The organism is Marinomonas posidonica IVIA-Po-181, from assembly GCF_000214215.1.
In the GTDB taxonomy this organism is placed as follows: Bacteria; Pseudomonadota; Gammaproteobacteria; order Pseudomonadales; family Marinomonadaceae; genus Marinomonas; species Marinomonas posidonica.
Genome location: NC_015559.1, coordinates 2,129,868 through 2,187,538 on the forward strand (window position 1 = coordinate 2,129,868; position 57,671 = coordinate 2,187,538).

Sequence of the window (57,671 nt, forward strand, 5' to 3'; positions counted from 1 at the left end):
ATGCTGTTTTAAAAGCAACTCACTCTTGATGGCCTGCAAGTTTTGATTTTCACGAATCGCAATGTATTCCATCTCAGGGGTTATTATTCCCTTTTTGGCATAGTGCATTTGAGTGACACATTGAGCAGACTTAGCACGGCGTATTTTGGGTAAATACTGGAACCGCAATTCATCTAACTTACCATCGTCTAATCGAGATTGAGTAAAGCTTGAACTGACTACTGAGAGCGTTTCTGTATCATTACGCTCTTCAATCCAATTGGCTCGCTGTGGATTGATCCCTTGATGAACATCAATTTTTTCCTGTGGATCACCGTAAGGTCCGGAACAATCGTATACAAAGATGGCTTCGTTTGGTTCAAAGGTTAACTTGGCAGAATCCGAACCAATCGGCGTGTCCGTGAGATTGATTTTACGCATTGGCACACGTACACCATCCTGCTTACCCTTTAGATAAATACGTTCCGAAGCTGGAAAAGGCGTGGCTTGAAGTGACTCGATAAAAGCTTTTGCTGCCAAACGAGACGCTTCGCGTGACAGCTTGTTTGGTTTTTTGTTGTTGTGACTAGACATGAGCATTTCCCTTTTTAATAACGTGAGAATTGCTTGTCTGGGGTGCTGTTTATCCTAATAAACTGATTTAGACATCAGACTAGGCAAACATGGAATCCTGAAATGATAGAATTGAAATAGACGAGTGACTGGCTGCATCGAAAACAATTCAACAAAACAGGAGTTCATTCGATGCAGATAAGAAAAAGTATGACTTTCTTGTTTCCTACGCGGGTATCAACCCGATCAGGTTCTGCGGATCCCGCATTCAATTATGCGATCTCAGCCAAATGGCACTCCGACAAGTAATCATGAGTATACTTATTCAAACGTCCCTGTAAACCCAGTATTTTTAGTCTAGTGAGTTAGATTCACTTGCGCAAAGCAACAAAACTCAGTCTTGCTGCATTTCTAACGCCAATTTATACAGTTGATTCTTTTTCCCACCAGTGAACTTAGCCGCAATCGCTGCTGCTTGCTTCAAAGGCAAGGATTCTTCTAGCAGCAAAGTCAAAACACGGCGCGCCTCCTGCAGTGATTCATCTTCTTCTGGCAGAGATAAATTCAACATTACCACAAACTCCCCTTTCATCTGGTTAGCATCTTCATCAAACTGCTGGAGAACCTGACTAGGAGAACCAGATAAGAAGGTTTCAAATGTTTTGGTAATTTCTCGAGCCAACACTAAATTGGCTTGATCACCATACACAACCTGAAGATCGCCAATGGAATCATAAATACGGTGAGTTGATTCGTAGAATACGACTGTACCTGCTTGCTTGGCCCAAGAAGTAAATACATCACGACGTGCTTTACTTTTAGCTGGCACAAAACCTGCGAAGAAAAACTGGTCCGTTGCTAAGCCAGAAGCACACAAAGCCGCAACCACAGCACATGAGCCAGGAACCGGTACAACCTTGTGACCCAATGCCCTTAAGCTTGAAACCAAATGATAACCTGGATCAGAAATTAAGGGAGTACCCGCATCGGATACCAGCGCGAGGTTTTTACCTTCCGACAACAAACTGGCGACGTACTCAGCTTTGTCTTTTTCATTGTGGTCGTGTACGGAAAAGAGCTTGGCCTCAATGCCAAAATGATTCAACAATCGACGAGTGTGTCGAGTATCTTCAGCCGCGATATAGTCTACATTGCGTAAAGTCTGTTCCGCTCTTTTGGTGAAGTCGTCTAGATTGCCTATTGGTGTCGCAACTATATACAGCGACCCTCTCACTTCATCCGAAGTATGTGATACCATGTTGCCTCTTTCATTTGTCATTTTTAAGATTATGAGCCTAAATAATTACCGCATCATATCATTAACCCTTTGCTCTTTTCTGCTGGCTGCCTGTAATTCCGCGAATTTAAATTTGCCTCAGCAGAACACGACATTAGTACAGCAAAATACAGCTACCCAAGAGCGCACATTACCACCTAGCATTTACCAGCCGAAAAAGACCTCAAGCTCAGATCAAGCTATTCGCGATGCCCTACAACAGGCACAGAAAAACTATGACGATGGCAATTTCATCCAAGCCATTTCAATCCTAGAAAAGAATGTTTTAGGAAAAGACTCATCTGTCCAGTTTGATGCTTTCTTACTAGCAGCAAACATCAATGCTCAGTTAGATAATGCCTTAGACGCATTTGATCTACTCAATAATGCCGAACAGCTTGCTATAGCTCGTCATCCAGACAAGCAAAATGCACTTCAAGAAACACGCGCTAGCATTTTCGAGCATTTTAGCAACTGGCCGGAAGCGGTTAAACTTAGAATGGCATTAAGCTATAGCCTGCCACTGAATGAAGGTGCATCCAATCAAGCAAAACTTTGGCTCGCGGTTCAAAACCTGACACAAAACGAAATTGACAGCCTATATCAAGAACAGCAACCTATTTTGAATGGCTGGTTAACCATCAGTAATATTTTGCGGGATCAGTCTCTATCGATTGAACAACAATTAGCCAACTATCAAACATGGCAACAAGAAAACACCAATCACCCTGCCGCAATCTCCCCACCACAAGACTTTCAAATCATGGCGTCTGTTGAAGAAATGGCACCTGAAAAAGTCGTGTTAATGCTACCAATGACTGGGAAATTAAAGCGCGCATCTCAAGCCATTGTCGACGGCTTTTTTGCCACCTATTACAATCAAAGAGAAAAACGTCCGCAGGTTAATATCGTTGATGTGGACCAGTTTAATGACATCAACAGTGCTTTACAGGCCGCCAATGAAATGATGCCTGATATTATCATTGGGCCACTTCAAAAGAATAATGTTGCTAAGATCAGCCGTCTTGTCTTACCGCACCCTGTGATTGCTCTAAATCAATTAGACTTTAATGAAGCCGCTCAGAATTTGTTCCATTTTTCTCTTAACGCCGAAGATGAAATTCATGAACTGATTAGTTTTGCCAAACAAGAAGGCGCCACTAAAGCCGCTGTATTAAGTACTCAAGATACTTGGGCCCTGAAACAAAATGATGAATTTACCCAAGCGGCCCAACAAGAGCACGTGACCATTACGTCTACTCAGTCCTATGCGAATACGCCACAGGGACGTCAAAATGCGGTTCAAAAGTTACTGCTCATTAATGAAAGTACATCACGACGAAAATCCATCGAAAAATGGACCGGCAGTAAGGTTGAAAGCATCGCCCGACCAAGACAAGATTTAGATTACGTATTTTATGTAGGCAAACTAAACGACGCCAAACAGATTCGCCCCTTGCTGGATTTCTATTTTGCTGACTCTGTTCCTATGCTAGCTACAAGCAGCTTAAATGACAGTGCTCCTGACAAAAATGGTAAAGCAGAAGATATTGAGCGCATCTTATTTACTGAGCTACCTGCTTTATCTTCCGACAACAAAACCGCTAGCGCCTTACCCGCTAACCCAGGGTCAAATATTTTACGTCGACTACAAGCAATGGGAGCAGACTCTTATTTATTGGCAAACAAATACCAGCTGTTTGCCTTGTTAAAAAGTACTAAAATTTCTGCCAATACAGGCATTATCACCATGGATGATAAAGGCGTTTTTCATAAGCGACCTGAGATAATGACCTACCGAAGAGGGAATTTGGTTTATGCGCGCAGTAAGCAGTTTTTTCAAAGTAAAGAAAATAACAGCGAAGAATAATGGACAAAAAGCAGAGCAAGAAGCCGAAGCTTTTTTGTGCCGTAAAGGATTAACCTTTGTAGAGCGTAATTTCTATTGCCGAACAGGCGAAATAGACCTGATTTTTCTCGATCAACAAACCTATGTATTTGTCGAGGTTAGGTTTCGAGCAGACCCTAAGCATGGGACGGCCGCAGAAAGTTTAAGCTCATCGAAATTAAAAAAAATTCGCAATAGCGCGGCATTATGGCTACAAAAAAACAACAAATCTGACGTCTCCAGTCGTTTCGATGCCGTACTATTTGATATAAAAATTGACCATAAACATTTAACTTGGCTTAAAGCAGTATTTTAATCACTATGGATTTTCAAGAAGCAATATACACTCAATTTGCACAAAGTTTTGAAGCGCAACAGCAAGCACTAGAAAGCCTTCCTCCTTACATTGAACATGCTGGGAAAGTCATTTTCAGCAGCATTGCTTCAGGCGGTAAAATTATTTGCATCGGCAACAGCACTGGTTCACATTTGGCTCAGTACTTTAGCACCTTGATGCTGGATAAAATGGACAGGGAGCGCCCGGGATTGCCCGCAATTAATTTAAGCGGCGAAGGCTCATCAATCCTGGCAATTACGCATAACGACAGCTATCACGACGTTTTCTCAAAACAAATTACCGCCCTTGGCAATCCAAACGATATTTTATTTGTCATTGCCAACCGAGGTAACACCTCACCTATTATCCAAGCCATTCAAGCAGCACACGAACGAAAAATGAGTGTAGTGGCCTTGACCAGCCCAGAAGCGAAAAACATTTCTTCTTTGACGTCACAAGATGACACTGAAATAAAGGTCAATTTATTAGGTACGGCAAGAGTCCATGAATGCCAAATTACAGTTATTCATACTCTGGTGGACTTATTGGAAAGGCAGCTATTCGGCTACGAAGACTAGCCAAGCAAAGTTTAAGTGGCGGGGAAATCTACTGTTAAAGAATGAGTTCTTAGCCGACAGCCTAGCTAAAGGAGTGGCCCTGATTCGTTTTCATAAACATCAGGGCACGCCAAATTATTTAACCACTTTCAGCTGAAACCCCTTTGGAGGCGTAGGTGGTGTTGGTGTTGGCTCTTCCCCAAACTCTTCATCTGGAAACACAAAGCCATCGCCATTTTCTTTTGCATACAATGCCATCGCCGCTTTCATTGGCACGTAAACCTGCATAGGCTTGCCACTAAACCGCGCCTCAAATGACACCGCCTCTTTATCCATAATAAGATGGCGAACGGCACTCATACTGATATTCAGTACAATTTGACCATCTTTTACGAATTCGGTTGGAATAACGACATTTTCTTGCTCAGCGTCCACCAATAAATAAGGCGTCATTTCGTTGTCGGCTACCCAAGAATAAGCGGCATTTAGTAAATAAGATCGTTTTGGTATCATCTCAGTGCTCCTTATTTAAAACAAAAAAAGGAGCACTGAAGCTCCCTTTTTTATTACATCTAGATCATCAAATGGCTTAGTCTAAGCGCATTTCTTGTTCTGCTTCAGACAGACTTTCTTGGAAAGACTCTCGAGCAAATACAAGATCCATGTATTTATGAAGTGACTTAGCTTGCTCTTTAGGAATATCAACACCCAAAGCAGGCAAACGCCACAAAATTGGCGCTAAGCAGCAATCTACAATCGTGAACTCTTCGCTCATGAAGTAAGGTTTTTCATCAAAAATTGGCGATACACTAATTAAACCTTCACGTAACTCTTTTTGTGCTTGAGCGACAGCCTCTTTGTCTTTGCTAGACAAGATCAGGTCAACCAATTTGGCCCAATCGCGCTGAATACGGTACATGTACAAACGACTTTCAGCACGAGCAACTGGGTATACTGGTAATAGTGGCGGATGAGGAAAACGCTCATCCAGATATTCCATCATGACATTTGGCTCATACAACACCAAATCACGATCGACTAAAGCAGGAAGCTCATTATACGGATTCACATCAGCCAATTCGTCTGGCTTGTTAAACGGGTCTACATCAATGATATCCACTGTTACGGCTTTTTCTGCCAATACGATACGCACGCGATGGCTATAATGATCTTCTCCATCAGAAAAGAACGTCATTGAGGAGCGCTTTGCAATAACACCCATGTCTAACCCCTATATTGAAAACTTCAAAACCCTCTTAAAAAAGAGGACAATTAAACTATATTAACAAAGCCTATAATAAGATATCAGCGCTTTACTAATAAAAATGTATTGGATTGAGCAATAAACGCACTCAATGAACAATGAATGAATTTATTAGATTACTAATGACCGCCAAGCGGTCGCTTGCTCATTCCCTTGAAGCCAAACACTGACTTCAATTCAAAGCGTTATTCTATCATCATTTCAAATATTTTTCTTTGAAAAATCATTTTGTTACAAGATAAGAAAAGGCTTTTTTCAAACAAAAAAAACGCTTGGCATAAACCAAGCGTTTTAATACAGATTCTAAAGCGAATATTAACGCTTAGAGAACTGAGGACGACGACGTGCTTTACGAAGGCCGACTTTCTTACGCTCAACTTCACGAGAGTCACGAGTAACGTAACCAGCAGAACGTAGAGAACGACGAAGAGCTTCATCGTATTGCATTAGCGCACGTGTGATACCGTGACGGATCGCACCAGCCTGACCAGAAATACCACCACCTTTAACAGTGATGTATACGTCAAACTTTTCAGTTGCTTCAACAAGCTCAAGTGGCTGACGAACAACCATGCGAGCAGTTTCACGACCGAAGTACTGATCGATAGAACGGTTGTTGATAACAAGGTTACCAGAACCGGCTTTAAGGAACACACGAGCGGTAGACGTTTTACGACGACCTGTACCGTAGTATTGAGTAGCTGACATAATGATCTTCCGTATTAAATGTTAAGTTCTTGAGGCTGTTGAGCAGCATGTGGATGCTCAGTACCAGCGTATACTTTCATTTTCTTGTGCATTGCACGGCCCAATGGACCTTTTGGCAACATACCTTTTACGGCGATTTCAAGAACGCGCTCTGGAGCGTGATCAATCAACTTCTCGAAATTCATAGAACGCAAGCCGCCTGGGTAACCAGTATGGCGGTAGTATTGTTTAGCTGCAGCTTTGTTACCTGTAACGTGAACTTTCTCAGCATTGATAACAACGATGTAATCACCAGTGTCAACATGAGGAGTGTATTCAGCTTTATGCTTACCGCGAAGACGGCGAGCAATTTCGGTCGCCAAACGACCAAGAGTTTTGCCTTCAGCATCAACCACGAACCAGTCGCGACGTACTTCAGCAGGTTTAGCAGTAAAAGTTTTCATCAAAAAAACCCTATCAATACGCGTGTTAACAACACGCTATACCTATTATTATTGGTTGGCCGATCTTATTCAGATCGATCAACGTACACTTACCTTTTAAAAGGCGAGCGCAGTATACAGCACTTCCATCACATAAGAAAGCTGTAATCACGATTATGGTCGATGTTCAAGAGACAAATACTCTTCTGACTGCATCTCTAGCAAACGACTGATGGTTCGATCGTATTCAAATTTCAACCGAGTCCCTTGATAAATATCAGTAATGGCTACTTCCGCAGAAAAAATCACTTTCACATGACGGTCATAGAATTCATCAACCAAATTAATAAAACGTCTCGCCAAATCGTCACGAGCAGCATCCATTTGCGGTAAATCAGAAATGATCACCGTGGTATAAAGTCGTGCAATTTCAATGTAATCAACCTGACTTCTTGGACCATCGCACAGTGCCTTAATGTCAAACCAAGCCAGATCTTCACAGCTCCTTAATAAAGGAATTTCACGTCCCTCAATTTCAACACTGCCACCCTCTACAATATGAGAAGCATCCGTAATTAAGCTCATGAACCTTTCATTTAACTGATCCGCCGACTCTGTATTAAGCGGATAATGATATAATTTCGCTTGCTTTAAGGTTCTTAAGCGATAATCAATCCCACCATCTACATTCATCACCTTGGTATATTGTTTCACCAAATCAATGGCAGGTAAGAATCGCGCTCGCTGCAAGCCATTTTTATACAATCCGTCTGGCTCAATATTTGATGTGGCGACCAGTGTCGTGCCATTTTTAAACAGCTCTTCTAACAAGCCAGCTAAAATCATTGCATCGGTAATGTCTGTCACGAAAAATTCATCGAAACATAACACCTGCGCTTTATCAGAAATTTGTTTACCCACTATTTCTAACGGGTTTTTCACTTCGTTTAACTTCCTAAGTTCCTGATGAACCATCTGCATGAAACGGTGAAAGTGCAATCGCAACTTTTTTTCAGTAGGCAGACAATCAAAAAAGGTGTCCATTAAATATGTCTTACCACGACCCACACCGCCCCAAAAATACAATCCCTGCTCAACTTGTGGCGACTTCTTTTTCTTAAACATGCTAAACAAGCCTGTCGATTCAGGCTCTTGCTTAGCAAGCAACCGATCAAATAAATCTTGTAATGCTGCTACCGCTTCTTCTTGCGCAGGATCATAATGAAAATCTTCGCGCTTTAGGTCTTCTTTATAACGTGTGATTGGGGTCATGTCAGTCTTTCGTATGAATAAATGAATTGCATGTATTCTAACAAAATGTAACCTAAACAACACCTCTCATCCTGTTAACCTTTTGCTCATATGCGTTATAATGGAAATATGTTTTAAGGAGAGAGTTATGAATTTAGAAGAATTCAATGTCATTGTTTTTATTACAGGTATTATTGTCGGCAGCATCGCCACTTACTCGATAAAGAACCTGCTTGCCAAGAATAATACCAAGCAATCAGACACAACAAACAACCTGGTTACCATGAAGTCTTTGCAACAAGAACTTGATAACAAGCAAGTCATCATTGATAATTTTTTTGCAGACAGCAATGAACAAATTCTCATGATCGAAAAACGCCTTACTGAGCTAAAAAACAATCTAGCCAGCAACGCCTCACAATTGAGCAACGTCAAAGTTAATGTCGCCCCAACAAGCCAATCTTTTGAAGAGAATATATCCGCTGAGCCACCTAGAGATTACGCCCTTAAGAAAGAGCAGGATCAAGGCATGCTAAGTGAAGCTTTTGGACTAAATAACCCAGAGACTGAACTCGAGCCTAAACGCGGCATCTAAACATCATAATTGGTTTAACTGACATCATTAGATCTGATCTCACAATAAAAAACGGGCTACTTTAATGGCCCGTTTTTTATTGAATAAGCATACAAATACAGCAACATGCCTTAAGCAGGATTATCAATATCAATGAAAATCGCCTCTAGCCCAGATTGCTCCGACAGAAATTTGGCCATAGACTGAGCACCAAAACGTTCCGTAGCGTGATGACCTGCAGCAATAAAGTGAATCCCCATCTCTCTTGCGATATGAATCGTTTGTTCTGACACTTCTCCAGTAATAAACACGTGAGCATCAACCTTAATAGCCTGATCGATATACCCCTGAGCACCGCCAGTACACAAAGCCACTCGCCGGATAGGACCATCTGAAACACGTTCGAACAATACCGACCTCTGCACTGCTCGCTCAATCAATGCCTGAAAGGCGTCGAGTGACATTTCCTCTGCCAACTCACCCACCAACCCAATAGACTCTTCAAGCGGCACACCTGACTGCAAACTTTCTCTCGATGTCAGGCCCAATGCTGTCGCCAGCCCTGCATTGTTACCAAATTCTATATGCGCATCCAACGGCAGATGATAGCCATACAAATTAATGTCATTCTTAATCAGGGTCGAAATACGGCGATATTTCATCCCAACAATTTCTGGCGCTTCATTCTTCCAAAAATAACCGTGATGTACAAAAATCGCATCTGCCTGCCAAGCCACAGCCGCATCGATTAAAGCCTGATTGGCCGTCACTCCCGTTACAATGCGCTTAATTTGGTTTTTTCCTTCAACCTGTAGGCCGTTTGGCGCATAATCTTTAAAACAACTTGGCCTTAGCGTCCGATTCAGCAATAATTCAAATTCACTGCGTAACAAAGCAACCCCTTATCAATGATGAAGCTAAAAATTTACTGGATGCCTGCCATTATCGCCATTCTATTAGGTGCTTGTATAGGTCTAACCACACTACTCATCCAAGACAAGCATAAAAGCCAGCACCCTTTTAGCTTTGCAGATATCGTCACAGCCACCACCCCTTCCGTTGTCAGCATATATAGCCAAAAATTTGCAAAGCGACATTGGACAGACAAAACCGCGACCACACAAACCACCAGTTTAGGTTCAGGCGTAATCATTACCACGGATGGCTTCCTACTCACCAACCACCATGTCATTCAAAATGCCCAAAGCATCACGGTTGCCTTAAACGATGAAAGACGGCTTGCAGCTAAGCTAATTGGCTCAGATCCCTCAACCGATTTGGCCGTTTTAAAAATACAACTCAATGGGTTACCTAACATACAAATTGGTGAAAGTAAGGAAATTCAAATTGGCGACCAAATATTGGCTATCGGCAACCCTTTTGGTATAGGGCAAACTGTTACCTCTGGCATCATTAGCGCCAAAGGCCGAAACAGTATAGGCCTCAACACGTATGAGAACTTTCTTCAGACAGATGCCGCCATCAACCCTGGAAATTCAGGTGGCGCCTTGGTCAATATGCAAGGAGAATTGATTGGCATTAGTTCTGCCATTTACTCAAGCTCTGGTGGCTCGCAAGGCATTGGTTTTGCCACACCGATTAATGACGCCATGAGTGTTATGCAGGACATCATTTCTCACGGGGAAGTCATTCGCGGCTATTTAGGAATGGAAGCACAAAAAATCACGCACAATCTCGCCAATAATTTAGCCCTGCCATCAGAATACGGCTTGCTGGTGAGTGACATTACCAATGAAAGCCCTGCCGACAAGGCAGGCATTGAAGTTGGGGATATCATTCTAGAAATCAATCAAACGCCAAGCAGAGACCCAATCCAAATTAAAAGACTCATTGCTTCCTTAAAGCCTGGCACCAGCATTTCGTTACTTGGATTAAGAGGTCAGCAATCTTATCAGACAAAAATCACACTAGATAAACAGCCTACCATGCAAAGAGTGTCACATTAATAAGCCGTTTCCACCAATTCCTTCAGTTGATTTAAGCTAGTCTCGAAGTTTTGACCCGCAATATCATTTGCAAACATAGCCAAATAAGGCCCAACTAAACCGGCACTTAAATTGCCTTCAATCACCCAATTTAATTGGGTGCCAGATTCCGTGCTTTTTAGTCGGATGAGATTATGCACAACATTGACTTTTGGCTTTGGGCGCACATCAAAACTGATCAGATTTTGCTGAATGGATAAAAGCGTGAAACGCCCTAACTCAGTCTTCCCCTGATAAAGGATATCAACAGAATCACCCGCCTCAAGCTGATCAGAAGAGACGGCCAGAGCCCCATCTTTAACGTACATCCAACGGGACAAATTATCACCTTGCAAAGCTTGCGAAAGAATGAATTCTGGTGAGGCATCAATCGTCACACTGCGCTCAACCCGATAGTCTGTTGGCAATAAAAAACTTGCACCAGCCAGTAACAAAATAACCAGAGCCAAAACTCTGGTTATCCGCCTAATGACATAGATGGCATTCGAATGACCCTGGCCTCTTGCACTCATCAGTCTTCCTTTAGGATACGATATTCAGCCGACATAGCGTGCGCCTCTAATGACTCACCACGAGCCAAAGGGGATGCAATTTTTGCCAACTCACTTGCACCTTTAGGAGAGCAATTAATTAAAGAGCTACGTTTTTGGAAATCATACACACCTAAAGGTGATGAGAAGCGAGCAGTTCCCGACGTGGGTAGCACGTGATTAGGACCCGCACAATAATCTCCTAATGCTTCCGGTGTATGACGCCCCATGAAAATAGCACCTGCGTGACGAATTTTCTCAGCCCATTTTTCTGGCTCATCGACAGACAACTCTAAGTGCTCTGCGGCCACAAGATTGGCAATGTCCATAGCTTCATCCATATCCGCCACGTGAATTAATGCGCCACGCCCTTCCAAAGACACTTTAATGATGTCTTTTCGGCTTTGAGACTCAATCAAAGCCTCCATGGATTGTTTGACCTTCTGGATATAGCTTGCATCAGGAGAGATCAAAATCGATTGTGCATCTTCATCATGCTCTGCCTGCGAGAATAGATCCATTGCAATCCAATCAGGATCGGTTTTGCCATCACATACCACCAGGATCTCAGAGGGACCAGCAATCATATCAATGCCAACAGCACCAAACACCATGCGCTTAGCCGTGGCCACATAAATGTTACCAGGACCAACAATTTTATCGACTTTCGGAATGGTTTCTGTACCGTATGCCAAGGCTGCTACAGCTTGCGCACCGCCAACAGTGAAGACACGATCTACGCCAGCAATGTAGGCAGCCGCCAAAACAATATCATTCACAAATCCATCAGGAGTCGGCACCACCATAATGATCTCGCCAACACCTGCCACTTTTGCTGGCATGACATTCATTAATACAGAAGATGGGTATGCCGCTTTACCGCCAGGGACATAAACCCCCACTCGATCTAATGGCGTCACTTTCTGACCTAAAACGGTACCATTAACCTCTTGATACTGCCAAGAGGGTTGTTTTTGCCGCTCATGATATTCATGTACACGCTGCGCTGCGGCTTCTAAACTGCCGACTAGCTCTTCACTGACGCGCAATTTCGCTTCTACTAACTGCTCTCGTGAAATTTCCAATTCACTTGAAGAAGTCACATCACGGCGATCAAAGCGATTAGTAAACTCAACAACCGCCTCATCGCCACGTTGTCGTACTTGCGTAACAATGTCAGTAACGGCCTGCTGAACACCAGCATCGGAAACAGAGTCCCAGGCCAACAAAGCGTCAAGCTCACTACGAAAGTCCACAGAGCTTGAAGAAAACTCTCGTATATTCAGTTTCAACTATTTACCCTCGTTTTCTTCTACAGCCTTTCTCAACATTTCAAGAATTGGCTCAATTTCAGCATATTTGGTTTTATAGGCCGCTTTGTTAACGACCAGACGCGTACTAATTGGCGCAATCAAATCTCTGGCTTCCAAACCATTTGCTTTCAAGGTATTACCCGTGTCAACAATGTCCACTATCAAATCAGCCAACCCCATGATAGGTGCCAATTCCATTGCTCCATAAAGCTTGATCACATCCGCTTGAATACCTTGTTCTGCAAAATAGGCTTTTGCAGTTTTGGAGAACTTGGACGCCACTTTTAAACGACGCGTTGGCAAGGTTTGACCTACAACGCCAGCTGTCATTAAACGGCACTTAGAGATCTTCAGATCAAGTAGCTCATATAAATTCTTTGTGCCGGCTTCCATCAAGACGTCTTTACCCGCCACACCGAAATCAGCAACACCATGCTCTACGTAGGTTGGTACATCTGTAGCACGAAGAATTACCAATTTAATGTGCTCATGGTTCGTATCAAAAATCAGCTTACGGCTTTTACTAATATCTTCAGCTGGGATGATGTTAGCTTTTTCCAACAGCGGTAAGGTTTCACCCAAAATACGCCCTTTTGAAAGGGCGATGGTCAATGCTTTACTCATATTAATTTAAAACTCGTGAAATTTTTGCACCCAAAGCACCGAATTTTTCTTCGATACATTCATAGCCACGGTCAATGTGATAAATACGATCTATTTTCGTATCACCTTCCGCCACCAAAGCAGACAATACCAAACTAGCTGAAGCACGAAGATCGGTCGCCATGACTGGTGCGCCTTTTAGTTTATCGCAACCACGAATAATAGCGGTATTACCCATTACCTCAATATCAGCACCCATACGCAACATTTCATCTACGTGCATGAAACGATTTTCAAAGATGTTCTCAATGACTCGGCCAACACCGGTTGCAACAGAGTTAAGCGCAACAAACTGTGCTTGCATATCCGTTGGGAAAGCAGGATAAGGTGCCGTACTAATATTGACTGCATTTGGTCGGCGCCCTTCCATATCGACTTCAATCCAGTTTTCACCACAAGCGACTTTTGCACCTGCTTCTTCCAGCTTGGCCAAAACCGCCTCTAATGATTTAACATCGGTATCAATCACTTTCACTTTGCCGCCAGTAATCGCAGCCGCCACTAGGAAGGTGCCAGTCTCAATGCGATCTGGCATAACAGGGTAAGTCGTGCCATTTAGCGCTTCAACACCCTCAATCACAATAGTATCCGTACCATGACCGGTGATTTTTGCTCCCATGGCGATTAAACATTCCGCCAAATCAACCACTTCTGGCTCACGGGCAGCATTTTCCAAGACAGTTTGACCTTCCGCTAAGGTAGCGGCCATTAACAAGTTCTCGGTACCTGTTACCGTGACTTTATCAAAGAAAATTCGAGCACCCTGCAAACGCCCATCGACCGTAGCGACGATGTTACCGCCTGTCACATCAATTTTTGCCCCCATTGCCTCTAAACCACGTAAGTGCAGATCAACAGGACGACTACCAATAGCACAACCACCAGGCAAGGACACAACAGCGCGGCCAAAATGACTAACTAATGGCCCCAAAACCAAGATAGAAGCACGCATGGTCTTAACCAATTCATAAGGTGCTTCACAATTATTGAGTGTCGAAATATCAAGTTGCACACTCATTTTCTCATCCACAACCACACCACACCCCATAGAACCTAAAAGTTCCAACATGGTGGTAATGTCATGTAAATGAGGTAAATTTTTAATAGTAATTAAATCCTTGGTTAACAAGGTTGCCGCCAAGATAGGTAAGGCCGCATTTTTAGCACCTGAAGCTCGTACAACACCATTTAGGGGCGATCCACCCGTAATTAGAAGCTTATCCATACAATCAATCTCTTATAATATTTTTTACAACTTACTGGCTTGTTCAGGCGTGTAAGTTTTCATGGTAACGGCGTGAATAGCACCACTGGCAATAGCCTCTTGTAAATGCGAATAAACTAGCTGCTGCCTTTTCACCGTTGACATGCCTTCAAATTCGCTCGACACGACAACTACTCTAAAATTACAACCCTCTCCTTCAGCAAGAACTTCACTCTCACGGATAGAAGATTCCAAAAGTGCTTTTACTTCACCTGCGTTCACAGTCGCTCCAATCATAAATTGTTCTTTAATGACGATATTCTACCCTAGTCAAGCCAACTTCTTAACACCCTCTCACGATTCAATTAATAAAAAAGCAATTGTTTTCTAACATTTTATCGATTGATGACGCTTATCACTCATTTCTTAAGAGTAGTAACAGACCAATCTAACTCGGTTTTGATCTTTAAAACAAAAAAATCCGCTTTCATCAACTGAAAGCGGATTCACAAATGCATTCATTTATTTGCGATTTAAGACTTTTTCGCCAATGATGCTTTCCAAGCGCCTATGGCCTTTTCAATATCATTTCGGTTCTGCTCCATCATCACACCAAACTGTTTGCGAAAAGTTAGACCAAAGTTGATATTGTTAATCACCACATTGCTTAATAGCCATTGCTGCTGTTTGGATTCTTCCATGTAGAAAATAATATTTAACAAGCCACCGTCTGCCATTTGAAAGTCCACATTGACTTTGGTTTCACGCCCTCGACCCTGCGGCCCTAAAGGCTTCACATTGATTCTATCAGGGTCTAACTCGAGCAATGACGCACCGTAAGTACGCAACAATGTGTCTTTTGTAACGGTCGCAAAACGCGTCCTTTGCTCAGGCGTTGCTCGACGATAATACTTACCCATGACTTTACGAGAAAAATCGTCAAAATTGACTACTTTTGCCAAAATTCGATCGACTCGCTCTTCTAGAATAGAGGGGTTTTGCGACAAAAACGCTTTATCCTGAACAATATCATCACGGAAAGCAGCCACAACCTTCACAACAGCGTCCCTTGCGCCCTCTTCGCCTTTCGCCCAAATAGAATTAACAGACAAAAGAGACACCAACAGCAAAACCCTAGAAAGCACCTTAAACATAAGCATTTACTCCGAGTCGCCCGATTTAAACAGGAACTGACTAATCAAATTTTCAAGTACCAGAGCGGATTGCGTATCAAATATCTCCCCACCCTCCTGCAATACCTCTTCATCAGCCCCGATGGTAATGCCTAAGTATTTTTCACCAAGCAAGCCACTGGTTAAAATCGCGATTGAGCTGTCTGTGGGGATATTATCAACATCTGTATTAATGTTCATTTTGACTAAACCCATATACAAGTCTTTATCGAACGAAATGGATTCGACAGTACCAACCGTCACCCCAGCGATAGTGACCTTAGAACGACTGGTTAAACCGCCGATATCATCAAACCTTGCAACAATTTGGTAAGTATCTTTTTTTGCTGAAAAAGCCAAACCACTTACTTGCACCGCCAAATAAACAAACGCTGCAACACCTAATAATATAAAACAACCTACTAACAATTCAGTACGCTTACTTCTCATTCTAAAAATCCCCAAACATGGCTGCCGTTAAAACAAAATCCAATGCCAAAATGGCCAATGACCCCAACACCACAGTACGTGTGGTAGCTTTGCCTATCCCTTCTGAAGTTGGCACACACTCATAACCTTGATAGACAGCGATCCAAGTCACTACAACGGAAAAGCACAACGCCTTTATAAAACCATTCATAATATCTGTATCAAAATACACAGATTGCTGCATCAAAGACCAAAACGCGCCATCATGAACGCCGAGCCACCCAACAGACACAACCAACCCACCAATGATACCTGTGGCCGAAAAAATGATACTTAGCAAAGGCAGACATATCACCCCAGCAATGAAACGTGGCGCAATGATTCGCCTTAACGGATCCACCCCCATCATCTCATAACTGGATAACTGCTCCGTGGCTTTCATCAAACCAATTTCGGCCGTCAAAGAGGAACCAGCTCGACCAGCAAATAATAAAGCGGTAACCACAGGTGCCAACTCTCGTAACAAGGACAAGGCTAGCAACTGCCCCACCGCTTCTTCAGAACCAAACTTTGATAAAATACTATAACCTTGCAACGCCAAGACCATACCAATAAAGGCACCCGACACGACTACGATCACCAAGGACAACACACCAACCGCATACAGCTGGTTGACTAAAAGTCGAACCGATTCTTTAAAACGTACTGGTATGCGCAAAACACTCTGAGCTAGAAATATTCCAGCACGACCAACCGCTTCAAGCCAGTTTAAAAACCAAGCCCCCAAGCCCATTAACATATTCATTGGGATACTCCTTGGCTTTCTGACGTTTCTGGGTAGTGGAAGGGCACGGGACCATCAGGTTCTCCTCGAAGAAATTGCATAACCTGCGGATCGGTGGAGGCTTGAATTTGCTCTGGTGGACCTTCTGCAATTAAGTGCCCCCCTGCCAGGATACACACGTGATCTGCAATGGATAAGGATTCTTCTACATCATGTGACACCAAAACAGAGGTAATGTTAGCCGCATCATTCAATTGACGTATCAATTTCACTAGCACGCCTTTGGAAATAGGATCTTGCCCTGTAAAAGGTTCATCATACATTACCAAATCAGGGTCCAAAGCAATCGCTCTTGCAAGCGCCACTCTTCGAGCCATACCACCAGAGAGCTCCGAAGGCATCAAATTTGCCGCGCCACGTAACCCAACACTGTGCAGTTTTTCAAGCACAATTGCATCAATTTCTGTTCGGCCCAGCTGAGTATGCTCTTCTAATGGAAAAGCAATATTCTCAGCCACCGACATATCACTAAACAAAGCGCCACTTTGAAACAGCATTCCCATTTTCTTGCGAATTTTGTACAAGTCTTTTCTCGATAAACTGTGTACATCCTGCCCAGCCACCAGAATACGCCCCAGATCGGGAAACAACTGAGCGGCAATCAACCTTAACAGTGTCGTCTTACCTGTACCACTTGGGCCCATTACGGCTGTTACCTTGCCTTTCGGGATAGTCAAAGAGACATTTTCATAAATGGCTCTGTCTCCCCTATAAAAACTAAGATCATGAACTTCTATGTAAGCATCAACCACTAATACACCCTTATTCCCTAGCGAATATCGACTGATACTATCATTGCATTTTTAAAAATAAAATCTCACATTCTTAAATACAATTTGTTTCCTAGGTCAAGCCTTGAATTTAAACGCCAAACCTCTTTAAATGGTAGCTCCTGAAATTATGAGTAATACCTTCATCATGTTGTTGTTTTCTGTAGCCCTGATTGCTGGGTTGATTCTATTAGTTCTTAGCTCTGACAAATTCATCGAACATTCTGCTCTGGTTGCCGAGAAAATGAATGTTAGCCCAATCATTATCGGTATTACTCTTGTCGCCCTTGGCACTTCCGCTCCAGAAATGGTGGTCTCCACTATTGCCGCACTTGACCAAGCTCCAGAAATTGCGGTTGGCAACGTACTCGGTTCCAATATTGCCAATATTGCGCTTGTACTGGGAGCCAGCTTGTTGTTTTCAGCCATTCCCATCGCACCAGGCTTGTCCACAAAAGAAGCTCCATTAGTACTCGGCATAACCCTTCTAAGCGGTATTTTAATTTACGACCAGTTTTTAGGCATTTGGGATGGCATTCTTTTAATCACGGCGTTTATCGCCATACTTTTCATTCTATTACGTGGCAGCAAAGACCTATCCAGTGAATTGACAGAGGAATTACCAGAAGACGATGGCAGCCCCGTCGGTAAATCATTATTCATTGCGATAATAGGATTGACTGTTTTAATTGGCAGTTCTAAATTACTTGTGTGGGGAGCAATTGGAATTGCGACTCAACTTGGCGTCAGCGAATTAATCATTGGGTTAACCATTGTTGCCATTGGCACCAGCCTGCCTGAACTAGCCGCTTCAATCAGTAGCGTTAGAAAAGGCCATCATGATATCGCCATCGGTAATATTCTAGGCTCGAACATTTTCAACCTAGCAACCGTATTGCCATTACCCGCCCTCATTGCACCAGGCATCATTGATCACAACGTCCTTACTCGTGATTACCCTTGGACTCTTGGTCTAACTTTAGCACTGGTAATCGCTATTATTCTCTTCAAAAAAGCCAAAAATACCAGCATTCCAAGATGGGTAGGTCTACCCCTACTGGCCTCTTACGCCTTATACTTATTCATACTTAGTATTAGTGGACCAATTTAATGTCTTCGCAACATCCTAACAAATCCTTTCGCGTCGCGATTTTGATGGCAGCCTTCGCCATCATCGCAGTTGCTTTGTTTTGGTATCAAACGACCCCCAAGGTAAACCTAGTGGCGACAGAGTCTCTTAGCAGCACACCTGACTATTTCATTACCGACGTTAAAGCCCAACGATTTGATGCTCAGGGGAAATTAATCGAAGCCATCCATGCCAAACAAACACTTCATTATATTCAAGCCGCCAAAACGCTTTTAGAACAGCCCAATGTCGATCGCTACTCGACCGATAGCAGTTGGCACGCAGAAGCCCAGCAAGGCATTATAGAAGATGGCAGCAATGACATTTTACTGACCAATAACGCGGAAGCCGTCAAAAAGTACCAACAATCTGAAGACATTTTATTGAACGCCGATGCAATTCATTATTTAGATCAAGACAAATCATTAACTAGCCAAGGAAATGCGACCCTTACATCGACTCAAGGTAAGACTTCCGCGGGCACCATTACGACCTATATCAATTCAGAAGAAGTCATTATGACGGGATCTGTACGAGGAAATTATGAAACGATTCACTAAAACCACAGGTTTAATCACCCTACTCGCAATAAGCCAATACACCTTTGCTCTCCCTAATGACATTGAAAAGCCATTAGAAATTCAAGCGGATGAAGCATCTTTTGATCAAAATACAGGCCAAGCTATCTACAAGGGCAACGTGTTCGTTAAGCAAGGATCCATTGAAATCCAAGCCCAATACTTAAAAGTCACTAGCAATCCAGAAACACAACAATTCAGCAGCCTTGAGGCCTCAGGCAAGCCGGCAAAATTCAGTCAGCAAGTGGATTGGAGTGGTAACATTGTCATCAGCAAAGGCAATGAAATTCATTATGCGACGGACGAGAACAAGCTTGAGATCATAGGGGATGGCTATTTAAGCCGCATGCAAAACTCGATCTCAGCTGATTACATTCTCTACATGATCCAAGACGGCACCTTCACTGCCGAGAAAAAAGACAAAGGTCGAGTTTCCATGACCTTAAAACCACAAGCAGCCAAGGCAAAATAATTCATGGCAAGACTAGAAGCAAAAAACCTAGCCAAAAGTTACAAAAAAAGACCCGTGGTAAAAGATGTCTCCATTGCCGTTGAATCAGGGCAAGCGGTTGGACTATTAGGACCAAATGGAGCAGGTAAAACCACCTGTTTTTATATGATTGTCGGCATGGTCGCGAACGATGCCGGTGGGATTTTCATTGACGATCAAGACATCACTCAAGACGCCATGCATGTTCGCGCTCAAAAAGGGGTTGGTTACTTACCGCAAGAAGCGTCAATCTTTAGAAAAATGTCAGTCGAAGACAATATTTCAGCCATCTTAGAAACTCGTAAAGGCCTAACCAAAGCCCAACAAAAAGAAAGACTGGAATCTCTGCTGGAAGAATTTCACATTACCCACATTCGCAAAAACCTGGGAATGGCACTATCGGGTGGCGAACGTCGACGAGTTGAAATCGCCAGAGCCCTTGCTATGAATCCTAAGTTCATCTTATTAGATGAACCTTTTGCTGGTGTCGATCCTATTTCTGTGGGTGATATCAAACTCATTATTAAACATTTACAGGACAGCGGCATTGGCGTTTTAATTACCGATCACAATGTTCGAGAAACCTTGGACATTTGCGATAAAGCCTATATCGTAGGCAACGGTTATATCATTGCCTCTGGTGAAGCCAGCGACATTATCAATAACGAACAAGTGAAAAAAGTCTATTTAGGCGACGACTTCCGCCTGTAACCCCTTATCATTGTTGTAGAAAGGGAGTAGTATGCATAACTCGTTCCAATTTAATAAAACAGACAGAGTTGCTCCATGAAGCAGTCTTTACAGCTAAAGCTCGGTCAACAATTAACCATGACCCCACAACTGCAGCAAGCCATTCGCTTGCTGCAGCTTTCGACGCTGGATTTAAAGCAGGAAATTCACGAATTTCTTGAATCTAATCCATTACTCGAGCTAGACGATGACGAAACCACATCGCCTGAACTTCCCACTAGCATTGAAGCAAAAACGGACACCGAAACCAATAAGGACAACAATCTCAATGATAATGAATCAGGCGAAGAAGCACGTTTAGAATCCGAGTGGACAGAAAGCATCCCTGAAGAACTCTCCATTGATAGTAATTGGGATGACACTTATCAAAGTTCTGCGGCGGTCAGTGATTCCAATAGTTTTGACAATGAAATGGACTTCGAAAGCCGCAACGCCCCGGCTGAAAGCATTCAAGACCATTTGATCTGGCAATTGAACCTCACTCACATGTCCGATCGAGACCTGGAAATTGCTTACGCTATTGTGGATTGTGTTCAACCCGATGGGTATTTAAGCACCACGCTAGAAGACATTTTAGAATCTTTAAGCTTGGACCTTGAAGAGCTCGAGCTAGATGAGATTCACGCCGTACAACACAGATTACAAAGGTTTGATCCTATTGGCGTATGCTCAACCGACCTACGCGATTGCCTACTGGTTCAATTTGAAGCGTTTCAGGATCACCCTCTTTATAAAAGCACACAAAATCTGATTAGCCATTATCTACCTCTTTTAGGCAGCCGAGACTTTGTCCAACTAAGTCGCAAAACCAAGCTAAAAGACGAAGCGTTAAAAGAAGTCATTCATCTAATCCAACAACTTAACCCTCGACCTGGCTCCGCCATCGATGAAGACGATACGGATTATGTGATTCCTGATGTTTCAGTCAAAAAACGCAACGGCACCTGGCAGGTTGAGTTAAATAACGACGCTTTACCACCTATTAAAATCAATGAAACCTACTCTGCCATGGCAAATACCGCGTCAACGGCAGAAGATGTCAGCTATATTAAAAACTCTCTACAAGAAGCCAAATGGTTCATGAAGAGTTTACAAAGCCGTAATGAAACACTGTTAAAAGTCGCTAGCTGCATTGTCAGTCGACAAATTGATTTCTTTGAATTAGGTGAAGAAGCCATGAAACCCATGGTTCTTCATGATGTTGCGGAAGAAGTTGGGATGCACGAATCAACGATCTCACGTGTCACCACGCAAAAATATATGCACACACCAAAAGGCATTTTTGAGCTGAAATTCTTCTTCTCCAGCCATGTAAACACCGCTTCTGGTGGCGAATGTTCTTCCACCGCGATTCGAGCTATGATTAAAAAGTTGGTCGCCGATGAACCTGCTAAAAAACCGTTAAGCGATAACAAATTGGCCACCATTTTAGCCGATCAAGGCATTCAAGTTGCACGACGAACCGTTGCAAAATATCGAGAGGCGATGAACATCCCTCCTTCAAATGAACGTAAAAGATTGATTTAACAGGTATAAAGTTATCATGCCATTAAACTCACTAGTAAAAGCCGAACTCGTACTTGCCAAACAAGACATTGTCAGCAAAAAGCGCGTTCTAGAAAGCTTAGCCGAGATCACCTCCAATCGCTTGCACTGCGACAATGAAGCTGTGTATGACGCGTTATTAGGCCGTGAAAAATTAGGCAGTACAGGCATTGGTAATGGCATTGCCATTCCTCATTGTCGCTTGGAATCCGCCAATCATACTGCGATCGTGGTGATGTCGTTACAAACACCTATCGACTTTGATTCAATTGATAAACAGCCTGTGGATTTGATTTTTGCCCTCATCGTACCTCCGAATGAATGCGATCATCATTTATCTACCTTGGCACAAATTGCTGAATTAGCTCAGTCACCAGACGCTTTAGCCAAGCTGCGTGCCGCACAGAGTAATGAAGACTTATATATCAGCTTTGAATCATTAATTTAAGGAGCACAGCATGCAGGAAGAAACCATCACCATCATTAACAAGCTTGGTCTGCATGCTCGCGCCGCTGGCAAGCTCGTTGAAACCACTTCTCGCTTCTCTTGCGACATCACCATTGAAAAAGAAGGCCGTAATGTTGATGGTAAAAGCATCATGGCCATGATGATGTTAGCCGCTGGAAAAGGCACTGAAATTCTCATCAAAACCAATGGTGAAGACGAAGAAGACGCAATTAAAGCCGTCGTTGAATTAATTAACAATCGTTTTGGCGAAGACGAGTAATACTCGATGTCAGAAAAAACGTTAAGTCATCTGCAAACGGTATCGGAGTCCCTCGAGTCTGGTGCCACGATGCAGATCAGATATTTGCTTAACGGTGCACTGCCAGCACAAGACGTCGCACGCTTACTTGAATCCTCCCCACCAAAAGAACGAAAACTTCTTTGGGAGCTAATCGATTCTAATAATGAAGGTGAAGTACTCCAATATCTAACGGAAGACATTGGTGTACAGTTCATGAAAGAAATGGATACAGAACGATTGGTTGCTGTATCCGAACATTTTGAAAGTGATGACCTAGCCGATTTATTACAACACTTACCAGAAACGATTGTAAAAGAAGTTCTGTCCTCCATGACCGCCCAGGACAGAACCCGAGTAGAAGCACTATTAAGCTACTCTGAAGATTCTGCTGGCGGTTTGATGAACACGGATACCATCACCATTCGACCCAACATTACAGTTGATATTGTGTTCCGCTACTTACGTCGCCACTCTAGCCTTCCAGACATGACAGACAACCTACTTGTTGTCAGTCGCTCTGATCGCCTTCTAGGCACCTTAACACTGACCAAATTGTTAGTCAGTGATCCTGAAAACACAGTACGCGATATTATGGACACCGACTGCACCGTTATTAATGCCGACACCCCAGCCAGTGAAGTCGCTCAATTGTTTGAGAAGATGGACTTAGTGTCTGCCCCTGTTATTGATGGCGACAGCAAGAAACTATTAGGTCGTATTACCATTGATGACGTGGTCGACGTTATTCGCGATGAAGCTGAACACTCTATGTTAAGTATGGCGGGCCTCGACGATGATGAAGATACCTTCTCTCCCATTTTGAAAACCACCAAACGACGTGCTGTTTGGCTTGGCATAAATCTTATTACTGCTTTTATCGCCTCTTATGTTATAGGCCTATTCCAGAACACCCTAGACCAAGTGGTTGCCCTAGCGATTTTAATGCCAATTGTCGCCAGCATGGGCGGCATAGCCGGATCTCAGGTGCTCACCTTGGTCATTCGCGGCATCGCCCTCAATCAAATTGGCTCGACCAATGCCAAATGGCTACTCAATCGAGAATTGATTGTGGGCATGATTAACGGCCTACTCTGGGCCAGTGTTATCGCAGCATTAACGGCCATCTGGTTTGACAACGTAAAGATTGCCTATATCATTGCAGGCGCGACCATTATTAATCTATTGTTTGCTGCAACAACAGGTACATTATTACCAATCTTCTTAAAAAAGATTGGTATCGATCCCGCTTTAGCGGGCAGTGTAATTTTGACTACCGTGACCGATGTGGTTGGATTCTTATCTTTCCTCGGACTCGCGACTATTTTTCTTGTATAGGTTCCCATGACAGATTTTGATCAATTCGAAAACGAAGAAGACATCCCTAAGAGCAAAACTCAGATCAAGCGCGAAATGGAAGCCTTGCAAGAGATCGGCAAAAAGCTATTGAAGCTTAGTAAGAATCAGCAAAAGAAAGTTCCTATGTCCGACACTCTAAGGGATGCTCTAGCCGAAGCCGATCGTATCAAGCACCACGAAGCCACCAGAAGACATTTACAGTACATTGGCAAGGTGATGCGTACGGAAGACTATGAAGCAATTGATCAACGCATTGCTTTGTTTGACTCGACTTCAGCGGCCTACAATAAACTCTTCCATCAACTGGAAATAAAGCGTGATGCTTTAATCGGAGAAAACAGCAAAGAAGAGCTATCAAACTATCTGGCCGATCACCCTGAAATCCAAGACATTCAGTTACTACGTCAATTAATTCGTCAATCACAAAAAGAAATGTCACAAGAAGGCAAAACAACCAATCGCAAAAAGCTCTTCCGCTTTTTACGCGAAACCGAAGAAAAGCGTCTTGGTTTAAGCGAATAACACTTTTTCGAAAGCATTTCGAAAAACAACTAAAAAGCTCGCTTTGATGCCATCAAAGCGAGCTTTTTTATGATCTATACTGGGCAATCGATTCTATAAGCGTCGATGCGATAGACAAGGCATCTTGTCTCGACATTTTATCAAATCCGATTTGTGGATTTGCTGTACAAAGTAACCCGGCTCTTCGGACAAAGACAATTGTTTATCACCGAAAGGCGAATATAGACTACTGTGCCCGTATGTTTGACGTTTCTCATTATGCCAACCACATTGATTCACGCCCAATACAAAACATTGATTTTCTATCGCACGAGCCGCTAACAACGTTGCCCAGTGAGCTTTTCCGGTAACATACGTAAACGCCGCGGGTACCAATAACAATTCAGCTCCCTGTTCTGCGAGTTGACGATAGAGTTCAGGAAAGCGTACGTCATAACAAATACTTAACCCGACCTTAAAGCCATCAACATCCACTACTTTTGGTAATAGATCACCGGGTTCAATCACCTCAGACTCCAGATAAGAACCCGCTTTGTCATCGACTGTGACATCAAACAAATGAATTTTATCGTACCTCTCCAGCAAGCTTCCATCCGGCCCTATCACCCACAAGGTTTGACGAACTCGTCCAGAAGAGATCGTCTCACCAGACTCCGTTTGAATAGATGGATGTGAACCAATCACCAAAAAAATATCCAACTCTTTCGCCAATTCAGAGACGTCTGTCAATATTTGCTGCTGAACATCAGACTCTGCTAGACGGCGCATCCCTTTACCATCGAACAAAAACACGTTTTCAGGCAAGACTACCAGACGAGCACCATCTTTAGCGGCCGCCGTCACTAAGCGTTTTACTTCTAACAGATTTTCATGCCAGGTATTACTGCTGGTCAATTGAATAGCGGCAACAGATAAGCTTTCCATTAATTTCACCTTTCTTCTTTTGACTTATAGCGTACCGGCGTCATTTCCGGATCACTAAATGAACCCTTCACCTGATATTGAACACTGGTAACTTTTGAAATTTGATCACCAATAAGTTTATCGGTAATGAACAATAACCCTGCCAATTGTGGGGTCCCCCAAATCAACCCAGCCAAAGGCAAGGTACCCGAAATTGGAAAGGTCGCCGTTAAGGTCTCGTCCAATGTTTCCTCAACAATATTGGCCGTACCGGACAAATACAATTCAGCGGCTGGAGAAATGATTGAAACCGGTGTTTTGGTTCTTAACACACCGTCATTCAATAACATTTCCCCTTTAAACTCATCATAAGTTAAACCAGGCTCATAAACATCAGAGAAGTCCAATGTTAAGCGTCGACTTAAAGCCCCTATATTAAAAATCCCCAATGCTTTCAAAAAGGCTGGCAACTCATCCACCGTACTAAAATTTCCATCTTCGGCCGCGAATGCAATGCGACCCGTTACCGACTCTCGGTCAAAATGGAATGGATGACCACGCCAACTTAAGGCCACATTAATGTTAAACGAGTCAGATGACACGAACGCTTCATTTGAAAATTTGCCAGTCAACTCGGCCAGATCCTTACCCTTAGTGTCGACAATAAATTCTACGTTCGAACTTGGCCCTGTATCCTGCCAAAACAAACTGGCGTTAAAATGACCTGTTTTCAACTTCGTTGAGATAGGATCTAACCTCAACGTATTGCCTTGTTTAGTTACTTTTAACTGCCAATCACCATAAGGCTTTCCATTTAAATACAACTCATCCACAGACAAGGTCATATTAGGCACATCTTTCGCAGCAATTGGTGCCCGATCCGCTTCATCAAAAGCATCAGCGCTCTTATCGTTTGGAGTTTTACCATCAACAGGAAGCTCGTCATCTTCTGCAAAGCGCCAGCTGAGAAAACCAAAATGCAAATCCGGCTGACCATTTATATCTCGCAAGACAAAATCTACTTCATCAGCATTGACCATCAACGCCTGATTTTGTGATTCATCATAACGGACTTTAAGGTTATTCCAGTGGTTACTTTCATTTACTTCAACGTGATCGACAATCAAATCTACTTCTGAAAGCCAACTCGGTAACCCAGACTTCTCCTCCTTAGACGCCATCCATTTCTTATGCACACCAAACATAATACCCTGCCACGAGGAGACAGACAGATCCGCGAGCTCACCTCTTACGACTAGACCTTTAGGAATGGTTTTGGCGAAAGGCACTACCTTAGTCGCACTTAATAATAATTCTCCGCCCGTAAAGCCACCTTTCTGTAACAAGAAACGTCCCTGAGAAAGCCCTTCATAATCAAAATCTACCACCAAATCTTGTTGATGCTGCATTAATGTAACGTCTAGCAATTTGCTTTCCATAGCAGCCTTCCCGATGGGCGCTGGCAATGACAATTCAGTTCCCTGTAAATCACTTTTAATATTAAGATCCACTTGCCCATCTTGCGATTGATTCACGGCCAATTTACCACTGTAGTGAGTAGAGCCAGATATTTGATCAATCAAAATATCAGGGAGTTTATGCCATTGAGCAATTTGCTGTAGCTGAACCTCACCTGATAGATCCCCCAAAACGGACATTCCTTGCTCAGACTCTACCGAAGACAAGGTTAAATACGATTGGCCGCCAAATAACATGGCATTGAACTCGGAGCCTAATAACCCCGTTTTTGGGTCGTAATTGAGTTGGCCTTTTTCAATTTCCAGAGATAAACCAATATCACCAATGGTCAACGGATTCTGGGCAAAATCCACCTGTAAATTTACTTTAGGCTCAAGCTGGCCATTAAACGGAATCGAGACATCGAATTGTCCACGAACCCCCCCCATCAATTGCCAGTTTTCAAAAGGTTTCAAAACAGAGTCAGCCAGGGGACTGGCAGACAGCATAGAAAGAATCTTTTGCGAATCGTCCTGCACTTCGCCCTTGATATTCAACCAATCCGCCTTACCGCTTACAACGGGGACAGAAATAGCAAGGTTAGACATAGGCAAGCTTTGCATCATAGCTGAATCAACTCGTACAAGAACACCAGATTTGTCTAATTCTAAATGACCCTGAACCGCGTTTGCGGTAGGCCAATTTTTATCAAAGGTTAAAGACAGGTTACGGGCATCCATTTGAAGTCGAACATGAGAATCATAATTATCCGACAAATTACTGTGTATCAGAACATCGAAACTGTCCACCTGCCCTTGATTCGCAAAGGATTCCCCTAACCATTGGTATAACTCTTTATTAAGGACATTGGGAGGCACATAGGTTAATCGATCCATCACCGGAAGATTATCACCATGCAAATCCAACGCAATCCAATCAGGCAATCCTCTACGTACTTCGAGACGAAAACCACCTTGTACCTGAGCCCCATTTCGCTCAATCATTAAATCTTGCCCAGCCACCAAATAAATATCTTGTTGTTTCTGCCAACGAACATAACCGGATACAGATTGGGTTAACCAAGTATCATCATAAAGCTCATCGAAGGACAATTGGCTATCATGACCAATGAAGTCAATGTAACCACTGGTATCCGACAATCCAAACACGGCATTCACATTATTGGCTTTAGGAATACCATCATGACCCTCAACAGAAGCCGACACCAAATTGGTTACCAATTCAAAATGTGGAACATCCTCACTAAAATCTATCTCCAGACGACCATTTTTGGCCACGCCTCGTGGCGACAAGCCCGATAGAATCTTATATGCCCGAGTATCCTCCGGTAATAATTGTGCTGCTAACCCATTCATCAACTCAAGATTGACCTGATCGAAGGACAGGCTTGCCCGATTGGTTAACTCAGACCAATTAATCAATAAGTCTGTGGCAGCATCAGACGGTCCATTTGGACGAGTAAACGCTAGATCTTGAACCTCTACCTTTAAGCTCGGCTGGTCCAACTTAAATTGCAAATTGGCTGAGCCAGACACTCGATATGCATCACCGTTTTGAAAACCTAGCTGCAAATCCGTTGATTCCAACTGAGCAGAAAAGTCTTTACCAACCAATGCATTTAACCAGATGTCGCCACCGAACCGAGCCGATTTCAGTGTGGGTAAAGCATCAGCCAGTAGCGCCGATACCGGTAGGTCGACAACAGGCATTTTTATCGCAGCATTGACGCGATAATGCCCCAAAAAACCTAAAGGCTCTTCAATTCGCGCATTAACTTGAAAAGGTTCCTTGCCATCGTCCAAATAAAATTTGGAGGTTAACAATGATTCAAATTGTTTTTGAAAGAGATAAATCTCAGGAAAGGTAACACGATGAAAACCTAAGCGTTCACTGTGTAATTGCAGGCGCGCCTGTTGAATGGAAAAGTTCTTCTGAGCCGATAAATAGCCTAACACCCTTTCTAGGCCAATCTCGTCATTCGCTTGCTGCTTTGCCTCTGCACCGTTTAATCGCCATTGTCCTTCAGATTCCTGTAAGGAAACCGAAGGCTTAACAAACCGAATATAGGTAAATTGAGGTTGAAAAGAGAGCAAAGAATGAATCGTATCAATACGCACACGAACTTCATCAATATCAATCGCTGGCGTACCATTTGCCACCAATCGAAAGTCTGATACCGAAAAGATCGGATCAACTCCCTCTAACGCACCATCAACCTGCCCTAAACTGACGGGATAGCCCGTTATTTGCGTAAGGTTGCGCTCGATTTGAGGACGATAACTGTCCAAATACGGAAGCAAATAACCAACACTTGAAGCAAACACGGCAAGTATGACGGAAAATGTGACAAGCCCCCAAAAACAAAACAGGGTTAGCCTGCGAAATATCCAACTCATGTTAAAAGGCCATTCAATTAGCGAAGCACAACATCATATTGATCTTGCGTATAGACTGAGTCAACCTGAAAACGAATGGTTTTGCCAATGAAGGCCTCCAATTCAGCCACGGCAGCACTTTCTTCATCTAAGAATCGTTCGACAACAGCAGTAGATGCCAACACAGTATAAGTCTGTGAATCATAAGCACGATCTGCACGCAAAATTTCACGAAATACTTCATAGCAAACCGTTTCAGGGGTCTTCACCAATCCGCTGCCACGACAGGCTCGACAAGGTTCACACAGGGTTTGGCCAAGGCTCTCACGGGTTCGTTTACGGGTCATCTCGACTAAACCGAGCTCAGACACACCCGTAATTTTCGTTTTCGCGTGATCTGTATCCAACACCTTCTCAAGCATGCGCAAGACTTGTCGCTTATGCTCTTCATCTTCCATATCAATGAAGTCGATAATGATAATACCACCAAGGTTTCTAAGCCGTAATTGACGACCAATAGCGGTTGCCGCTTCTAAATTGGTTTTATAGATGGTTTCTTCAAGATTTCGGCTGCCGACAAACGCCCCAGTATTAACATCAATCGTGGTCATTGATTCAGTTTGTTCGACTAACAAATACCCACCCGACTTAAGCTGGACTTTACGATCTAAGGCTTTGTGTATCTCATCTTCAACACTGTATAGGTCAAAAATGGGACGCTCACCAGGATAATACTCAATCCGTCCAACCAACTCTGGAATAAAGTCATCCGCAAACGAGCGCAATTTAGCGTAATTCTCTTTTGAATCTATGCGAATTTTTTCGGTCGTTAGGCTAACCAAGTCTCGCATTGTACGAAGGTGCAAAGGTAGATCTTCGTATATAACGGACGGGGCTTTGGCATTTTTCATACGACGCTTTACGGATTGCCAAAGACGCGTAAGGAACTTGATGTCCGCTAGAATCTCTTCCTCTCCCGCCCTTTCAGCCGCGGTCCGTAAAATATAGCCGCTGTTTTCATCCGCGTCGGTCAAAGCTTCAGAGACTAATTGCTTAAGACGATCACGCTCCTGCTCATCTTCAATTCGTTGACTCACTCCAACGTGGGATTGATCTGGCATATAGACCAAATAGCGAGACGGGATAGAAAGATGGGTGGTTAAACGTGCGCCCTTACTGCTAATCGGATCCTTTGTGACCTGCACAACCAATGACTGACCTTCGCGAAGATAATCACCTATTTGGTCACTCGGATTCACAGCATCTCGATCAGCGACTTCGGAAACATGAATAAAGGCGGCACGCTCTAAACCAATATCAACAAAAGCAGCCTGCATTCCTGGCAAAACCCGAACCACTTTACCCTGATAAATATTACCGACAATGCCCTTACGACTAGAACGCTCAATGTAGACTTCTTGCAATACCCCATTTTCAACGAGGGCAACTCGAATTTCCATGGGAGTGACATTTATGAGTACGTCTTCACTCATGAGACATCTCCTCTAAAGAATGAATTCCAAATTGTGACAAGATCTGCGCGCATTCAAACAAAGGCAAGCCCACGACCGCCGAATAGGAACCTTGCATCGACTCAACAAACACAGCACCATGCCCCTGAATCGCATAAGACCCAGCTTTATCTTGTGGCTCACCACTACGCCAGTATTGCTCTATTTCAAGGTCAGAAATAGCGCGAAACCTCACCTTAGTATCAACACAAGTAGACACCAGATGCTCACCGGATAAATTCATAAGACACAATGACGTCATAACTCGATGCTCGCGCCCTGATAATAAGCGCAGCATGCACTTAGCTTCATCAAGGTTAGCAGGCTTGCCTAAAATTTGCTGATCGACAACCACGCTGGTGTCTGATGCAACAAAAATAACGGAAGACTGAGGAGGAGTATGAAAAACAGAAGGGAATTTAGCGGCAGCAGCAATGGCTTTTTCTTCCGCCATTCTTAACACGTAATTTTGTGGTGACTCCTGAACCCAAGGGGTTTCGTCTATATCCGCTGGCAGGACCTCAAACTCTCTCACTAAGAGACTTAACAGCTCTTTTCTTCTGGGGGAGGCCGAGGCCAATACAAGCATAAAAAATCCTATTAATACTACCTAATGGAGTAAATGCGCCGTACACTGCGTAAAATAATGAAAGACCAAGGCCATAGCAGACCTGTGATAACAGCAGGCATAAAAATTAACAAGGTGGGCTCAGCATACCCCAAATAGTGGTCAATCCAAAAATCAACCAACTGATTAATACTCACTAAAACAGCAACAAAAACACCTTGCTGCCAACGGTGATACATTCTCAGCCTTTGGTAAAACAGAGCACAAGTATAAGAAATAATGACATAGGTTAAAGAATGCTGGCCAATAATACCGCCTTGCAGTAAATCTACCATCAACCCCAGAATCCATGCCAAGCCGACTCCAACTCGGAAAGGCAAAGCGATTACCCAATATAAAATCACCAAGAGTGCCCATTCAGGACGAAACCACAAAAACTCTTCAGGAAAAGGAATCGCTTCTAACATCAAAGCGGTCAACAAGGTAATCATAAAGACTACTAACGGTTTCATTATCGCCCTGCCTCAGGTTTTTCAATTAACATCACATGTCGACTTCGACCTAACTGAGCCAGAGGAACCACATCAACACTAGCGTAAGATTGACCCGATAGTAATTTGACGCTTTTTACAACGCCTACAGGGTAACCACGTGGAAAGCGTTTATCTAATCCGGACGTGGTTAATACATCACCTTTTTTAATATCGATCGATCGAGGCACGCTTAACAACTCCATGCGCTTCAAATCCCCTGTTCCCTTGAGGATGCCGCGAAAGCCGGTTCGAGCAAGCTGCACAGGGACAAAATGACTGGCATCCGCAATCAATAAGACTCGACTACTGTAAGCGGCCGTTTCAATCACTTGACCCAGCACACCGGTGGCATCTAAAACCGGCTGACCAACATAGGCTCCGGACGAAAAGCCTTTATCAATCATGATTCGATGACTGTAGGCATTCTGATCAAAGCCAATCACCTCAGCCATAACGATCTTTTCATCGACCCGTTGCGAAGCGTCCAACAGTTCCCGCAATCGCACATTTTCAGCTTGTAAAGACTCAAGTCGTTGCTGCTTACTGCGCAAGACCAAAACCTCAGACAGTAATTCCTGATTCTCTTTCACCAAGGCTTCGCGACTTTCTAAATGCTCGCCAGCCCAGTAAAAGATTTTCTTTGGCGCATTCACTACTTCCTGTATCGGCGTCACAATTAGACTCAAATAAGGTCTCACTTGTGAGAACACAGCATAGCGAACATCAGCAACAATCATGACAATAGACAAAATAACAAGCACTACAAATCGAGCGCTTGATATCTTACCGCCAAAAAGAAGCGAATTATTAATGTGAAGCTCCTAACCTTTACTCGTTATCAGCAGTAAAAAGCTCAGAGGCATGCTTATCCATTAATTCCATTGCCATACCGCCACCACGAGCAACACAAGTCAATGGATCATCAGCAATAATCACAGGCAAGCCAGTTTCTTCACTAATCAAACGATCCAGTTCACGAAGCAAAGCTCCACCACCGGTTAACACTAAACCCGTTTCACCGATATCGGCAGCCAATTCAGGTGGAGACTGCTCCAATACACCTTTTACGGCTTGAACGATTTGCGCTAATGGCTCTTGTAGCGCTTCCAAGATCTCATTGCTGTTTAACACAAAAGAACGCGGGATACCTTCTGCAAGATTACGGCCGCGAACGTCAATTTGCAGCTCTTCGCCTGTCGCATACGCTATGCCAATTTCTTTCTTGATACGCTCAGCGGTTGCATCACCAATCAAGCTGCCATATTGACGACGCACATAAGTGGTAATGGCTTCATCAAAACGGTCACCACCAACACGAATGGATTCAGACGTTACGATACCGTTTAAAGAAATAATGGCGATTTCCGTCGTACCACCACCGATATCAATGACCATAGAACCAGATGCTTCCGCAACGGGAAGGCCTGCACCAATCGCCGCTGCCATTGGTTCTTCTATGATATACACTTCGCGTGCACCAGCACCGAGTGCAGACTCTTTAATTGCACGACGCTCCACTTGAGTAGATTTGCAAGGTACACAAACCAACACGCGCGGGCTTGGCTTTAAAAAACTGTTTTCGTGTACTTTTGAAATAAAGTACTGCAGCATTTTTTCTGTTACATGGAAATCTGCAATGACGCCATCTTTCATTGGTCGAATCGCAGTAATGTTACCAGGCGTACGACCTAACATGCGCTTAGCATCCGTTCCCACAGAAGCAACTGTCTTTTGATTTCCGTTATGACGAATAGCAACCACCGAAGGCTCATCAAGAACAATTCCGCGATCACGAACGTAAATAAGGGTATTTGCCGTTCCTAGGTCAATAGACAAATCGCTTGAAAACATTCCCCTGATTTTCTTAAACATGAATTATTACACCCTAATAAATACGATACGAACAGCTACAAAATGTAACAATCACTTGAGCAATGGGCAAGCGATTCCAGTCAAATAATAAAAAACTTCTAATGAATCAATCCAAAACTAGAATATCAGCCTGTGTTTTCAAATAAAACTCGATTTTTCACTGAGTTAGCTTTATAGGCATGCAACTAAAGGATACAATCAAAACATTTACGACAATCGAAAGAATCAGGTGGAACATGTCCATAGACAAACAAGACGTGCAGAAAATTGCACACTTGGCTCGCCTTGCCTTAACTGAGGCAGATGCCGAACAATACCAGCAATCACTTTCCAGCGTTTTATCTCTCGTTGAACAAATGCAATCGGTTGATACTGATGGCATCGACCCTCTGTCAAATCCCCTTGAAATGACACAACGTTTACGTGAGGACTTGGTAACCGAAGAAAATCGCCGCGACGACTTTCTAGCCAATGCACCGCAAACTGAAGCGGGGCTATTCCTCGTACCTAAAGTGATTGATTAAGAGAGACCAGCATGTTTGACCAAAGCATCTCGACTTTAGCCGCACAATTGCGCAACAAAGACATCTCCAGCGTAGAACTGACACGCTATTTTTTAGACCGAATCACTAAGCTTGACCCTCAGCTTAATAGCTACATCACCCTCAGTGAAGAAGTAGCACTCAAGCAAGCGGCGAATGCGGATACGCAAATTCAAAACGGCGCGGCCAGCTTACTAACGGGCATCCCTATTGCTCATAAAGATTTATTCTGTACTGCAGGAACACTAACTACTTGCGGCTCAAAAATGCTGAACAATTTCATCCCGCCTTACGAGTCAACCGTTACCAGCCGACTACAAGATGCTGGCGCCGTCATGTTGGGTAAGACTAACATGGACGAATTCGCCATGGGGTCTTCCAATGAAAACAGCCACTATGGTGCAGTTAAAAACCCTTGGAACCAAGACACGGTTCCAGGCGGCTCTTCTGGTGGTTCAGCGGCAGCCGTTGCCGCAGGCTTAGCCATTGCCGCAACCGGCACCGACACTGGTGGATCCATTCGCCAACCAGCCTCATTTTGCGGCATCACAGGCTTAAAACCCACCTATGGTCGTGTGTCTCGTTTCGGCATGATTGCTTATGCTTCAAGCCTTGACCAAGCAGGTCCAATGGCCAAAAGCGCTGAAGACTGTGCACACCTTATGCAAGCCATGGCAGGGTTTGACGATAAAGATTCAACTTCGTCCGAAACGGCCAATGATGATTACCTAAGCAACCTAAACACACCTTTAACCGGCCTAAAAATCGGCCTACCAAAAGAATATTTTGGCGAGGGCCTAGACACAGGTGTGGCAGATGTCATTATGACAGCCGTAAAAGAGTTTGAAAAACTTGGTGCAGAAGTCAAAGAGATCTCTCTACCAAACCTTAATCTAAGCATTCCGTCCTATTATGTAATCGCACCATCGGAAGCCTCTTCTAACTTGTCACGTTTTGACGGTGTGCGTTTTGGGCATCGATGTGAAGCCCCAAAAGATTTGCTTGATATGTATATGCGCTCACGTGCAGAAGGCTTTGGCCAAGAAGTACAAAAACGCATCATGGTCGGTACGTATGCTTTATCAGAAGGCTACTATGACGCCTACTACCTTAAAGCACAAAAAATCCGTCGCCTGATCAAAAATGATTTCACCAATGCACTGAAACAAGTGGATGTCATCATGGGACCTGTTGCACCAACAACGGCATTTGGCTTAGGCAGCAAAACCAATGACCCAGTTGCTATGTATCTTGAAGACATTTACACCTTGTCTGTTAACTTGGCGGGCATTCCTGCCATGTCTATTCCTGCCGGCTTCTCAAACCAAATGCCAGTTGGCCTGCAAATCATGGGCAACTACTTTGCCGAAGCCAAACTATTGAACGTAGCACACCAGTACCAGCAAAACACAGACTGGCATAGACAAACACCTGCTATGGCAAAAGGAGCATAAAGATGAATTGGGAAGTTGTTATTGGCCTTGAGATTCATACCCAGCTCTCAACCAAATCAAAACTGTTTTCTGGTGCCGCTGTGGGCTTTGGCGCCGAGCCAAACACACAAACCACCCTAGTCGATCTCGGCATGCCTGGCGCATTACCGGTATTTAACAAAGAAGCACTGCGTATGGCCGTTATGTTTGGTCATGCCATCAATGCTGAAATTGGCATGACGTCCGTGTTCGCACGCAAGAACTACTTTTATCCAGACCTTCCTAAAGGCTACCAAACCAGCCAGATGGATCACCCTATTGTCGGTAAAGGCTACCTTGACGTCACATTGGATGATGGTACCACCAGTCGCGTTGGCATCACTCGAGCACACCTTGAAGAAGATGCCGGTAAGTCACTCCATGAAGACTTTCATGGCATGACCGGCATCGACTTGAATCGCTCTAGTACACCACTATTGGAAATTGTTTCAGAGCCAGACATTCGCTCCGCAAAAGAAGCCGTTGCTTACGTTAAAATGATTCATTCCATTGTCACCTACTTAGGCATTTGCGATGGCAACATGGCCGAAGGCTCAATGCGCTGCGACATTAACTTGTCACTGCGCCCTAAAGGCCAAAAAGAGTTTGGCACCCGTACCGAAATCAAGAACGTAAACTCTTTCCGCTTTATAGAAAAAGCCATCTACACTGAAATTGAACGCCAATCAGACATTCTAGAAGATGGCGGCAAGATCACCCAAGAAACCCGCTTGTACGATCCTGAAAAGAATGAAACTCGTAGCATGCGCTCAAAAGAAGACGCCAACGACTATCGCTACTTCCCTTGCCCAGATTTACTACCTATTGAGCTAACGCCAAAATACGTAGAGGACATTAAAAACACATTACCAGAATTACCCATTCAAAAAGCAGCCCGCTTCCAAAGCGAATACAAGCTGAGTGAGTACGACGCTAATGTACTTTCCTCCTCACGTGCCATGGCTGATTATTTCGAAACAGCGAACAGCCAAGTAAAGGACGCCAAATTGACAGCCAACTGGGTCATGGGTGAGCTCAGCAAAACCCTTAACCAAGAACAGCTTGATATTGCGCAATCCACTGTTTCAGCCCAAGCTTTTGGCGAGCTATTAGTTCGCATTAAAGACAACACAATCAATGGCAAAACAGCCAAAGATGTGTTTCAAGCTATGTGGCTAGGCGAAGGCTCTGCCGATCAGATCATAGACGCAAAAGGCTTAAAACAGGTTACCGACACTGGCGCCATTGAAAGCATGATTCAAACCATTCTAGACGCCAATCAAGCTCAGGTAGAGCAGTATCGTGCTGCTGACGAAGACAAGCAAAAGAAAATGATAGGTTTCTTCGTCGGACAAGTCATGAAAGCCTCTCAAGGTAAAGCCAATCCTGGCATCGTCAACCCTATCTTGGCGAAAATGCTAAAAGGCTAACCCCCTTCCCTGAAAGCAAAAACGCCGCTCATGATGAGCGGCGTTTTTTATGACCATCAAAAATCAATTAGTGACGATTTGATCCCGCCCCAGGCGTTTTGCTTCATACAAGTTATCGTCCGCAATTTTAAGCGCTGTCTCCAAGGAATCAAAACCCTTTCCACACACACCAATACTACATGTGACTTTAATCTTAGCCTCCGTAAATTCTTTTTCACGAATCCCCTCTAAAAAGCGCTCTAACTTAGGCATTAACGCATCAACGGGCTCGTTTGCAGCAACACAAAACTCCTCTCCACCAAAACGACATGCCAGAAAATCTGGAAAATGTACCATGACTTCCTGAGCAACGGCCTGCAATAGATCGTCTCCCACCGCATGACCATAGGTATCATTTATCTTCTTAAAGTGATCTAAATCCAACATGGCCAAGGAAGCCTCAGGAATCGATTTACGGAACATTCGCTCACCATCATCAAATAAATAACGACGGTTTTGTAACTTAGTCAAAGGATCAATATTGGCTAGTTCACGTATTGTCTCTAGCATCTCTTGAGCTTCCAAGTTATGCACTACTCGACAATGAAACTCTTCATGATAAAAAGGCTTCTTCAAGAAATCATTCGCCCCAGCCTTAATAAATTTAGCGGACAAAGAATTGTCCCCCTCGGCCGACAAACCAATAATGACAAGGTCCTGAAAGCGTGCATTATGTCGAAGCATACGAACCAAATCGTAACCGTTAATATGCGGCATATTATAATCTGTGATGAGCATGCGAATACTGTCATCCGACTCTAGTTTGGCTAATGCTTCCTGACCATCTTCAGCTTCAATCACATTAAAACGATATTGTTCTAGCAATATCTTAATAAATAAACGGCTAGTCGAAGAGTCTTCCGCCACCAATACTTTCACGTTTTGATTTTTTCTAAGTCGCTCAACCACTTTAATAACATGATTGAATGAATAACGACTATCTTTGGTGATGTAATCCAGCACACCTTTATTTAGCAAACTCAATCTTTGATCGTCATCAAAGTTGCCCGTCAATACAACACAAGGAATGTGATGCGACAGGACCAAATCGACAATTTCACCATTTTCAGCATCAGGTAAGTTCAAATCGACTATGGCCGCAAAAAACTCAATCCCCGACGTTTCTATCTTCGTCTGCGCTTCTTCATAGTTTGAGCATAAGACAGGTATGAAATTGGGGTTTTGAGACAACAAATGATTCAGTACCTTTAAGACAACAGGGCTATCTTCCACCACCAACACCTTGAGCTCATCAGATACCATCAATCTACCTACTCCAAAAGACACACAAATTTTCACTTAATTTTTGAATTATCCCCTATGACCCACCAATCCGATACTCTAAAATGGCAGAGCAGAGTATCAATTTGTAAATACTCCCATATCTTTACACTATCTAGTTACAATACAGGTTACTAAACATGCAATGTCGGTCTGGTTGTGGTGCTTGCTGCACAGCGCCATCTATTAGCTCAGCCATACCCGGTATGCCAAACGGCAAGGCGGCAGGAGAAACCTGCGTCCAGCTTCTAGACGATTTCCGCTGCGCCATTTTTAACGATCCAGCCAGACCAAAAGTTTGCGCTACATTTATGCCCGATGAAGACATCTGTGGCAATACAAGAGAAGAGGCGTTAAGCATTATCTCCATTTTAGAAGATGATACCGCTTTCTTAAAGAGTTCACCGTCAAGGAAAACCATATGAAATCCCTAAAGCAGTTTGTTTCTGTTTTCTGCCTAGGCTTACTTTTAAGCGCTTGTTCCTCTCAAAGCAACAAGCCACAATTTGTAATAGACCCACCCAGCGAGGCGCAAATCGCCACCAGTGTCAAAGAGCAAGTTTCTTTGACACTCAATGCTTTCACTCCTGTCGCAGGACAGGCTTTACCAAATAACTCAGTATTGACCGCTTATAAAGCAAGAGGCTATGAACCTGTTTGGATTAAAAACAAGACCATCGACATGTCAATTTATAAGCTTGTCGACATTCTACAAGAATCCCATACTCATGGTCTGAACCCAATTCATTACCATACTGACATCATAAAAAACTATCTTGAATTAAAACAGCCAAGCTCTCAGCAACTCGCCGAAATGGACGTGATCGCTACCATCGCGCTCACTAGCTATGCTCATGATTTAAGCAATGGCCGTTATGAACCTTTGCTGATTGATCCAAACTGGCAGCTAGACGCACCAAATAATAACTGGAAAGATTTACTGTATCTTGATTCAGCCGCCAGCATGGTTAATTTTTTACCCTTGCTCGCACCACGCAGTCCGCAATATCAAGTTCTACAGAAATGGCTGGTTTATTATCAAGACCTTGCGGCAAAAGAAAAAGACATCTTAGTGGAAGCTGGTGTCCCACTCTCGCTCGGAGATGAAGGACCACGTGTTGCTCAACTTAGAGCAAGACTAGTACAACTCGGTGATATTCGTTTTTCCACCCGAAAAGTACAAGAAGATCGATTTGATGCTCGATTGAAAAAAGCATTACGAAATTTCCAACGTCGTCATCACCTAATCGCAGATGGCTCGGCAGGCTCAAAAACCATTGAAATGCTCAATGTATCACTGACCGCTAGAGCAAAGCAGATTGCTTACAACCTTGAAAGATGGCGCTGGCTACCGAGCGAACTTGAGGCCAATCGAATCTGGGTCGATTTAACCAATTACACTGTTGATATGCACCTCAATGGCGAACTGACCTCGATGAAGGTAGTGATAGGCAAGCCCGAGCGAAAAACACCTGTGTTTAAAGGCCTAATGACTTACATGGTGACCAACCCAACTTGGCGTGTCCCCCATCGCATCGCCAGAGAGAACTTACTGCCTAAACTGCAGTCAGACCCAAATTATTTACTAAAACACGGTTACAAGGTCTATTCAAGCTGGAGCATTGGAGCAAAGGAGCTTGATTCGACGAAAATCGACTGGAAGAACATTAACCCCGAAAAACTCACGTATCGTTTTGAGCAAGAGCCAGATGAAGGTAATGCTCTGGGTCAATTCAAGTTTATGTTTCCAAATAAAAACGAGATCTACTTGCACGACACACCAGCGAAACACTTATTCAGAGAAAGAGACCGAGCCTTCAGTTCCGGTTGCGTTCGCTTAGAAGACCCGCATGAGTTCGCCAAGCAAATCACCAAAGGCTCCAAGTCCTATAATGAAATGCTCAACAAACTAAAAAGCCATTCCAACAGCGTGGTGTCATTGCCAAGCTACATTCCCGTTTACTTGGTGTACTTTACCGTTGTGCCAAACGCAAATGGCATGCCTGAATTCCGCAGTGATGTGTATCAGCGTGACAGCCTAATGGAAGAAGCAATGGGCTACATTGCCTTCAAGCCAAACGAATCTATCTAATCAAAAAAGCGCGAGTAAGGGTTGTTCCTTACTCGCGCTCTTCTTATTCTGCTAAGTTAATGACGCTTACTACTTCACCATAACGCAGACCGTCACTTCTTCACGATCATGATATAAGTGTTTAACCTGATATTCATATCTTACCTTGGACTTTTTAAGCAATGCTTCCATATTGGCCAAGCACAAACTGACTTCTTGATAGCGCTTTTTCATCGGCAATTTTAAGTTAAACACCGCTCGACGAGTAAAACCTCTTGCTAACCAATTTGCCATCAGATCCGCTACTTTGACAGGCCTTTCCACCATATCACACACTAACCAATCGACCGTTTGCGGAGGCTCAAACTTAAAACCATCGGCCTTCTCATGCTGCACCAAGCCGGTCGACATAAGCTCCTTTTGCATCGGGCCATTATCAACCGCTATCACGTGAATACCACGCTTAACAAACTGATAAGTCCAACCACCTGGTGCTGCCCCAAGATCCACTGCCGTCATGCCCTCAATCAGATCATCTTGCAGCGTCTGCTGAGGCACAAATTGAAGGAAAGCCTCTTCCAGTTTGAGGGTGGAACGACTTGGTCCTGCCGCTGGAAAACGCAAGCGCCTAATTCCCATAGGAAATTCACTACGACAAGCGGCATAAGACACACCAAGGTAAGCCGACTGTCCATCCAGCATAAACACATGATGACGAACTCCGACGGCTTTTTTCCTCAGTACACCTGAACGCTTCCAACCTTCTCGCAAAGGCTTATCTAATTTCTTGATAAGCCCCGAAAGCGATTTGGCCTCATTCGTATCCGCTGTTTCAATGCAAATATCCTCTGCCAAGGGCAACTCTCTGGCCGCTTCAAGTAAGGATTCGACTCGACCGCCTTGCTCTAAAGATAAAAGATCATTTGCGGCAATAATCTGACGAGCAAAAATAATACGATTAAAGTTCAACTGCTGAATCAAGCTTTCACCAGCATCTTCTTGTTCAAAGCAAAACACCACATAGCCAGAATTGGCTTCTAATTTAGCGTAACCATAAAAGCCCTTACTGGCAGCTAAATCAGACAACTCAGCGGCACAATCTTTCTCAAAACCAGATCGGCAATAGGCAATAATATTTTTCATTCAACTTCCTTCTTGATTAGGCGCAGCTAACCAAGTATTAATTAATGTTTGGTTTGTGGCCACTTAAGTTGAGCCTCAACAAAATGTTTCACCACATGGTCCAATAAAACGGAACTAAAATGCTCCCCGACAGAGGGAGCAACTTGATAACAAACTGATTCGCCGCGCCATTCAAAAGCGACCGTATAAGCATGTAAGTAGCCTCGATCCGCGGACTCACCGCCATACCGCTCATCACCCAAAATAGGAGCAGCCACACTTTTTAAAGCGACTCGAATTTGATGTGTCTTCCCCGTCAAAGGTCTTAGCCAAAACAGTCTTTTGCCTTCTATATAAGTCGAAAAAAACTGCGTAACAGCTAGGTTGTCTTGCTCTTTTGTTAGCTTCCATTGACCCCTACGGCTTGTCTTCATACCACCAGCAATCGTGCCTTGTTTTTTATTTGGCTTACGCACCGACAACGCAAGATAGCGTTTTTCAATCTTGTGTTGACTGAATAACTCACCAAACAAAACGGCTGCCTCTTTAGTACAAGCAACCAACAATACTCCCGAGGTCATTTTATCGAGTCGATGAACGGGATAAAAATCGCAATCTGGATAATTCTGATGTAAAGACTCCATGACCCCCATCGATTCAGACTCAGCATGAAAACTCATCCCGGCGGGTTTTTCGATCACCCAGTAATCCACACAAGTATGTATTATTTTGAGCAAGAAAGACCTCTCTCAGTATTCATAGGGAATTAAGGATTTAGCCAACAAGCTTATCCACAGAGAAAGTGGACAACTCATATGTCAATAGAAAATTAACGATTTCAATCTTGAAAATCGGGGGAAACAGAAACTCGGTTACGGCCGCTTCTTTTCGCGGCATACAAACCTTTATCAGCGGACGCTAGAATCTCTTCATAGCGTGTTACCTCGGTTGTAATAGGTGCCAAACCAATACTGATCGTCACAGGGATAATAATCCCCTGCTCAGTTTCAATGGTCAAAGCCGCTATCGTCTGTCGCAAATGCTCCATGACCAATTCAGCTTGCGCCAATTTGGTCTTTGGCATGAGTATAATAAACTCTTCACCACCATAACGCCCGATTTTGTCTGTTGTGCGAATCACAGATTGCATTTTCGCGGACACTTTTGCCAGCACAAAATCGCCCGCCTCATGGCCGTAGGTATCATTAATCTTCTTAAAATGATCTAAATCCACAATGGCAAAGACACAAGTATCATGGTTAATCACAGAATCGGCAAAAATATTGACCGCATCCGCCAGCACTTTACGGCGATTAGACAACCCCGTCAGTTCGTCTTTTTCAGCCAACACTCTTAAATGCTGATTCACCGATTTCAAACGACTCATCACCAAATCGATGACAATAGAAAAATATAATGCAATAAAAAAGAAAACCGAGACCAGCATAAAACTTTGTTTAGACTCAGTCAGATACAAGTCTGTCAAACTCAAATATTCACACATCAAAAATAACAGAACGGTAAGCGCAACAATGAGCCCCTTGACAAATCTTTGGTCAGCGCGAAAAACAATGAAGGAATAAGCAATCGCTTGCACTAAGAGGAAATGAAAGCCGCTTTCTGAGCCAAAATAAAACAAGGTCAAAATAGTAACCTGAGTCATTTTTAAAACAGGCATCAGAAGCTGAGCGCGAGAAAACTGCCCTCGATAATTACAGCGCAGTCCCATGCAGGCCAATATCAGGCTCATGACGGAAACAATAACAACTAAAGGGGAAAATGGCTGCGAAAATATAACAATCAAAAAAACACTGCAAAAACAAAAAATCAGGTAGGAGAAATTCACCACATGTTTCTGGTTTACATCATTAGCATAATCGTCCTTAAAACCAAAGTTTAAGATCGTATGTATTATTTTTTTAAGTGAAGAAAACACAGAATTCCCAATCTAAAGCAGTCCTAAATCATCACAGAAGTTCAACATATAACTTCTATTAATAATCAATCAGGGCATTCTACCGAATGCCTAAGGTTTTTCCTACTATCAGTTTACACTTGTTCATTTAGTAATATGAGCTAAGACAAGGAGTTCAAATTCTCATAAAACAACCTGCATAAACACCTTAATTTGGCATGAATATTGATATACATAAGTCTAGAAAGCAACAAAGCCTAACTAATCGGTCAAACAAATCGCATTTAACCTTGTAAGCGCACAAGTAACGTACATGCATAGATCCAATATGGTGCACAATATCAAATAAGCCCCATAAGTATGCACTATAATAGAAAGTTGCTCTTACAAGCCGATGAACGGCTTAGACAAAATGGTGCCAATACATTGAACAAACAACAAACCACTTCACGCTTAGAATTAATTAACATCACTAAGCAATACCCCGGCTGTCTTGCTAACGACAGCATCACTTTAAGCCTACAACCTGGTGAGATTCATGCCTTACTAGGAGAAAATGGTGCTGGTAAAAGCACCCTAGTGAAAACCATTTATGGTGTCGTTGCCCCCGACAAAGGAGATATTCTTTGGGATGGAAAAGAAGTCACGATTAAATCCCCCTCTACCGCTAGAGATTTAGGTATAGGCATGGTGTTTCAGCACTTCTCATTATTTGAGACTTTAACCGTCAGCCAAAACATTGAACTCTGCTTAAGCCAAAAACAACTTGATGCGATAGATAATTTGGCCACAAAGATCTGCCAACTATCTGAAGAGTACGGATTAAACGTCGACCCTCACAAATATGTTCATGCTCTTTCCATTGGCGAACGACAACGTGTCGAAATCATGCGCTGTTTAGTCCAGTCGGTAAAACTGCTTATTCTAGATGAACCCACCTCGGTACTGACGCCACAAGAAGTATCAGGCTTATTTGAGGTGTTAAGAACCCTCTCTAAAGAAGGCTGTAGCATTCTGTTTATCAGTCATAAATTACACGAAGTCACTGAAATTTGTCATCAAGCCACTATTTTGCGTGGTGGTAAAGTCGTTGATACCTGTGTACCGAGTGAAGAAACACCCGCCTCAATAGCCAAAATGATGGTCGGCGATCTAGCTGAACAAGAAACGCAATACACCAAAAAGGAAGGCACTCATACCCTATTTAGTGCCAACAATTTATCTCTTTCCTCAAAGCAACCTTTTGGCACCAGCCTTAAGAAGGTTCAGTTCGAACTGAAAGCGGGGGAAATTCTTGGCATTGCCGGCGTGGCAGGAAATGGGCAAGATGAACTTATGGCGATTATCAGCGGTGAAGACAACCGTGCAGATAAAAGTAGCCTGACCCTTGAACAGATGGAGATTGGGCATTTGCATGCTGGTGACAGACGCAAGCTTGGCATGGCTTACGTACCAGAAGAACGACTCGGTCGGGGGGCAGTACCCGACATGAGCCTAACCGAAAACACCTTGCTCACTCATAGTACAGGCTTTATCAAAAATGGCTTAGTACAATGGCAAGAAGCAAAAGAGTACGCCAGTCGTTTAATCAAAAAATACAAAGTAAAATGTCATGGTGAATTTTCGGAGGCCAAAAGTTTAAGCGGTGGTAACTTACAAAAATTCATCATGGGACGCGAAATTGGTCAAAATCCGAAAGTCCTTATTTGCGCGCACCCAACCTGGGGTGTCGACGTTGGTGCTGCACTCGCCATTCACCAAGCCTTATTGGATTTACGAGATCAAGGCGCGGCGATTCTACTTATTTCAGAAGACATAGATGAACTCTTTCTCCTCGCTGACCGCATGTCGGCCATTTGTGATGGTCATTTATCGCCTCAAGTCAAAACCCAGGACACCAACATTGATCAGATTGGTCAATGGATGGCTGGGACCTTTATTGACACTCAACGCGAATTAACACAAGAGGCGAAATCATGATCCGCATTCAAGCTCGCACCGAGCCAAGTTCATTAATGAAAGTCGCTTCACCCTTAATCGCGATTACACTCACACTATTATTTGGCTGCATCTTATTTTCAGCCATCGGCAAAGATCCGCTTCAAGCATTGCATGTGTTACTGATAGCGCCTTTATCAGACAGTTACAACATTGGCGAAATGTTCGTCAAAATGGGCCCCTTGCTGCTTTGTGCCGTTGGCCTAGCCATTTGCTACCGCGCCAACATGTGGAACATAGGCGCGGAAGGACAATTATTAGCCGGTGCCTTAGGCGGTTCTGCCATGGCGCTTTATTTCATCGATTCTGAGTCAGTGTTTGCGCTTCCCATCACCCTATTAGCTGGCATTATCTCAGGCATGTTATGGGCGTCTATACCAACCTTTTTAAAGTTACGCTTTAACTCAAATTTGATCTTAACCACCATCATGTTCAATTACATTGCCTTGTACTTATTGATTTGGGCGGTTCATGGACCATTGCGTGACCCTCAAGGATTTGGCTTTCCTGAGTCGGCCTTGTTCTCTGATGCAACCTTACTGCCTACCTTATTTGAATTCAGTCGAATTCATCTTGGTATTGTGTTTGCAATCGTGGCGGGATTCATTGGCTGGTTCATCCTATCTAAAACCCATTTAGGCTTCCAAATAAGAGTATTAGGTGCCGACGAACCTGCAGCAAACTATGCCGGTTTTAACAGCAAAAAGCTCAGTTGGTTTGTCATGTTATTCGCGGGCGCACTGGCCGGCTTAGCTGGCGTAAGCGAAACCACTGGGCCAATTGGACAGCTCGTTCCAAATGTGTCACCTGGCTATGGTTATTCTGCCATCATCGTCGCGTACCTTGGTCGCTTACACCCTATTGGAGCAATATTAGCTGCGGTGTTTATGGCCATTCTTTATATGGGTGGTGACCTGGCACAAATTGAAATGGGCATCCCTGTCGCGGTTGTCAGCATGTTCCAAGGGGTTCTGCTGTTTTTCTTATTGGCCTGCGATTTCTTTATTAATAATCGTCTTATGCTTTCCAACCAAGCGACGAACTAGGAGCTCACTGTGGACGCAGATCTAATCACACAAATTTTGTTCGCCGCCATTAAAACAGGCACCCCATTATTGTTTATTGCTTTAGGAGAAGTGATTTGCGAAAAATCCGGCATTCTAAACTTAGGACAAGAAGGCATGATGCTGATGGGGGCTGTCGTCGGATTTCTAGCCGCATACACCACTGGCAGTATGGGACTCGGTGTTCTGGCCGCAATGATAATGGGTTCCTTAATGAGCCTGATATTTGCCGTATTAGTACTACAACTTGGCGCCAATCAAGTTGCTACAGGTTTAGCCTTAACCATATTTGGCACAGGATTAAGCGCATTTGTTGGTTCAGGTGTGGTTGGTCAAACCATCCAAGGCTTTGCACCAATTGAAATCCCTCTGCTATCCGAGATCCCGTACCTTAGCGAGATTTTGTTCAAACATGACATACTTGTCTACCTGTCTTTTGCCATCACCATAGCACTCTACTTTGTGGTCAATAAAACCCGTGTGGGACTGACATTAAAAGCTGTCGGTGAAAACCCTAATGCCGCCAACGCCATTGGCATCAAAGTCCTACAAGTTCGTTACTTAGCCATCATGTTTGGTGGTGCCATGGCAGGCATTTCTGGGGCTTATATGTCGCTTGTTTATACCCCTATGTGGGTAGAAAACATGACCGCTGGACGCGGTTGGATCGCCCTTGCCTTAGTGGTATTCGCTTCGTGGCGCATTGGTCGCATCATGCTCGGAGCCTATTTGTTCGGATTGGCCAGCATTATGCATTTGGTTTTACAAGGCTTGGGCTGGTCAATCTCGCCAAACCTATTAGCCATGTTGCCTTACGTGGCCACCGTCATTGTTATGGTGATCATTAGTGCCGATCACTTTAAAGAAAAACTGCTTGCGCCTCGATCTCTAGGAAAGCCATTCGATCCTAGAAACATGGCGTAACACCGTTATTAAACACTTCAACTACGAAGAGCAATAAGCCCTTAGGGCACACAATAGGAGCAAAACAACATGAAACTAAAATCGTTACTACTTAGCTTAGGACTTTTGGCTGGCGCCACCGCCGTTCAAGCCGAAGATCCATTAAAAGTCGGCTTTGTATACGTTGGTCCAGTCGGAGATCTAGGTTGGAGTTATGAGCATGATTTAGGCCGCATCGGTCTTGAAAAGCACTTTGGCGACAAAGTTGAAACAACCTATGTTGAAAACGTACCGGAAGGTGCTGATGCTGAACGTGTTATTACGCAATTAGCAAAAGCAGGGAATGATTTGATCTTCACAACCTCTTTCGGCTTCATGAACCCTACTGTAAAAGTGGCTAAGCGTTTTCCAAAAGTCACCTTCGAGCACGCCACTGGCTACAAACGTTCTCGTAACGTAGGCACCTATGTGTTGCGTACCTATGAAGGTCGATATGTATCTGGTGTCGCTGCTGGCATGATGACCAAAACCAACACCATTGGTTACATTGCGTCCTTCCCAATTCCTGAAGTAATCCGTGATATTGATACGGTTTACATGGCAGCGAAGAAGGTCAATCCAGACGTTAAAATTAAAATCGTTTGGGTGAACTCTTGGTACGATCCAGGTAAAGAAACGGATGCCGCCAATGCACTAATGGACCAAGGTGTCGACATCTTGATCCAACATACCGACAGCCCAGCCCCACAAATTGCGGCGGAAAAACGCGGCATGCGCTCTATTGGCCAAGCGTCTAACATGAGTAAATTCGCACCAGAAGCTCATATGTTCTCCGTTCGTGACAACTGGACACCTTATTATGTCAATGTTGCTGAAGAGGTAATGAACAACACTTGGAAGCCTAGCGATTATTGGGGTGGTTTTAAAGAGGACATGTTAACGATTGAATCCATCAATCCAAACTTACCTGCGGATGTTAAAGCAAAAATCAAAGAAACATACGCCGCGATCAAGTCAGGTGAACTGAAGCCGTTTACTGGTCCAATCAAGGATAACAAAGGTAATATCGTGGTACCTGAAGGTCATTCACTGACTGACGAAGAGCTTGCTCAAGTTAATTGGTATGTGGAAGGCATTACAGACGAAATTCCTCGCTAAAATTTCTATACAGCCAGCGCTGCTGGCTGTATATTCCCCTTTTTTTAAATTCATCATCTCACTACGCGACAGATAATGCGTAAAACGTTGCGTTTTTCGTTATAGTTTATTCTATTGATCGCAACCATCTAGTTTGAAAGGTAACATCATGGACAATACAGCCTCATTGGTGGCTCTCTCCCAAGCCATGCCCAAAACCGAATTGCATCTTCATATTGAAGGTACCTTTGAGCCTGAGCAGATGTTTGCCATCGCTCAACGTAACCAAGTTGCTCTCAAATATGATACCGTTGACGCTCTCAAAGACGCCTACCAATTTACCAACTTACAAGACTTTTTAGACCTGTATTATCAAGGTATGTCCGTGCTTCTACATGAAGCCGATTTCTACGATTTAACCATGGCCTACCTAAATAAAGTCCACAGTGAAAATGTGGTCCATGTGGAAATTTTCTTTGATCCGCAAGGCCACACCGAACGCGGAATCCCCTTTGATGTCCAAATAAAAGGCATTCGTCGGGCATTAGAAGATGCCAAAAAACAATGGGGCATGACCTATCAACTAATTATGTCTTTCCTACGTCATTTAAGCGAAGACAGCGCTTTTCAAACCTTAAAAGAAGCAACACCTTTCTTAGATTGGATAGACGGTGTTGGACTCGACAGCTCAGAGGTCGGACACCCACCAGAAAAATTTGCTAATGTGTTTAAAGCATGCCGCGATCTTGGCCTAAAAGTGACAGCTCACGCAGGTGAAGAAGGGCCGCCAGACTATGTATGGCAAGCACTTGATCTTATTCATGTGGATCGTATTGACCACGGCAACCGAGCATTAGAAGACGAAAAGTTGATCGCTGAGATTAAACACAGAGAGTTAACCCTGACAGTTTGCCCTCTGTCCAACCTCAAACTTTGTGTGGTCGATGACATGAATGATCACCCGATTAGAAAGATGTTAGCTCTGGGATTGATGGCGACGGTTAATTCAGACGATCCAGCTTACTTTGGTGGCTACATGAATGACAACTACCAAGCCTTAATTGAGCAGAGCAAAATCAATCGTAATGAACTTTATCAGCTCGCCAAAAATGGCATTACTGGCAGCTGGATGGACGAGGCAACTAAGCGTATTCATTTAGATACGTTAACGCATCTATTCCAAGCTTAAAGTCAAATTTCAGCCAAGGATGGCATTTGGTTTTATCATCTCAAAAGCAATGTGTTATGATCCTCGGCAATTAAATCTACTGAGTTGTTTTCCATGTCAGATACACCAAATTTAGACGAAGTTTTTTTTCGCCTTACCAGTAATGACCGTTACAGCCAAATGGTCGAGCGCCTTAGCCAAGGCCAATCCATTTGGACCTTAGCCGACGAGCAAGGCTGCTTACTCATTCAACTCAGTTCAGACAAGGTCCTACCTATTTGGCTGAGCGAAACTCAAGCACTGCAATGGGCTGAAAAAGACTATCCCGACTTTAAAGGTCTTGAAATCAGCGCTGTTGATTGGCAAGAAAAATGGTTACCTGGCATGATCAATGATAAATTTGCGGTCGGTGCGGCACCTAATATGGCTGGCGAATGCATTGTGTCATCAGCAGAAGAACACGCTCACGATATTCAATCCGTTTAATAAGCTACACTCGTCATATTTACTGTCTAGCTGATGCACTCGTCTATGCTTCATCTACCAAATGCTAAAACACACTTCGGTGTGTTGTTTGGCTTATTCTGTGTGTTCTTAATCTATTTTGGACCATTATATTCGCAGTTAGCGAAAACGCTGCAAGACGATGAATCCACATCGACGATAGCAGCAAAGCATTCCTCGCATCAGCATCATCAAGACGCACATATTGCAACAAACCAGGCGACAGATCCTACGCCACACAAGCACCATAAGTCTGCTAAACCAGCCACCTCAAATAGCATGGAGCATCACCGACATCATGCAAAAATTGAAGGTAGCACTAATCTTTTGGAAGCCTGTGGGTACTGTTCACTGCTCTTTCATTTAAGCTGGTTAAATACTAAAAGCTTTACCATTGTTCCATTAGAAAAAGAGTCATACCCCAGCGTGATTTATGCGACATTAGTGCGTAAATACCTGTCCATATTCACCCCCCTTAATCCTCGAGCACCACCGCCAGATTCGCGTTTTACTAGCCTTAAATAACAATAGTGAACACCATGTTCAGGGGCACCTTGGTGCCAAGTAAAATGAGAGAAAATATGTCTAGCCAAATGAATAATGAAGCCTCATCCAATGCGTTGTTGCTTCTCATCACACGCCTGCATTTTTATGTTGGTCTGTTTGTCGGTCCATTTATCTTTATCGCAGCCTTGACCGGCACCTTATACATACTGTCACCACAGATTGAACAAGCCGTCTATAAAGACGTATTAACCACTCAAAGTCGTGGTGATTATCAACCTCTAGCCAATCAAATTGCAGCGGCTCGGTCTCATCTAACCAGTGATTTAACCTTGTTCGCTGTGCGTCCAGCACCAGAAATAGGTGATAACACGCGCGTTATGTTTTTAGACCCTACGGCTCGCTTAACCGGTGCAAGAGCGTTGTTTATCGATCCTGTGACCCTAAATTTGAAAGGAAACCTGCCCGTTTATGGCACCAGTGGCGTACTGCCAATTCGTACGACCATTGACTTTTTCCACCGTCAATTACTACTCGGAGAAGTGGGTCGCTATTACAGTGAGCTAGCCGCTTCCTGGTTATGGATTGCGGCCCTGGGTGGGATATTTTTGTGGTATAAAGGCGGCAAAAAAAACCAATCTGAAGTGGCCAGTAAAACCGCGCATTTACGCAAACGTCGTCGCCATTATCAATTAGGCTTATGGATCTTTGTGGGACTCATTTTCGTCTCTGCAACAGGTCTGACTTGGTCAAAATGGGCCGGTAGCAACATCGGCAGTTTAAGAGCCTCCATTGGTTGGGTCACGCCATCTGTTGATCTCAGTTTATCGCAACACAAAACAAACCAACAAAGCGATGAACACCTTGACCATGCCCACCACGGCTCATCAAAAATGGCCACTTCTGGCGTGGGCAGCCATAACTCGGATTTATTGTTTGATGGCGTTCTAAAAGCGGCCCGCGATGCCGGCATTGATGCTAATAAGATCGAAATTAAACCTGACCGTACCGGTCACAAAGCCTGGTTTGTCCGTGAAATTGACCGTTCTTGGCCGACACAAGTGGACAGTGTGGCGGTAGACACAAGGACCATGACGGTAACCAGCCGTGCCAACTTCGACGCCTTCCCTCTTGTCGCTAAGTTAATCCGCTGGGGCATCGATGCCCACATGGGAGTACTGTTTGGTGTTCCTAATCAGATCTTGTTAACCCTATTCGGGCTGTCTGTTTGTATGATGATCATTTGGGGCTACAAAATGTGGTGGATTCGACGCCCTAACGCAGGCTCGACATCGAAACCCTTATTACAGGCATGGAGCAAGCTGACAAGCGGTCAAAAAGTCATGACCTTTGGTGTGGCGATTGCACTTGGTCTTAGCATGCCAGTCATGGGGGTGAGCCTAATCCTCTTCCTATTGATTGATGCTTGGCGTTGGAAAAACGCCGCATAGGATTCAGTGACCGAGTCATTTGGCTCGGTCTTTTTTTTATCAAAATCAATCCATTATGGTAAAGAATGCACCAACCAGTACAATACCCCCTTCTCACAAAAAGATACAATGGCCATGACACCAGCAATTCTCGACACCTTAACCCAGCATGTTTTCGCTCAACTACCGCAAACCCCGAACCAGGTCAGAAGACTCTTTCATGGACGAGGTCGGTGTTTTGAAGGCTTAGAGCAAATTACCGTCGACTTTTTGGCTGGACAATTGTTCATTGCCCTATTTAAAGAAATATCACCGGCTGATGAGCACAGCTTAATGGAGAGGCTACTCAGTTGGACTCAGCAAGAAGCGTGGCCAACCAGTAATATCAAAGCGCTTCTGATTCAATATCGTTATCGACCAAATCATCCAACCCAAGTCTTGTGGGGAGAAGGAGAAAAGGATCTTGTTGTCGATGAAGAAGGTTTAAAATTTCAACTGACCTTAGGACGAAACCAAAATGCGGGATTGTTTCTGGACATGCGTTATGGCCGTCGCTGGGTGACAGAACACAGTCAGAACAAGCGAGTTTTAAATCTGTTTGCCTATACTTGTGGATTCTCAGTGGCAGCCATTGAAGGCAAAGCAGAAATGGTGGTCAATTTGGACATGGCAAAAGGTGCTCTCAATCGAGGGCGAGATAATCACCGTTTAAATGACCACGATCTAACTAAGGTGAAATTCTTTGCTCATGATATTTTTAAATCTTGGGGGAAAATTAAAAAATACGGCCACTATGATCTCATCATTATTGACCCACCAAGCTTTCAAAAAGGCAGCTTTGCCCTCACCACAGACTATCAAAAAATTCTTCGTCGACTACCAGAATTGCTTAACGAGAATGGTCAAGTCTTAGCATGTGTTAATGATCCAAGCCTACCGGCTCAATTTTTAATCGATAGCATGCAACTCGAAGCGCCTGAGTTGCATTTTCAATGTCGTCTAGAGAACCCACCTGAGTTCCCAGATATTGATATAGAAAGTGGTCTAAAAGCCCTTATTTTCAGCAAAAGCACATAACACTAAACGCCATCTTTACTCACCACAGACCAACGTTCTAACAGAATATTAATAAACAGGTCCGCCGCAGGAGACAGTGACGTTGAACTGCGCTTAACCAAACCAATTGAACGATCAATTTGTTGGCCTTTTAAAGGCCGTGAGGTTAATACCGACGCCGTACTGAGAGGCATCGCCAGCTTAGGGACAATGGAAATCCCTAAGCCCATTTCCACCAACCCAAGTGACGTGGATAAATGCTGCACTTCATAAAAACTGTTTAAATTCACTTGATCTCGAGCTAAAGATTTATCGAGTAAAATGCGGTTACCACTGGCTCGACCGACACTGATTAATTTATAAGGCGTGATGTCTTCCCAAGAGACTTCGTCCAAGTCACACAATGGATGATCTTTGCGCAAACACACCACAAATGGATCATCCAATAAAGGGGTAAACGACACTTCAGGGTGTTGAGCAATCGCCATATTAATCCCAAAATCCGCATCACCGCGAATCACAGACTCCAGTCCATGATTGGCGCTTTCATCCAGAATTTGAATGCGAATCCCTGGATAACGTTCATTAAAGACATTGATCACACTCGGCAAAAAATAAAACGCCGCGGTAGGGATACAAGCAATAGTGACCTTACCTTTTTGCTGCGATGCCATGTCCTTTATGCCTAAAACAGACAACTCAAATTCTTCCACCATGCGCCTTGCTTTTGGTAAAAACTCTCGGCCGACCGATGTCAGCCAGGTTTTTCGAGTGGTACGCTCAAACAAGGGCGCACCCAAAATAGCTTCTAATTTTTGCATCCTACGACTCAACGCAGGCTGAGATAAATGGGTTAATTCCGCAGCATCGTGGAAGTTTCCAGTTTCAGCAACACGGATAAAAATCACCAAATCCTTGAATTCAATTTGATGCATGACCACTCCTATTAATTCGTTTTGCGCATCAATTATGCACTATCTTTGCATTTGATGCAGCAATAACGAATGTGAGACTTTAGCGCTAAGTTCAAACAACAAAAGGTTTATTTCAATGTCACAAACCATCTCCTGCATGATTATGCGTGGCGGTACCTCTCGAGGCCCTTATTTCAACATGTCTGATTTGCCTTCAGATCGAGAAGCCTGCGCAGATATTTTGATGAAGGTGATGGGGTCAGGTCACGAGCTTCAGCTTGATGGCATTGGTGGTGGCAACAGCTTAACCAGCAAAGTGGCTATGGTGGGTCCTTCCACTCATCCTGATGCCGATGTAGATTATTTGTTTGCACAAGTCAGCATCATTGAAAAAAAAGTCGACTTTGCGCCAAATTGCGGCAATATGCTCGCGGGGGTTGCTCCCTTCGCCATTGAAACGGGCTTATTCCCAGCTCTGCAAGACAAAACCACGGTGCGTATTCACAATTTGAACACGGGGAAAATCATTCACTCGACCGTTCTAACACCTAATGGGCAAGTAGAATACAAAGGTGACATTACCATCAGCGGAACCAACTCACCTGGTGCCCCTATTGAACTAACCTTCCTTGATGTAGAAGGAGCTAAAACAGGTAAATTGCTGCCAACAGGGAACAAAACAAATCAAATTGATTCTGTTGAAGTCACTTGCATCGACGCCGCCACACCAGTCGTCATTATCAATGCGGCCGAATTAGGAAAAACAGGACATGAAGCCCCATCCGAATTAGATGAAGACCATGAGTTCATGTCACGCTTAGAGAATATTCGCTTACAAGCCGGTGAATTAATGGGCATGGGTGACGTATCAGAATCCGTTATTCCGAAACCCATTTTGCTTTCACCCGCCTCTCAGGGCGGCACGGTTTGCGCACGTTATTTTGTTCCTCACAAGTGCCATAAAGCACTCGCTGTGACCGGCAGTATTGCCATTGTCACCGCTTGCTGTTTGCCAGGTACTGTGGCGTCAAAACTGATTGGTGATACAGGGAACACCTCCTTTTTCACCTTGGAACACCCATCAGGGAAGATAGAGCTTACGGCTCAACGTAAGGATGACGATCCATCAGAGTTAAACAGCGTATCACTGATACGCACAGCGAAGAAGATACTGTCCGGTACGGTATACCTCAATTAACCGTTTCAATACAGATTAGTAATGGTATTGATTAGTCATAAAAACAAGAAAGGAAAAATTCGATGAAAAAACTTTCTACACTACTAGGTGCTTCTCTACTGTCTTTCAGTTGTTTAGTTGCGGCCCCAATCCAAGCTGAAGAAACACAAGTTCCTTCAACCGTCAATTGGACCATTCCATTTGGTGTCGGTGGTGGTACCGATGTTTGGGCACGCTTCATTGCCCCTCATCTAACCAAAAACTTGGATGGTAACCCTACCGTCGTTATTAAGAACCAACCAGGTGGTGGCTCTATCACAGGCACAAACCTGTTCTATAAACGAGCTAAAGACAACGGTCAAGATATTCTTGGTACGTCGGCTTCGACGTTATTCCCTTTCATGTTAGGCGACAAACGTGTTCGTTATAACTTTGATAAGTGGATTCCTTTAATGGCCAGCCCAACAGGCGGCGTAGTCTATGTTCAGCCAAACTTGGGTGTATCATCCGCTGCTGACATCAACAAATTGGACGGTGTGACTCTGCCATTTGGCTCTCAAGGTCCAACGCGTTTAGAGCTACCAGTGTTGATCGCTTTTCAGATGTTAGGATTAGATGTTAAACCCGTTTTCGGTATGAAAAGCCGTGGTGCTGGTCGTCTAGCGTTTGAACGTGGTGAAGCAAAAATCGACTTCCAAACTTCTTCTGCCTATCTGAACTCTGTCGTTGATTTAGTCAAGAATGATAAAGCTGTGCCTTTATTCTCTCTAGGCGTATTGAACAAAGAAGGTAAGGTTGTTCGTGATCCTGCTTTCCCTGAATTGCCAACATTCCAAGAAGTATACTTCCAGAAATTTGGTAAAGAACCTTCAGGTGAAGCATACGATGCTTACTCTAAGTTCCTTGCCGCAGGTTTTGCTTTCCAAAAGGTTATTTTCATTCCAGCTGACGCCCCAACAGATGTCATTGCAGCTTACCGCAAAGGTATCCACGCTATGCTGAAAGATCCAACCTTTATCAAGGAATCCGCAGTGCAAGTTGGTCCTTACACTAACGTAGAAGGTATCCATGCGGCACAGCACTTAAGCGAAGCGCTTAATATTTCACCTGATCTATATAAATGGGTCGCACAGTGGTTGAAAACAAAATTTGATTACACACTGTAATCTGGTTCTAGGAGTTATTATTAATGATTGAGTTCCTCAGCGCCCTGGATCAAATACTGTCCATTGGCCATCTCACCTACTTGATTACAGGTGTATTGGTTGGCTTAGTCGTGGGAATTATTCCAGGACTCGGCGGTATTGCCGGAATGTCTTTACTCTTGCCTTTTTTATATGGGATGGAACCTTCCGTTGGTCTCGGCATGCTGATGGGACTTGTCGCCGTAATTCCAACAGGGGACACGTTTACCTCTGTTCTAATGGGTATCCCTGGCTCTAGCTCTTCGCAAGCGACTGTCATGGATGGTTTTCCATTAGCGAAAAAAGGACAAGCAGCACGTGCACTTTCAGCCGCCTTCCTATCGTCTATGATAGGTGGCGTTGTGGGTGCCATCGTGCTCAGCGTTTTTATCCTAGTTGCTCGCCCTGTGGTATTAGCCTTCTCTTCCGCCGAACTCTTCATGCTCACTCTACTCGGGTTAAGTGTGGTAGCAGCGCTTTCGGGAGGCAACCTATATAAAGGACTGGCGGCGTGTGGATTTGGTTTGTTGGTTGGCACCATTGGTGGCGCACCAGCAACCGGTGAATTCCGTTTCACCCTAGACATAGATTATTTATACGATGGCATTCCTTTGGTAATCGTTGGTTTGGGTATTTTTGC

General features: G+C 43.8%; 60 protein-coding genes and 1 riboswitch (2 of these 61 cut by a window edge). Of the genes, 30 read left to right on the top strand and 30 right to left on the bottom strand.

The features are described 5' to 3' along the window. Both thiC and rsmI read right to left on the bottom strand, forming a co-directional pair. Positions 1-573: the 5' portion of a phosphomethylpyrimidine synthase ThiC gene (gene thiC, locus MAR181_RS09970; protein ID WP_013796466.1), read on the bottom strand. The gene continues 1,470 nt to the left of window position 1, outside the view; the window shows 573 of its 2,043 coding nt (coding positions 1-573); the start codon lies at positions 571-573; the stop codon falls past the left edge of the window. Between the two features lie 185 nt (positions 574-758). Further along, a riboswitch (TPP riboswitch) is annotated at positions 759-863 on the bottom strand. 83 nt (positions 864-946) lie between these two features. Next, on the bottom strand, positions 947-1,810 hold the full coding sequence (gene rsmI / locus MAR181_RS09975) for a 16S rRNA (cytidine(1402)-2'-O)-methyltransferase (RefSeq protein ID WP_013796467.1): 864 nt from the start codon (positions 1,808-1,810) through the stop codon (positions 947-949). Between rsmI and MAR181_RS09980 the strand changes: the two genes are divergently transcribed. From MAR181_RS09980 to MAR181_RS09990, 3 genes are read left to right on the top strand one after another with little or no spacing between them, the layout of a single operon-like run. Further along, positions 1,809-3,698 carry a penicillin-binding protein activator gene (locus tag MAR181_RS09980; RefSeq protein WP_245546146.1) on the top strand — a complete coding sequence of 630 codons (1,890 nt, stop codon included), beginning with the start codon at positions 1,809-1,811 and terminating at the stop codon, positions 3,696-3,698. The genes rsmI and MAR181_RS09980 overlap by 2 nt on opposite strands. Next, on the top strand, positions 3,646-4,032 hold the full coding sequence (locus MAR181_RS09985; protein WP_013796469.1) for a YraN family protein: 387 nt from the start codon (positions 3,646-3,648) through the stop codon (positions 4,030-4,032). Before MAR181_RS09980 ends, MAR181_RS09985 begins: the two co-directional genes overlap by 53 nt. Before the next feature lie 5 nt (positions 4,033-4,037). Continuing rightward, positions 4,038-4,631 carry an SIS domain-containing protein gene (locus MAR181_RS09990; protein WP_013796470.1) on the top strand — a complete coding sequence of 198 codons (594 nt, stop codon included), beginning with the start codon at positions 4,038-4,040 and terminating at the stop codon, positions 4,629-4,631. Positions 4,632-4,745: 114 nt separating this feature from the next. On the opposite strand, the gene MAR181_RS09995 is transcribed toward MAR181_RS09990, so the two are convergent. From MAR181_RS09995 to zapE, 5 genes are all read right to left on the bottom strand, one after another. Then, positions 4,746-5,123 (bottom strand): ClpXP protease specificity-enhancing factor, encoded by a 378-nt coding sequence (locus MAR181_RS09995; RefSeq protein ID WP_013796471.1) that lies wholly within the window; start codon positions 5,121-5,123, stop codon positions 4,746-4,748. A gap of 76 nt (positions 5,124-5,199) precedes the next feature. Beyond that, entirely contained in the window at positions 5,200-5,832 is a 633-nt protein-coding gene (locus MAR181_RS10000; RefSeq protein ID WP_013796472.1) for a glutathione S-transferase N-terminal domain-containing protein, read from the bottom strand. A 357-nt stretch (positions 5,833-6,189) separates the two neighbouring features. After that, positions 6,190-6,582, bottom strand: coding sequence for a 30S ribosomal protein S9 (gene rpsI / locus MAR181_RS10005; protein ID WP_013796473.1), 393 nt, complete (start codon positions 6,580-6,582; stop codon positions 6,190-6,192). 14 nt (positions 6,583-6,596) lie between these two features. After that, positions 6,597-7,025 (bottom strand): 50S ribosomal protein L13, encoded by a 429-nt coding sequence (gene rplM / locus MAR181_RS10010; RefSeq protein ID WP_013796474.1) that lies wholly within the window; start codon positions 7,023-7,025, stop codon positions 6,597-6,599. A 153-nt stretch (positions 7,026-7,178) separates the two neighbouring features. Beyond that, positions 7,179-8,276 carry a cell division protein ZapE gene (zapE, locus tag MAR181_RS10015; RefSeq protein WP_041651283.1) on the bottom strand — a complete coding sequence of 366 codons (1,098 nt, stop codon included), beginning with the start codon at positions 8,274-8,276 and terminating at the stop codon, positions 7,179-7,181. 127 nt (positions 8,277-8,403) lie between these two features. Here zapE and MAR181_RS10020 point away from each other — a divergent pair, with 127 nt between their 5' ends. Then, a complete protein-coding gene (locus MAR181_RS10020) occupies positions 8,404-8,850 on the top strand; it encodes a ZapG family protein (protein WP_013796476.1) in 447 nt (148 codons plus the stop codon). A 110-nt stretch (positions 8,851-8,960) separates the two neighbouring features. On the opposite strand, the gene MAR181_RS10025 is transcribed toward MAR181_RS10020, so the two are convergent. Then, positions 8,961-9,722, bottom strand: a complete 762-nt coding sequence (locus tag MAR181_RS10025; RefSeq protein WP_013796477.1) for a Nif3-like dinuclear metal center hexameric protein — start codon at positions 9,720-9,722, stop codon at positions 8,961-8,963. A 15-nt stretch (positions 9,723-9,737) separates the two neighbouring features. On the opposite strand from MAR181_RS10025, the gene MAR181_RS10030 reads away from it, so the two are divergent. Continuing rightward, entirely contained in the window at positions 9,738-10,796 is a 1,059-nt protein-coding gene (locus MAR181_RS10030) for a S1C family serine protease (protein ID WP_013796478.1), read from the top strand. Here the strand turns inward: MAR181_RS10030 and MAR181_RS10035 are convergent. From MAR181_RS10035 to MAR181_RS10075, 9 genes are all read right to left on the bottom strand, one after another. After that, positions 10,793-11,347, bottom strand: a complete 555-nt coding sequence (locus MAR181_RS10035) for an SRPBCC family protein (protein WP_013796479.1) — start codon at positions 11,345-11,347, stop codon at positions 10,793-10,795. The two genes, MAR181_RS10030 and MAR181_RS10035, sit on opposite strands and share 4 nt — an antisense overlap. Continuing rightward, a complete protein-coding gene (gene hisD / locus MAR181_RS10040; RefSeq protein ID WP_013796480.1) occupies positions 11,347-12,657 on the bottom strand; it encodes a histidinol dehydrogenase in 1,311 nt (436 codons plus the stop codon). The genes MAR181_RS10035 and hisD overlap by 1 nt, the downstream gene beginning before the upstream one ends. After that, positions 12,658-13,302, bottom strand: a complete 645-nt coding sequence (hisG, locus tag MAR181_RS10045) for an ATP phosphoribosyltransferase (protein WP_013796481.1) — start codon at positions 13,300-13,302, stop codon at positions 12,658-12,660. A 1-nt stretch (position 13,303) separates the two neighbouring features. Continuing rightward, positions 13,304-14,566, bottom strand: coding sequence for a UDP-N-acetylglucosamine 1-carboxyvinyltransferase (gene murA, locus MAR181_RS10050; protein WP_013796482.1), 1,263 nt, complete (start codon positions 14,564-14,566; stop codon positions 13,304-13,306). 24 nt (positions 14,567-14,590) lie between these two features. Next, positions 14,591-14,827, bottom strand: a complete 237-nt coding sequence (locus tag MAR181_RS10055) for a BolA family protein (RefSeq protein ID WP_013796483.1) — start codon at positions 14,825-14,827, stop codon at positions 14,591-14,593. Positions 14,828-15,078: 251 nt separating this feature from the next. Next, a complete protein-coding gene (locus MAR181_RS10060; protein ID WP_013796484.1) occupies positions 15,079-15,699 on the bottom strand; it encodes an MlaC/ttg2D family ABC transporter substrate-binding protein in 621 nt (206 codons plus the stop codon). 6 nt (positions 15,700-15,705) lie between these two features. Continuing rightward, positions 15,706-16,167, bottom strand: coding sequence for an outer membrane lipid asymmetry maintenance protein MlaD (mlaD, locus tag MAR181_RS10065; protein ID WP_013796485.1), 462 nt, complete (start codon positions 16,165-16,167; stop codon positions 15,706-15,708). A 1-nt stretch (position 16,168) separates the two neighbouring features. Continuing rightward, complete coding sequence (gene mlaE, locus MAR181_RS10070; RefSeq protein WP_013796486.1) at positions 16,169-16,951, bottom strand: lipid asymmetry maintenance ABC transporter permease subunit MlaE; 783 nt, start codon at positions 16,949-16,951, stop codon at positions 16,169-16,171. Continuing rightward, on the bottom strand, positions 16,948-17,742 hold the full coding sequence (locus tag MAR181_RS10075; protein WP_013796487.1) for an ABC transporter ATP-binding protein: 795 nt from the start codon (positions 17,740-17,742) through the stop codon (positions 16,948-16,950). Before MAR181_RS10075 ends, mlaE begins: the two co-directional genes overlap by 4 nt. 148 nt (positions 17,743-17,890) lie before the next feature. Between MAR181_RS10075 and MAR181_RS10080 the strand changes: the two genes are divergently transcribed. The 9 genes from MAR181_RS10080 (at position 17,891) to yjgA (ending at position 24,879) form a co-directional block, all read left to right on the top strand. Then, the gene (locus MAR181_RS10080; RefSeq protein WP_245546147.1) at positions 17,891-18,871 is read left to right on the top strand and encodes a calcium/sodium antiporter; all 981 of its coding nucleotides are present in this window, start codon (positions 17,891-17,893) and stop codon (positions 18,869-18,871) included. Then, positions 18,871-19,449: an LPS export ABC transporter periplasmic protein LptC gene (lptC, locus tag MAR181_RS10085; RefSeq protein ID WP_013796489.1), complete on the top strand. Its 579-nt coding sequence runs from the start codon at positions 18,871-18,873 to the stop codon at positions 19,447-19,449. Before MAR181_RS10080 ends, lptC begins: the two co-directional genes overlap by 1 nt. Beyond that, complete coding sequence (gene lptA, locus MAR181_RS10090) at positions 19,433-19,939, top strand: lipopolysaccharide transport periplasmic protein LptA (RefSeq protein WP_013796490.1); 507 nt, start codon at positions 19,433-19,435, stop codon at positions 19,937-19,939. Before lptC ends, lptA begins: the two co-directional genes overlap by 17 nt. A 3-nt stretch (positions 19,940-19,942) precedes the next feature. Continuing rightward, a complete protein-coding gene (gene lptB, locus MAR181_RS10095) occupies positions 19,943-20,668 on the top strand; it encodes an LPS export ABC transporter ATP-binding protein (protein WP_013796491.1) in 726 nt (241 codons plus the stop codon). A gap of 75 nt (positions 20,669-20,743) precedes the next feature. After that, positions 20,744-22,234 carry an RNA polymerase factor sigma-54 gene (locus tag MAR181_RS10100; protein WP_013796492.1) on the top strand — a complete coding sequence of 497 codons (1,491 nt, stop codon included), beginning with the start codon at positions 20,744-20,746 and terminating at the stop codon, positions 22,232-22,234. Between the two features lie 16 nt (positions 22,235-22,250). Further along, positions 22,251-22,700 carry a PTS IIA-like nitrogen regulatory protein PtsN gene (ptsN, locus tag MAR181_RS10105; protein ID WP_013796493.1) on the top strand — a complete coding sequence of 150 codons (450 nt, stop codon included), beginning with the start codon at positions 22,251-22,253 and terminating at the stop codon, positions 22,698-22,700. Between the two features lie 10 nt (positions 22,701-22,710). After that, entirely contained in the window at positions 22,711-22,980 is a 270-nt protein-coding gene (locus MAR181_RS10110) for an HPr family phosphocarrier protein (RefSeq protein WP_013796494.1), read from the top strand. A gap of 6 nt (positions 22,981-22,986) precedes the next feature. Next, positions 22,987-24,336 carry a magnesium transporter gene (gene mgtE, locus MAR181_RS10115; protein WP_013796495.1) on the top strand — a complete coding sequence of 450 codons (1,350 nt, stop codon included), beginning with the start codon at positions 22,987-22,989 and terminating at the stop codon, positions 24,334-24,336. 6 nt (positions 24,337-24,342) lie between these two features. Then, positions 24,343-24,879 (top strand): ribosome biogenesis factor YjgA, encoded by a 537-nt coding sequence (gene yjgA / locus MAR181_RS10120; protein ID WP_013796496.1) that lies wholly within the window; start codon positions 24,343-24,345, stop codon positions 24,877-24,879. Positions 24,880-24,972: 93 nt separating this feature from the next. On the opposite strand, the gene MAR181_RS10125 is transcribed toward yjgA, so the two are convergent. The 7 genes from MAR181_RS10125 to MAR181_RS10155 all read right to left on the bottom strand — a co-directional run bounded on the left by MAR181_RS10125 (position 24,973) and on the right by MAR181_RS10155 (position 34,120). Further along, entirely contained in the window at positions 24,973-25,803 is an 831-nt protein-coding gene (locus tag MAR181_RS10125; RefSeq protein WP_013796497.1) for a carbon-nitrogen hydrolase family protein, read from the bottom strand. Between the two features lie 5 nt (positions 25,804-25,808). Next, entirely contained in the window at positions 25,809-29,657 is a 3,849-nt protein-coding gene (locus MAR181_RS10130; protein ID WP_013796498.1) for a YhdP family protein, read from the bottom strand. A gap of 17 nt (positions 29,658-29,674) precedes the next feature. Then, positions 29,675-31,129, bottom strand: coding sequence for a ribonuclease G (gene rng, locus MAR181_RS10135; protein WP_013796499.1), 1,455 nt, complete (start codon positions 31,127-31,129; stop codon positions 29,675-29,677). Further along, a complete protein-coding gene (locus MAR181_RS10140) occupies positions 31,122-31,736 on the bottom strand; it encodes a Maf family protein (RefSeq protein WP_013796500.1) in 615 nt (204 codons plus the stop codon). Before MAR181_RS10140 ends, rng begins: the two co-directional genes overlap by 8 nt. Before the next feature lie 17 nt (positions 31,737-31,753). Continuing rightward, entirely contained in the window at positions 31,754-32,227 is a 474-nt protein-coding gene (gene mreD / locus MAR181_RS10145) for a rod shape-determining protein MreD (RefSeq protein ID WP_013796501.1), read from the bottom strand. Then, the gene (mreC, locus tag MAR181_RS10150) at positions 32,227-33,009 is read right to left on the bottom strand and encodes a rod shape-determining protein MreC (protein ID WP_041651285.1); all 783 of its coding nucleotides are present in this window, start codon (positions 33,007-33,009) and stop codon (positions 32,227-32,229) included. Before mreC ends, mreD begins: the two co-directional genes overlap by 1 nt. Before the next feature lie 67 nt (positions 33,010-33,076). Then, on the bottom strand, positions 33,077-34,120 hold the full coding sequence (locus MAR181_RS10155; protein ID WP_013796503.1) for a rod shape-determining protein: 1,044 nt from the start codon (positions 34,118-34,120) through the stop codon (positions 33,077-33,079). A gap of 236 nt (positions 34,121-34,356) precedes the next feature. Here MAR181_RS10155 and gatC point away from each other — a divergent pair, with 236 nt between their 5' ends. From gatC to gatB, 3 genes are read left to right on the top strand one after another with little or no spacing between them, the layout of a single operon-like run. Further along, the gene (gene gatC, locus MAR181_RS10160; RefSeq protein ID WP_013796504.1) at positions 34,357-34,644 is read left to right on the top strand and encodes an Asp-tRNA(Asn)/Glu-tRNA(Gln) amidotransferase subunit GatC; all 288 of its coding nucleotides are present in this window, start codon (positions 34,357-34,359) and stop codon (positions 34,642-34,644) included. Positions 34,645-34,655: 11 nt separating this feature from the next. Continuing rightward, positions 34,656-36,116, top strand: coding sequence for an Asp-tRNA(Asn)/Glu-tRNA(Gln) amidotransferase subunit GatA (gatA, locus tag MAR181_RS10165; protein ID WP_013796505.1), 1,461 nt, complete (start codon positions 34,656-34,658; stop codon positions 36,114-36,116). 2 nt (positions 36,117-36,118) lie between these two features. Then, complete coding sequence (gene gatB, locus MAR181_RS10170; RefSeq protein ID WP_013796506.1) at positions 36,119-37,564, top strand: Asp-tRNA(Asn)/Glu-tRNA(Gln) amidotransferase subunit GatB; 1,446 nt, start codon at positions 36,119-36,121, stop codon at positions 37,562-37,564. Positions 37,565-37,627: 63 nt separating this feature from the next. Here gatB and MAR181_RS10175 read toward each other — a convergent pair whose 3' ends face one another. After that, complete coding sequence (locus tag MAR181_RS10175; protein ID WP_013796507.1) at positions 37,628-38,866, bottom strand: GGDEF domain-containing response regulator; 1,239 nt, start codon at positions 38,864-38,866, stop codon at positions 37,628-37,630. 133 nt (positions 38,867-38,999) lie between these two features. Then, on the bottom strand, positions 39,000-39,305 hold the full coding sequence (locus MAR181_RS18750) for a hypothetical protein (RefSeq protein ID WP_049782719.1): 306 nt from the start codon (positions 39,303-39,305) through the stop codon (positions 39,000-39,002). On the opposite strand from MAR181_RS18750, the gene MAR181_RS10185 reads away from it, so the two are divergent. Next, positions 39,306-40,976 carry a L,D-transpeptidase family protein gene (locus MAR181_RS10185; RefSeq protein WP_013796509.1) on the top strand — a complete coding sequence of 557 codons (1,671 nt, stop codon included), beginning with the start codon at positions 39,306-39,308 and terminating at the stop codon, positions 40,974-40,976. Between the two features lie 69 nt (positions 40,977-41,045). On the opposite strand, the gene rlmM is transcribed toward MAR181_RS10185, so the two are convergent. From rlmM to MAR181_RS10200, 3 genes are all read right to left on the bottom strand, one after another. Beyond that, the gene (gene rlmM, locus MAR181_RS10190) at positions 41,046-42,098 is read right to left on the bottom strand and encodes a 23S rRNA (cytidine(2498)-2'-O)-methyltransferase RlmM (RefSeq protein WP_013796510.1); all 1,053 of its coding nucleotides are present in this window, start codon (positions 42,096-42,098) and stop codon (positions 41,046-41,048) included. A gap of 41 nt (positions 42,099-42,139) precedes the next feature. After that, positions 42,140-42,814 (bottom strand): TIGR01621 family pseudouridine synthase, encoded by a 675-nt coding sequence (locus tag MAR181_RS10195; protein WP_013796511.1) that lies wholly within the window; start codon positions 42,812-42,814, stop codon positions 42,140-42,142. 101 nt (positions 42,815-42,915) lie between these two features. Next, a complete protein-coding gene (locus MAR181_RS10200; protein ID WP_245546149.1) occupies positions 42,916-43,827 on the bottom strand; it encodes a GGDEF domain-containing protein in 912 nt (303 codons plus the stop codon). A 525-nt stretch (positions 43,828-44,352) separates the two neighbouring features. Here MAR181_RS10200 and MAR181_RS10205 point away from each other — a divergent pair. The 9 genes from MAR181_RS10205 (at position 44,353) to MAR181_RS10245 (ending at position 53,777) form a co-directional block, all read left to right on the top strand. Continuing rightward, positions 44,353-45,972 (top strand): ABC transporter ATP-binding protein, encoded by a 1,620-nt coding sequence (locus MAR181_RS10205; RefSeq protein WP_013796513.1) that lies wholly within the window; start codon positions 44,353-44,355, stop codon positions 45,970-45,972. Further along, positions 45,969-47,036, top strand: coding sequence for an ABC transporter permease (locus MAR181_RS10210; RefSeq protein WP_013796514.1), 1,068 nt, complete (start codon positions 45,969-45,971; stop codon positions 47,034-47,036). Before MAR181_RS10205 ends, MAR181_RS10210 begins: the two co-directional genes overlap by 4 nt. Positions 47,037-47,045: 9 nt before the next feature. Next, on the top strand, positions 47,046-47,978 hold the full coding sequence (locus MAR181_RS10215) for an ABC transporter permease (RefSeq protein WP_013796515.1): 933 nt from the start codon (positions 47,046-47,048) through the stop codon (positions 47,976-47,978). A gap of 69 nt (positions 47,979-48,047) precedes the next feature. Then, the gene (locus tag MAR181_RS10220) at positions 48,048-49,115 is read left to right on the top strand and encodes a BMP family ABC transporter substrate-binding protein (protein WP_013796516.1); all 1,068 of its coding nucleotides are present in this window, start codon (positions 48,048-48,050) and stop codon (positions 49,113-49,115) included. A 148-nt stretch (positions 49,116-49,263) separates the two neighbouring features. Further along, positions 49,264-50,283: an adenosine deaminase gene (locus tag MAR181_RS10225; protein WP_013796517.1), complete on the top strand. Its 1,020-nt coding sequence runs from the start codon at positions 49,264-49,266 to the stop codon at positions 50,281-50,283. 93 nt (positions 50,284-50,376) lie between these two features. Then, on the top strand, positions 50,377-50,748 hold the full coding sequence (locus MAR181_RS10230) for a DUF2750 domain-containing protein (protein WP_013796518.1): 372 nt from the start codon (positions 50,377-50,379) through the stop codon (positions 50,746-50,748). Between the two features lie 45 nt (positions 50,749-50,793). After that, positions 50,794-51,291, top strand: a complete 498-nt coding sequence (locus MAR181_RS10235) for a DUF2946 domain-containing protein (RefSeq protein WP_041651287.1) — start codon at positions 50,794-50,796, stop codon at positions 51,289-51,291. 56 nt (positions 51,292-51,347) lie between these two features. Continuing rightward, entirely contained in the window at positions 51,348-52,721 is a 1,374-nt protein-coding gene (locus tag MAR181_RS10240) for a PepSY-associated TM helix domain-containing protein (protein WP_013796520.1), read from the top strand. Between the two features lie 114 nt (positions 52,722-52,835). Beyond that, positions 52,836-53,777, top strand: a complete 942-nt coding sequence (locus MAR181_RS10245; RefSeq protein WP_041651731.1) for a class I SAM-dependent methyltransferase — start codon at positions 52,836-52,838, stop codon at positions 53,775-53,777. Positions 53,778-53,779: 2 nt separating this feature from the next. Here the strand turns inward: MAR181_RS10245 and MAR181_RS10250 are convergent, their stop codons facing one another. Further along, positions 53,780-54,691: a LysR family transcriptional regulator gene (locus MAR181_RS10250; protein WP_013796522.1), complete on the bottom strand. Its 912-nt coding sequence runs from the start codon at positions 54,689-54,691 to the stop codon at positions 53,780-53,782. Positions 54,692-54,806: 115 nt separating this feature from the next. Here MAR181_RS10250 and MAR181_RS10255 point away from each other — a divergent pair, with 115 nt between their 5' ends. From MAR181_RS10255 to MAR181_RS10265, 3 genes are all read left to right on the top strand, one after another. Continuing rightward, positions 54,807-55,868, top strand: coding sequence for a 4-oxalomesaconate tautomerase (locus MAR181_RS10255; RefSeq protein ID WP_013796523.1), 1,062 nt, complete (start codon positions 54,807-54,809; stop codon positions 55,866-55,868). 62 nt (positions 55,869-55,930) lie between these two features. Next, the gene (locus MAR181_RS10260) at positions 55,931-57,013 is read left to right on the top strand and encodes a Bug family tripartite tricarboxylate transporter substrate binding protein (protein ID WP_013796524.1); all 1,083 of its coding nucleotides are present in this window, start codon (positions 55,931-55,933) and stop codon (positions 57,011-57,013) included. Positions 57,014-57,036: 23 nt separating this feature from the next. Further along, positions 57,037-57,671, top strand: the 5' portion of a protein-coding gene (locus MAR181_RS10265; protein WP_013796525.1) for a tripartite tricarboxylate transporter permease. It continues 1,336 nt past the right edge of the window; the window shows 635 of its 1,971 coding nt (coding positions 1-635); its start codon is at positions 57,037-57,039; the stop codon falls past the right edge of the window.

Coding starts and splice junctions, on each gene's coding strand:
- rpsI (WP_013796473.1), bottom strand. CDS start 6,582: ATGTCAGCTACTCAATACTACGGTACAGGTCGTCGTAAAACGTCTACC.
- MAR181_RS10205 (WP_013796513.1), top strand. CDS start 44,353: ATGCACTATAATAGAAAGTTGCTCTTACAAGCCGATGAACGGCTTAGA.
- MAR181_RS10130 (WP_013796498.1), bottom strand. CDS start 29,657: ATGAGTTGGATATTTCGCAGGCTAACCCTGTTTTGTTTTTGGGGGCTT.
- MAR181_RS10250 (WP_013796522.1), bottom strand. CDS start 54,691: ATGCATCAAATTGAATTCAAGGATTTGGTGATTTTTATCCGTGTTGCT.
- MAR181_RS09995 (WP_013796471.1), bottom strand. CDS start 5,123: ATGATACCAAAACGATCTTATTTACTAAATGCCGCTTATTCTTGGGTA.
- rplM (WP_013796474.1), bottom strand. CDS start 7,025: ATGAAAACTTTTACTGCTAAACCTGCTGAAGTACGTCGCGACTGGTTC.
- MAR181_RS10000 (WP_013796472.1), bottom strand. CDS start 5,832: ATGGGTGTTATTGCAAAGCGCTCCTCAATGACGTTCTTTTCTGATGGA.
- hisG (WP_013796481.1), bottom strand. CDS start 13,302: ATGAGTAAAGCATTGACCATCGCCCTTTCAAAAGGGCGTATTTTGGGT.
- MAR181_RS10155 (WP_013796503.1), bottom strand. CDS start 34,120: ATGTTTAAGAAAATCAGGGGAATGTTTTCAAGCGATTTGTCTATTGAC.
- rlmM (WP_013796510.1), bottom strand. CDS start 42,098: ATGAAAAATATTATTGCCTATTGCCGATCTGGTTTTGAGAAAGATTGT.
- ptsN (WP_013796493.1), top strand. CDS start 22,251: ATGCCATTAAACTCACTAGTAAAAGCCGAACTCGTACTTGCCAAACAA.
- MAR181_RS10185 (WP_013796509.1), top strand. CDS start 39,306: ATGAAATCCCTAAAGCAGTTTGTTTCTGTTTTCTGCCTAGGCTTACTT.
- gatA (WP_013796505.1), top strand. CDS start 34,656: ATGTTTGACCAAAGCATCTCGACTTTAGCCGCACAATTGCGCAACAAA.
- MAR181_RS10260 (WP_013796524.1), top strand. CDS start 55,931: ATGAAAAAACTTTCTACACTACTAGGTGCTTCTCTACTGTCTTTCAGT.
- mgtE (WP_013796495.1), top strand. CDS start 22,987: ATGTCAGAAAAAACGTTAAGTCATCTGCAAACGGTATCGGAGTCCCTC.
- MAR181_RS09980 (WP_245546146.1), top strand. CDS start 1,809: ATGTTGCCTCTTTCATTTGTCATTTTTAAGATTATGAGCCTAAATAAT.
- MAR181_RS10140 (WP_013796500.1), bottom strand. CDS start 31,736: ATGCTTGTATTGGCCTCGGCCTCCCCCAGAAGAAAAGAGCTGTTAAGT.
- rsmI (WP_013796467.1), bottom strand. CDS start 1,810: ATGGTATCACATACTTCGGATGAAGTGAGAGGGTCGCTGTATATAGTT.
- murA (WP_013796482.1), bottom strand. CDS start 14,566: ATGGATAAGCTTCTAATTACGGGTGGATCGCCCCTAAATGGTGTTGTA.
- MAR181_RS10175 (WP_013796507.1), bottom strand. CDS start 38,866: ATGGTATCTGATGAGCTCAAGGTGTTGGTGGTGGAAGATAGCCCTGTT.
- MAR181_RS10230 (WP_013796518.1), top strand. CDS start 50,377: ATGTCAGATACACCAAATTTAGACGAAGTTTTTTTTCGCCTTACCAGT.
- MAR181_RS10225 (WP_013796517.1), top strand. CDS start 49,264: ATGGACAATACAGCCTCATTGGTGGCTCTCTCCCAAGCCATGCCCAAA.
- MAR181_RS10245 (WP_041651731.1), top strand. CDS start 52,836: ATGACACCAGCAATTCTCGACACCTTAACCCAGCATGTTTTCGCTCAA.
- rng (WP_013796499.1), bottom strand. CDS start 31,129: ATGAGTGAAGACGTACTCATAAATGTCACTCCCATGGAAATTCGAGTT.
- MAR181_RS10235 (WP_041651287.1), top strand. CDS start 50,794: ATGCTTCATCTACCAAATGCTAAAACACACTTCGGTGTGTTGTTTGGC.
- MAR181_RS10080 (WP_245546147.1), top strand. CDS start 17,891: ATGAGTAATACCTTCATCATGTTGTTGTTTTCTGTAGCCCTGATTGCT.
- lptC (WP_013796489.1), top strand. CDS start 18,871: ATGTCTTCGCAACATCCTAACAAATCCTTTCGCGTCGCGATTTTGATG.
- MAR181_RS10100 (WP_013796492.1), top strand. CDS start 20,744: ATGAAGCAGTCTTTACAGCTAAAGCTCGGTCAACAATTAACCATGACC.
- MAR181_RS10060 (WP_013796484.1), bottom strand. CDS start 15,699: ATGTTTAAGGTGCTTTCTAGGGTTTTGCTGTTGGTGTCTCTTTTGTCT.
- MAR181_RS10125 (WP_013796497.1), bottom strand. CDS start 25,803: ATGGAAAGCTTATCTGTTGCCGCTATTCAATTGACCAGCAGTAATACC.
- lptA (WP_013796490.1), top strand. CDS start 19,433: ATGAAACGATTCACTAAAACCACAGGTTTAATCACCCTACTCGCAATA.
- MAR181_RS10210 (WP_013796514.1), top strand. CDS start 45,969: ATGATCCGCATTCAAGCTCGCACCGAGCCAAGTTCATTAATGAAAGTC.
- MAR181_RS18750 (WP_049782719.1), bottom strand. CDS start 39,305: ATGGTTTTCCTTGACGGTGAACTCTTTAAGAAAGCGGTATCATCTTCT.
- MAR181_RS10035 (WP_013796479.1), bottom strand. CDS start 11,347: ATGAGTGCAAGAGGCCAGGGTCATTCGAATGCCATCTATGTCATTAGG.
- MAR181_RS10255 (WP_013796523.1), top strand. CDS start 54,807: ATGTCACAAACCATCTCCTGCATGATTATGCGTGGCGGTACCTCTCGA.
- mlaD (WP_013796485.1), bottom strand. CDS start 16,167: ATGAGAAGTAAGCGTACTGAATTGTTAGTAGGTTGTTTTATATTATTA.
- gatB (WP_013796506.1), top strand. CDS start 36,119: ATGAATTGGGAAGTTGTTATTGGCCTTGAGATTCATACCCAGCTCTCA.
- lptB (WP_013796491.1), top strand. CDS start 19,943: ATGGCAAGACTAGAAGCAAAAAACCTAGCCAAAAGTTACAAAAAAAGA.
- MAR181_RS10240 (WP_013796520.1), top strand. CDS start 51,348: ATGTCTAGCCAAATGAATAATGAAGCCTCATCCAATGCGTTGTTGCTT.
- mlaE (WP_013796486.1), bottom strand. CDS start 16,951: ATGAATATGTTAATGGGCTTGGGGGCTTGGTTTTTAAACTGGCTTGAA.
- yjgA (WP_013796496.1), top strand. CDS start 24,343: ATGACAGATTTTGATCAATTCGAAAACGAAGAAGACATCCCTAAGAGC.
- MAR181_RS10020 (WP_013796476.1), top strand. CDS start 8,404: ATGAATTTAGAAGAATTCAATGTCATTGTTTTTATTACAGGTATTATT.
- mreD (WP_013796501.1), bottom strand. CDS start 32,227: ATGAAACCGTTAGTAGTCTTTATGATTACCTTGTTGACCGCTTTGATG.
- MAR181_RS10220 (WP_013796516.1), top strand. CDS start 48,048: ATGAAACTAAAATCGTTACTACTTAGCTTAGGACTTTTGGCTGGCGCC.
- MAR181_RS10200 (WP_245546149.1), bottom strand. CDS start 43,827: ATGAGCCTGATATTGGCCTGCATGGGACTGCGCTGTAATTATCGAGGG.
- MAR181_RS10030 (WP_013796478.1), top strand. CDS start 9,738: ATGATGAAGCTAAAAATTTACTGGATGCCTGCCATTATCGCCATTCTA.
- zapE (WP_041651283.1), bottom strand. CDS start 8,276: ATGACCCCAATCACACGTTATAAAGAAGACCTAAAGCGCGAAGATTTT.
- MAR181_RS09985 (WP_013796469.1), top strand. CDS start 3,646: ATGCGCGCAGTAAGCAGTTTTTTCAAAGTAAAGAAAATAACAGCGAAG.
- MAR181_RS09990 (WP_013796470.1), top strand. CDS start 4,038: ATGGATTTTCAAGAAGCAATATACACTCAATTTGCACAAAGTTTTGAA.
- gatC (WP_013796504.1), top strand. CDS start 34,357: ATGTCCATAGACAAACAAGACGTGCAGAAAATTGCACACTTGGCTCGC.
- MAR181_RS10110 (WP_013796494.1), top strand. CDS start 22,711: ATGCAGGAAGAAACCATCACCATCATTAACAAGCTTGGTCTGCATGCT.